41 protein-coding genes (1 of these 41 cut by a window edge) are annotated in these 51,207 nt (G+C 74.9%); 16 read left to right on the plus strand and 25 right to left on the minus strand.

The genetic code is table 11. The features are described 5' to 3' along the window. The 15 genes from C5N14_RS27105 to C5N14_RS27175 all read right to left on the minus strand — a co-directional run. On the minus strand, positions 1-999 hold the 5' portion of the coding sequence (locus C5N14_RS27105; RefSeq protein ID WP_117672056.1) for a zinc ribbon domain-containing protein. 174 nt of this gene lie to the left of the window's left edge; 999 of the gene's 1,173 nt are visible here — the first part of the coding sequence; its start codon is at positions 997-999; its stop codon lies beyond the left edge, outside the window. Next, entirely contained in the window at positions 996-1,520 is a 525-nt protein-coding gene (locus C5N14_RS27110; RefSeq protein ID WP_165878238.1) for a phage tail protein, read from the minus strand. The genes C5N14_RS27105 and C5N14_RS27110 overlap by 4 nt, the downstream gene beginning before the upstream one ends. A 31-nt stretch (positions 1,521-1,551) precedes the next feature. Next, complete coding sequence (locus C5N14_RS27115; RefSeq protein ID WP_117672058.1) at positions 1,552-3,507, minus strand: putative baseplate assembly protein; 1,956 nt, start codon at positions 3,505-3,507, stop codon at positions 1,552-1,554. After that, the gene (locus C5N14_RS27120; protein ID WP_117672117.1) at positions 3,507-3,917 is read right to left on the minus strand and encodes a GPW/gp25 family protein; all 411 of its coding nucleotides are present in this window, start codon (positions 3,915-3,917) and stop codon (positions 3,507-3,509) included. The genes C5N14_RS27115 and C5N14_RS27120 overlap by 1 nt, the downstream gene beginning before the upstream one ends. A 5-nt stretch (positions 3,918-3,922) precedes the next feature. Next, the gene (locus C5N14_RS27125) at positions 3,923-4,204 is read right to left on the minus strand and encodes a PAAR domain-containing protein (protein WP_117672060.1); all 282 of its coding nucleotides are present in this window, start codon (positions 4,202-4,204) and stop codon (positions 3,923-3,925) included. A gap of 26 nt (positions 4,205-4,230) precedes the next feature. Continuing rightward, the gene (locus C5N14_RS27130) at positions 4,231-6,066 is read right to left on the minus strand and encodes a VgrG-related protein (RefSeq protein WP_117672119.1); all 1,836 of its coding nucleotides are present in this window, start codon (positions 6,064-6,066) and stop codon (positions 4,231-4,233) included. Further along, a complete protein-coding gene (locus C5N14_RS27135) occupies positions 6,056-6,832 on the minus strand; it encodes a LysM peptidoglycan-binding domain-containing protein (protein WP_117672062.1) in 777 nt (258 codons plus the stop codon). Before C5N14_RS27135 ends, C5N14_RS27130 begins: the two co-directional genes overlap by 11 nt. 4 nt (positions 6,833-6,836) lie before the next feature. After that, positions 6,837-7,274, minus strand: coding sequence for a phage tail protein (locus C5N14_RS27140; RefSeq protein WP_117672064.1), 438 nt, complete (start codon positions 7,272-7,274; stop codon positions 6,837-6,839). Between the two features lie 58 nt (positions 7,275-7,332). Then, positions 7,333-9,642, minus strand: a complete 2,310-nt coding sequence (locus C5N14_RS32415) for a hypothetical protein (protein WP_165878239.1) — start codon at positions 9,640-9,642, stop codon at positions 7,333-7,335. A gap of 415 nt (positions 9,643-10,057) precedes the next feature. Further along, positions 10,058-10,216, minus strand: coding sequence for a DUF6760 family protein (locus tag C5N14_RS27150; protein WP_117672066.1), 159 nt, complete (start codon positions 10,214-10,216; stop codon positions 10,058-10,060). Beyond that, entirely contained in the window at positions 10,213-10,662 is a 450-nt protein-coding gene (locus tag C5N14_RS27155) for a hypothetical protein (RefSeq protein WP_117672068.1), read from the minus strand. The genes C5N14_RS27150 and C5N14_RS27155 overlap by 4 nt, the downstream gene beginning before the upstream one ends. A gap of 4 nt (positions 10,663-10,666) precedes the next feature. Beyond that, a complete protein-coding gene (locus C5N14_RS27160) occupies positions 10,667-11,110 on the minus strand; it encodes a phage tail protein (protein WP_117672070.1) in 444 nt (147 codons plus the stop codon). A gap of 24 nt (positions 11,111-11,134) precedes the next feature. Then, positions 11,135-12,670, minus strand: a complete 1,536-nt coding sequence (locus C5N14_RS27165; RefSeq protein ID WP_117672072.1) for a phage tail sheath subtilisin-like domain-containing protein — start codon at positions 12,668-12,670, stop codon at positions 11,135-11,137. Positions 12,671-12,989: 319 nt separating this feature from the next. Then, positions 12,990-13,652 carry a leucine-rich repeat domain-containing protein gene (locus tag C5N14_RS27170; protein ID WP_117672074.1) on the minus strand — a complete coding sequence of 221 codons (663 nt, stop codon included), beginning with the start codon at positions 13,650-13,652 and terminating at the stop codon, positions 12,990-12,992. A 2-nt stretch (positions 13,653-13,654) separates the two neighbouring features. Continuing rightward, positions 13,655-17,686: an HPC2 multi-domain protein gene (locus tag C5N14_RS27175; protein ID WP_128763672.1), complete on the minus strand. Its 4,032-nt coding sequence runs from the start codon at positions 17,684-17,686 to the stop codon at positions 13,655-13,657. Between the two features lie 538 nt (positions 17,687-18,224). Here C5N14_RS27175 and C5N14_RS27180 point away from each other — a divergent pair. Continuing rightward, a complete protein-coding gene (locus C5N14_RS27180) occupies positions 18,225-19,985 on the plus strand; it encodes a hypothetical protein (protein ID WP_117672078.1) in 1,761 nt (586 codons plus the stop codon). A gap of 50 nt (positions 19,986-20,035) precedes the next feature. On the opposite strand, the gene C5N14_RS27185 is transcribed toward C5N14_RS27180, so the two are convergent. From C5N14_RS27185 to C5N14_RS27205, 5 genes are all read right to left on the minus strand, one after another. After that, positions 20,036-20,797: a DUF4157 domain-containing protein gene (locus C5N14_RS27185; protein WP_117672079.1), complete on the minus strand. Its 762-nt coding sequence runs from the start codon at positions 20,795-20,797 to the stop codon at positions 20,036-20,038. A 145-nt stretch (positions 20,798-20,942) separates the two neighbouring features. After that, positions 20,943-23,054 (minus strand): ATP-binding protein, encoded by a 2,112-nt coding sequence (locus tag C5N14_RS27190; RefSeq protein ID WP_243640076.1) that lies wholly within the window; start codon positions 23,052-23,054, stop codon positions 20,943-20,945. Positions 23,055-23,059: 5 nt separating this feature from the next. Beyond that, positions 23,060-23,707 (minus strand): DUF4255 domain-containing protein, encoded by a 648-nt coding sequence (locus C5N14_RS27195; RefSeq protein ID WP_243640078.1) that lies wholly within the window; start codon positions 23,705-23,707, stop codon positions 23,060-23,062. Then, positions 23,694-27,401, minus strand: a complete 3,708-nt coding sequence (locus C5N14_RS27200; RefSeq protein ID WP_128763673.1) for a VWA domain-containing protein — start codon at positions 27,399-27,401, stop codon at positions 23,694-23,696. Before C5N14_RS27200 ends, C5N14_RS27195 begins: the two co-directional genes overlap by 14 nt. 113 nt (positions 27,402-27,514) lie before the next feature. After that, complete coding sequence (locus tag C5N14_RS27205; RefSeq protein WP_117672083.1) at positions 27,515-28,138, minus strand: response regulator transcription factor; 624 nt, start codon at positions 28,136-28,138, stop codon at positions 27,515-27,517. Positions 28,139-28,297: 159 nt separating this feature from the next. On the opposite strand from C5N14_RS27205, the gene C5N14_RS27210 reads away from it, so the two are divergent. From C5N14_RS27210 to C5N14_RS27255, 10 genes are all read left to right on the plus strand, one after another. Then, the gene (locus C5N14_RS27210; protein WP_117672084.1) at positions 28,298-29,617 is read left to right on the plus strand and encodes a hypothetical protein; all 1,320 of its coding nucleotides are present in this window, start codon (positions 28,298-28,300) and stop codon (positions 29,615-29,617) included. Positions 29,618-29,709: 92 nt separating this feature from the next. Continuing rightward, complete coding sequence (gene rfbB, locus C5N14_RS27215) at positions 29,710-30,708, plus strand: dTDP-glucose 4,6-dehydratase (RefSeq protein WP_207892883.1); 999 nt, start codon at positions 29,710-29,712, stop codon at positions 30,706-30,708. A 621-nt stretch (positions 30,709-31,329) separates the two neighbouring features. Next, positions 31,330-32,715: a hypothetical protein gene (locus C5N14_RS32420; protein WP_165878240.1), complete on the plus strand. Its 1,386-nt coding sequence runs from the start codon at positions 31,330-31,332 to the stop codon at positions 32,713-32,715. Positions 32,716-32,732: 17 nt separating this feature from the next. After that, positions 32,733-33,848 (plus strand): transporter substrate-binding domain-containing protein, encoded by a 1,116-nt coding sequence (locus C5N14_RS32425; RefSeq protein ID WP_165878241.1) that lies wholly within the window; start codon positions 32,733-32,735, stop codon positions 33,846-33,848. Between the two features lie 13 nt (positions 33,849-33,861). Next, positions 33,862-35,067 carry a hypothetical protein gene (locus C5N14_RS27230; RefSeq protein WP_117672086.1) on the plus strand — a complete coding sequence of 402 codons (1,206 nt, stop codon included), beginning with the start codon at positions 33,862-33,864 and terminating at the stop codon, positions 35,065-35,067. Further along, on the plus strand, positions 35,064-37,265 hold the full coding sequence (locus tag C5N14_RS27235) for a serine/threonine-protein kinase (RefSeq protein WP_117672088.1): 2,202 nt from the start codon (positions 35,064-35,066) through the stop codon (positions 37,263-37,265). Before C5N14_RS27230 ends, C5N14_RS27235 begins: the two co-directional genes overlap by 4 nt. 70 nt (positions 37,266-37,335) lie before the next feature. Beyond that, the gene (locus C5N14_RS27240) at positions 37,336-38,808 is read left to right on the plus strand and encodes a VWA domain-containing protein (protein ID WP_117672090.1); all 1,473 of its coding nucleotides are present in this window, start codon (positions 37,336-37,338) and stop codon (positions 38,806-38,808) included. After that, positions 38,805-40,619, plus strand: a complete 1,815-nt coding sequence (locus tag C5N14_RS27245; RefSeq protein WP_128763674.1) for an ATP-binding protein — start codon at positions 38,805-38,807, stop codon at positions 40,617-40,619. The genes C5N14_RS27240 and C5N14_RS27245 overlap by 4 nt, the downstream gene beginning before the upstream one ends. A 154-nt stretch (positions 40,620-40,773) precedes the next feature. Then, the gene (locus tag C5N14_RS27250; RefSeq protein ID WP_117672093.1) at positions 40,774-41,556 is read left to right on the plus strand and encodes a TetR/AcrR family transcriptional regulator; all 783 of its coding nucleotides are present in this window, start codon (positions 40,774-40,776) and stop codon (positions 41,554-41,556) included. Between the two features lie 100 nt (positions 41,557-41,656). Beyond that, complete coding sequence (locus tag C5N14_RS27255) at positions 41,657-42,517, plus strand: S1 family peptidase (protein ID WP_117672129.1); 861 nt, start codon at positions 41,657-41,659, stop codon at positions 42,515-42,517. A gap of 99 nt (positions 42,518-42,616) precedes the next feature. Here C5N14_RS27255 and C5N14_RS27260 read toward each other — a convergent pair whose 3' ends face one another. The 4 genes from C5N14_RS27260 to C5N14_RS27275 all read right to left on the minus strand — a co-directional run bounded on the left by C5N14_RS27260 (position 42,617) and on the right by C5N14_RS27275 (position 45,079). Beyond that, positions 42,617-43,177 carry an NADPH-dependent FMN reductase gene (locus C5N14_RS27260; RefSeq protein ID WP_117672096.1) on the minus strand — a complete coding sequence of 187 codons (561 nt, stop codon included), beginning with the start codon at positions 43,175-43,177 and terminating at the stop codon, positions 42,617-42,619. A gap of 45 nt (positions 43,178-43,222) precedes the next feature. Further along, a complete protein-coding gene (locus tag C5N14_RS27265) occupies positions 43,223-44,185 on the minus strand; it encodes an ROK family protein (protein WP_117672097.1) in 963 nt (320 codons plus the stop codon). A gap of 6 nt (positions 44,186-44,191) precedes the next feature. Then, complete coding sequence (locus tag C5N14_RS27270) at positions 44,192-44,545, minus strand: DoxX family protein (RefSeq protein WP_117672131.1); 354 nt, start codon at positions 44,543-44,545, stop codon at positions 44,192-44,194. A 102-nt stretch (positions 44,546-44,647) separates the two neighbouring features. Beyond that, complete coding sequence (locus tag C5N14_RS27275; RefSeq protein WP_117672099.1) at positions 44,648-45,079, minus strand: type II 3-dehydroquinate dehydratase; 432 nt, start codon at positions 45,077-45,079, stop codon at positions 44,648-44,650. A gap of 359 nt (positions 45,080-45,438) precedes the next feature. On the opposite strand from C5N14_RS27275, the gene C5N14_RS27280 reads away from it, so the two are divergent. The 5 genes from C5N14_RS27280 to C5N14_RS27300 all read left to right on the plus strand — a co-directional run bounded on the left by C5N14_RS27280 (position 45,439) and on the right by C5N14_RS27300 (position 50,340). Continuing rightward, entirely contained in the window at positions 45,439-46,602 is a 1,164-nt protein-coding gene (locus C5N14_RS27280) for a DegT/DnrJ/EryC1/StrS family aminotransferase (RefSeq protein WP_117672101.1), read from the plus strand. Further along, positions 46,599-47,735 (plus strand): Gfo/Idh/MocA family protein, encoded by a 1,137-nt coding sequence (locus C5N14_RS27285; RefSeq protein WP_117672103.1) that lies wholly within the window; start codon positions 46,599-46,601, stop codon positions 47,733-47,735. Before C5N14_RS27280 ends, C5N14_RS27285 begins: the two co-directional genes overlap by 4 nt. A gap of 37 nt (positions 47,736-47,772) precedes the next feature. After that, a complete protein-coding gene (locus C5N14_RS27290; RefSeq protein ID WP_117672105.1) occupies positions 47,773-48,468 on the plus strand; it encodes an HAD-IA family hydrolase in 696 nt (231 codons plus the stop codon). Positions 48,469-48,746: 278 nt separating this feature from the next. Next, a complete protein-coding gene (locus tag C5N14_RS27295; RefSeq protein ID WP_117672133.1) occupies positions 48,747-49,931 on the plus strand; it encodes a helix-turn-helix domain-containing protein in 1,185 nt (394 codons plus the stop codon). Positions 49,932-50,052: 121 nt separating this feature from the next. Continuing rightward, positions 50,053-50,340, plus strand: a complete 288-nt coding sequence (locus C5N14_RS27300) for a hypothetical protein (RefSeq protein WP_165878242.1) — start codon at positions 50,053-50,055, stop codon at positions 50,338-50,340. 92 nt (positions 50,341-50,432) lie between these two features. Here C5N14_RS27300 and C5N14_RS27305 read toward each other — a convergent pair. Continuing rightward, on the minus strand, positions 50,433-51,207 hold a 775-nt coding region (locus tag C5N14_RS27305; RefSeq protein ID WP_243640079.1), incomplete at its 5' end, for a condensation domain-containing protein.

Genomic DNA, 51,207 nt, shown 5'->3' on the forward strand with positions numbered 1-51,207 from the left:
GGCGTCGACGGTGACCACGGTGAGCCCGCGCGGCCGGCCGGCTTCGAGGAACGCCTGCCGCCGCTCGCCGACGCCCGGGGTGATGATGACGGTGAGCAGCCGCACGGGCTCGGTGAAGCGGCCCTCCACCCAGGCGCCGGCGGCCGTGCCGGTCGGCGCCCAGTAGCGGTTGCTCGCCCCGTCGGTGAGCCGGGCCGCGCCGGCACCCAGCTTCTCCGACGACGCGCTCACCGCCGCCGGGACGAGCGACGCCGGTTCCTCGGTGCGGTCGCGCACCGCCTCCACGGCCCGCCGCGCCAGGGGCGGCCCGGCCACCGCGAGCACGCCGACGAGGCAGAGCCCGAGCACGAGCAGCAGCAGCCGCCGGGCCGCCCCGGCGGCCCGGCGGTCCTTCCGGGCGGGGCGGCGGGGCCCCCGGCGGCGCACCCGGTCCCACAGCCGTCGCCACCGGTCCCGCAGCCGCTCCCACCAGGTGGCGCGCTCCGGCGCCGGCCCGACCGGGGCGGTCAGCGACTCCCCACAGAACCGGCAGATCCGGCGGTTCGGCGGGTTGACCCGGCCGCAGTGGGCGCAGGTCAGCTCCCGCTCCGGCGGGCGGGACGCCGGGTCGACCGCAGCGGCCGGCCCCGGCGTCTCCCGGGTGGTGCTCGGTGCCCCGGGTTGCAGCGGCTGGGGCGTGCCGTCGCCCGCGCGGACCGGCTCGTGCCCGCCCGGCTCGTGCCCGCCCGGCTCGTGTCCGCCCGGCTCGTGCCCGCCCGGGCCGGGCGGGTGCGCTACGGGGGCCGGCGGGCCGGCGGTGGACGGCCCGGGGCCCGGCGGGGCCGGCACGGCCGGATCCGTCCGCGCGTCGGTGCTCCGGTCGGTCACCGGCCGGTCCCGGGTCACGGCCGGCCCCGGGGCGGGCGGCGGGCTGCCCTCGTCCCACAGGTACTCGCCGCAGGCCGCGCAGAACTGCCTGCCGTCGGCGTTGGCGGCGCCGCAGCTCGCACAGGTGATCATGACTCGATCTCCAGCGTCAGCCGGACGTGGGCCGGTACGGCGGACGCGACGACCTGCCGCACCAGCGCCTCGTCGGCCGCCCCGGTGACCCGGACCAGCACCCGTGGGGCCTCGTCCGGCGGCGGCCCGCCGGTCGGCGTCGCCGACCAGGTCACCCCGCCGTTGTCGGTGACCTCCACCCGCGCCCCGGTGGCCACCCGCACCGCCAGCTCGACGCCCCGGGCGGTCCCGCGCCACCGGTGCGCCTGCACCGCGTGCCGGACCACCTCCCGGCGCACGTCCGGCGCCCGGTCCCCGTCGACCGGCGCGGCCACCCAGCCGGCCAGCCAGTCCAGGAAGTCCGGCGGGGCCAGGTCCAGGTCGAAGTACGCGTCCAAACAGTCGAGCGTCAGCAGGACCGGCGCCAGCACCTCGTCCAGCCCGGCGGTGAACCGCTGCGCGAAATCGTCCTCCAGGTACACCGCGGGCAACTCCTGCCCGATCGGGTGAGGGCTCGCCAGCCCCGGCACCGCACCCCGCATGATCCCCTCCTGACCTCGACGACCCGCCCGTTCACCCGGTGACCCGCACCTGGTGGGCGTACGAGAAGGCGATGGCGTTGACGTCCAGCTCGATGCGCTGCACGGCCTCGCCGCGTTCCCCGGTGGTCGGATCGGCCCCGAACAACCGGACCTCCTCCACCAGGTCCACCCCGTCGACCCGCTGCAACACGGCGTGCAGCTCACCCGACTGGATCGGCCGGCCGAAGGGCCACCCGTCGCCGTCGGGCCCGCCCCGCACCGGGTCGAGGTAGTCGTACAAAGCGCGCAGCGCCCGCCGGCGCAGCTCCGCGTCGGACCCGCTCGCCCGAGGCCGGGAGCGGACCCGGGCGACCACCGTCACCCCCTGGTAGAACGGCGGCTCCACCAGCACCCGGGCACCCACGCAGCGGCGGGCGTCGAGGAAGGCCCGGATCCGGTCCAGCACCTCGTCACGGGGCCGCAGGGCGGCGAACCGGGCCGCGTCGTCCTCGGCGTCGCCGTGCTCACCCAGCGCCGGCACCACCAGCACCCGCACCGCCGCCGAGCCGTCGCCCGCCGGCACGCACTTCACCCGCAGCACCTCCGGCGCCGCCTCCCGGGCCAACTGCTCGTAGTCCTCGGCGGTGACCGCCCGTTCCCGGGTACGCAGGCTCAGCGGCCCGCGCACCGACGTCTCGGCCAGCGACTCGCCGTCGACGCCGCCGGTGGCCGCCGCCCGGTTGGTCACCGTGGACACGAACGGCACCGGGTCCCGCAGCACGCTCAGCGTGCGGGCGGCCACGTTGCCCCGCCGCCCCCCGCCCGTGCGGTAGGTCGGGATCCGGACCACCGCGCCCTTCGGCGGCACCGCCCCGTACCGGCGTACCGTGCCGTCGGCCTGCCGGACGGCCGGGCCGAAGCCGATCTCCCCGCTGGACCGGTCGACGCACACGTGCCGGTCCTGGGGCCCGGAGCCGGCGAAGCTCGCCACCTCCCGCCAGGTCTGCCAGCCCTCGGCGGCGCTCACCTCGATCCCGATCGCGCCGTCGGCGGCCACGATCGGCGCCCGCTGCACCGTGAACCGCTGCCCCGGCACCCCCTCGGACGCGCCCAGGGTCTCGCCGCCGATCAGCTCGGCGTGGCAGGCGCTCACGGTGCCGCCGATGGTGACCGCCTCCGCCCGGCCCAGTCGGGGCGGGGCGTGGAAGAACGGCTGCCCGGCGACGGCCTCGCGCAGCCGGCAGCGCAGCCAGCCGGCGCGGTGCCGGGCCTCCACCGACGCGGCGTGCCGCGCCGGGACGTGCACGACCACCTCGCCGGCCCGGTTCAGCGCGCCCGTGGTGTCCCGCTCCACCGGGCACTCCTCCCAGCCACCCTCGGTCCACGCCTCCCACACCAGCGGCGGGTTCGTCGGGTCCACCCCGCGCCCGGCCACCACCCAGTCCATGGTGAGCAGCACGGCGCAGCCCGGCACCGCCCTGTCGAGGCCGAACAGCACGGCGTCGCCGGCCACCGGCGGGTCCGCGAACGCCGGGATCCGGTCCGCGCCGCCCAGGTCCCCGGTCCGGTCCGTCGGTCGCCCCCCGGCCGGCACGGTCAGCACCCGGACCAGCCGGCACGGCGGCACGGTCAGCTCGTGCAGCGTCTCGAAGGTCACCGGCTCCGCGTTCTCCGCGCGTACGGTCGCCACGTGCGTGCCGGCCGGGACGACGACCGGGGCGTCGCGGGGCGCGGACAGCCAGAACGTCACGTCCGTCGACGCCACCGCCGGCGGGAACGGGGCGATGCCGAGCAGGTCCAGGAACTTCACGTAGTGCCGGTCCGGCACCCGGTTGAGCCGGTACAGGAGCTGGTCCACCATGTACGCGAACGTCTCGATCAGGGTCACCCCCGGATCGGACACGTTGTGGTCGGTCCACTCCGGGCAGCGCCGCTGCACCAGGCGCTTCGCGTCGTCCACCAGGTCCTGGAAACGGCGGTCGTCGAGGTGCGGGGCGGGCAGGGCCATCACTCGGCTCCCGGTTCGTGCGCGGGGATGACGTAGAACGGGAAGACCAGGTTGCGCGGGTCGTTGTCCTGGCGCAGCCGGTACCGGATGTCGATGTAGAGAGTGCCCCGGGCCGCGTCGGCGAAGTCGACCAGCACGTCGTCCAGCTCGACCCGCGGCTCCCAGCGCTCCAGCGCCAGCCGCACCTGGTACGCGACCTGGCCGGCGGTGGACGGGTCGGCCGGGGCGAACGCCAACTCGTGGATCGCGCAGCCGAACTCGGGGCGACCCGGGCGCTCGCCCGGCGCCGTGCCGAGGATCAGCCGGATGCTCTCCACCACCTCCCGGTCCCCCCGGACCAGGGCGATCCCCCCGGTGGGATCGGTGCGCAGCGGGAACGCCCACCCGGCGCCGACGAAGTCGGTGGCCATCGGCGTCACCCGCCGATCAGCACGGTCGGGCAGCCGGCGAGGATCGGCGCCCCGCAGCCGGCCAGGTCGCCCATGCGGGCGGCGGGCCGGCCGCCGATGAGCACCGTCGGGCAGCCGGGCGGCAGCAGCGGGGACGGGGGGTGCGGCGGGGTGCCCGGGAAGGAGCAGGCGTGCAGGGTGCCCACGGTGGCGGCGGGCTGCCCGCCGATGAGGACGGTGGGCACCCCGGGGCCGCCGACCGTGCCCGGATGGGCGGTGGGGTCACCGACGCGAGCTGCTGGTGGCACGGCACACTCCCTTCACTCACGTACCGTCAGTTGATCCGGACGACGCCGCCGCGGACGGTCACCGGGCCGCCGGCGGTCAGCTCCGCGCCGCCCTGCCCGGCGACCTTCACCGTCGCGCCCTCCACGGACGCGCCGGCCGTGCCCTTCACCCGCACCTGGCCCTGGCCCTCGATACCGACGTCGCTCTTCGAGGTGACGGTGACCCGCTGCCCGGCCAGCTCCAACGACCCGGAGCCGGCGTCGAGGACGATCCCGTCCCTGGCCCGGACGCTCACCTTGCCGTCGCTGACGATCTCGATCTGCCGGCCGGTGCGGTCCAGCCGCAGGGTGAACTTCCGGTCCCCGGTGGCGAGCAGGATCCCGTCCGGGCCGCTGCCGGCCTCCAGCAGCTCCAACCGGTGCCCGGTACGGGAGACCAGGGCCCGCACCGCGATCCGGCCGCTGCTGCCGTCCACCGGGTCGGTGTCCAGCTTCGGCGGCGCGTCCGTGCCGTTGTGCAACCCGCCGAGGACGTACGCGGCGTCGAGGCTGCCGCCGGTGAACCCGACCAACACCTCGTCGCCCACCTCCGGCAGCAGCACCGCCCCCCGCTCCGCGCCCGCGCCGGGCTGCACCACCCGCGCCCAGCCGGTGGTGTACCTCCCGTCCAGCCACGGCAGGGTGAGCCGGACCCGGCCCAGCTTCTTCGGGTCCTTCACGTCGCTGACCACCGCCGGGACCAGTCCGTCGCCGACCCGGTCGGTCGCCGCCGCGCCGGCGGTCAGCCCGTACAGCGAGCGGTCGGAGCGGCCGGAGACGGTGAACGCGGTGGTGTAGCCGGCCTGCTCGCTGAACACGTGCCGGGTGCTGGTCAGCACGTACCTGCCCTGGAACGGCTCGCCGATGTTGGCCAGCGCCACCGCCGCGCCCGCCCGCAGCTTGGCGTTGCCCTTCGCCACCCCCTCGATCTCCGCGCAGCCGCCGCCGAGGTCGCCGGCCAGCGCGCCGGCCACCGCCCGCACCGCCGCGTCCGAGCCGAGGGTCGGGTCGGCGACCAGGTACGGCGGGCTGCCCACCTTCCTGCCCAGCTCGGCCGGATCGGCGCCGATGCCGTCGGCGCCCGGCACCTTCGGGGTGGCGGTCGCGCTGACCGCCCGCTTCGTCGCCGGGTCCCAGCCCCGGACGGCCACCTCGGGCACCTGCGCGGTGGCGGTCACCCCGGCGCGCAGCGCGATCAGGTTCCGGTTGACCTCCAGCACCAGCGGGTCCTGGGTGGCCCGCGCCGACGGGTCGGGCGCGCCAGCCGGGGGCTGCGGCATCCGCAGGTGCAGCGCGCCGTCGAGCACCATCACCTGCGCGCCGACCAGTGCCGCGAGCCGGTGCAGGAACGCCCAGTCGCTGACGTTGTCCTGGCTGAGTTGCGCCTCCGGCTCGCCGCCGATCCCGCTCACCGGGTCGATCCGGCCCGCCTTCAGCCCGGCCCGCTGCGCCACCTGCCGCACGATGTCCGGCACGCTCATCCCCGGGTACGCGGCCACCCGCCGGCCGCGCAGCAGCCGGTGGGCCAGGTCCAGGCCGCGGACCTCGGTGAACGTGCCGGTGGCGTCCAGCTCGCACTCCACGGCGGTGACCTCGCCGGTGAGCAGCGGTGCGGGGCCGCCCGGGTCGGAGGTCTGCACGGTCAGCTTCACCGGGGCACCGATCGTGAAGCCGCCCTTGGCCAGCACCGTCCGGCCCGGGTCCCGGTACCGCAGCACGAACCGGTCGGGCAGGTTGCGGCTGTCGTCGACCGCCGCGTACGTCAGCAGCGCGGCGATCTCCGCGGGCAGCGGGCTGCCGCCCACCTCGACGAGGAGCGCGTTGGCGAACTGCTCATTGGCCACGGGCACCGTCCGGGGCGGTCAGCTCCTCGAGGGCGGGCACCAGCAGGGTGGTGCCGGGGCGTAGCCGCATCGGGTCGTCGATTTCGTTGGCCTCGGCGATGTGCCGCCACAGCCCCGCCCGCCCGTACGCGTGGTGGGCCACCGAGTGCAGGGTGTCCCCGGCGACGACGACGTGGATGTCCCGGACCGCGAGGGCCCCGGAGGTGGGGTTCTGCCCGGGCTGCTCGCCCGAAATCTCCTCCAGGGCGACCGTGCACAGCGCCCGCACCGGCGTGCCGCCCGGGGTGAACAGGGTGTACTTCGCGTTGACGCTGGCCACGAACGCCGGGAAGCCGACCATCCCGCCCCAGTGGAACACCACCCACGGCGGGGAGCCCTTCTTCTGCTGCCGGCTCGCGTCGGTCGGCACGCAGCAGGCGAACAGCTCCTCCACCCGCTTCACCACCGAGCTGTCCATCGTGGCGGTGGCATCGAAGAACATCTCCAGGGTCAGCTTGGCCGGGTCCGAGCCGGTGAACTCCGGCACGCCGCTCTTCTTCGCGTTGCGCTGCGCGTCCCGCTTCCACTTGGCGGTCTTCGTCAGCGCCAGCTCCTTCGGGTTGAACTGGAACGGGATCTGGCCCAGCTTCGGGCCGGGTGCGGCGGTGCCGCCGTTGCGGGGCGGCTCGTGCAGTTGCAGGTACGCGTGGGTGAGCTGCGGCGGCGCGCCACCGCCCCGACCGGCGGGGCTGCCGGCGGCGCTGAAGGTGACCGGGGAGGCGCTCACCGGGTCACCCCCCGGTCCCGGGGCCGAAGAAGCCGTGGTGGGCCAGTTCGAGGGTCTCGACGGCCACCTTCGGACTGTCCGGGCTGAGCTGCGGCCCCGTCCACTTGACGGGGATGACGTCGAGCAGGCCCCACCGGGCGATCACCGTGCCCTCCAGGGTGCGCGCCTCGATGGTGGCGGTCTTGCGGGTGATCCCGTTCGCCATCCCCGAGAACCAGCGCATCAGCTTCGTGCTGTCGGCGGTGACCGGGCGGGACAGCTTGACGTTGGAGAACTTCATCCGGGTCGGGAGCTGCCACACGTGCCCGTTGTTGCCGCCCTCCTCGCGCTGCTCGACGACGACCTCGCAGCCCAGCCCGTCACAGGTGTTGAACGCGCCGAGATCCTGGTCGTCGATCCTGACGACGAAGGCGATCGCGACGGCGACCTCGTCCTTGGCCATTCGTCCCTCCTGGTCCTGCGCGTGTCTCCCGGTCCCGGGCCCTTCTCCGGCGGTTCTGTCAGCCCGGTCCGCCGAGCGCCCCGTGCCGCTCCCGGTCGAGGCGCAGCTCGGTCTTGAGCCGGCGCAGCAGCGGGTCGTACAGCTTCTTCAGCAGCTCCTCCGGCTCGGCCCCGCCGCCCGCGGCCCGCGGAGCGCCCGGCACGGCCGGCTGACCGGCCGCCGCCCCGCCACCGTCGGGCGGCGGGGCCGCCGCAGGCGGCGCGGGCGTGTCGACCGGGGGCGGCGGGGCGGCGTCGTCGACCGGTTCGGCCCGCTGCACGACCGGACCCGACAGCTCACCCATGGCATACGCGGACAGCGGCGGCCCGGGTGGCGCGGTGTCCCGCCCCGGGGGCCGGCCGGCCGACGGCGTGCCAGGAAGCGCGCCCACCCACCGCTGGACGGGCGGGAGCCCGCCGCCGGCCACCGCGCTGGTCGAGCCGGCTGCGTCGGTCGATGCCGCCGTGCCCGGCGCGGTGGCCGGGTACGGGGCGGCCGGGGCCGGGGTCGGGTACGGGGCGGCCGGGTTCGGGTACAGGTCCACGGGGACGGCCCGCTCCGGGGCGGGTGTGGTGGCGGCCCGCCCACCGGCGGCCGTCGCCTCGTCCCGCTGCCAGGTCACCCGCTGCACGGTCGGCCGGTCGGGCAACGGCGCGACCGGGCCGGCCCCGGTCAGCAGCGGGGTCGGACGGTCACCGACGAGCCGGGCCACGACCAGGGGCAGGGGAGGGGGCGGGCTCCCGTCCGGGTCCACCCCTGCGGGGCCCGCGTCGCCGGTGGGGTCCGCCATGCCGCCGTCTCCGCCGACGAGGCCGGCGACGCCCGGTCCGCCGTCGGTCTCCCCGCCGGTCGTGGCGCCACCGACCGGGCTTGTTCCCCCGCCGTACGGGGCACCGGTGCCGGTCGACGCCTCGGCGTGCGGGACCGGTCCGGTGCCGGTCGTCGGCTTCTCGACGCGGGGGCCGGTCGAGGTGGCCGGCGTCGTCAGGCGGGCCACCACCGGCAGGTCGGGGCCGCCGGAGCCCACGTGTCCCGCCCCCGGGCCGCCGGCCGGATCCACGGCCTGAACGCCCGCCGCCGGCCCGCCCTGCGAGGAGGCGACGCCCGGGGGCGTCGACGTGGCCGGCCCGCCCAGCAGCGCGGCCACGCCCGCCTCCGCCGGCACGTCCCCGCTGGCCGTCGCCTCCCCACCGGGCGGCGGCCCCCCGGCGGGCGGTGTCTCTCCGGCGGGCGGTGTCCCCCCGGCGGACGGCACGAACGTCTGGACGGGCGCCGGTGCTCCCGTACCCGGGTCTGCCGCGCCGCCAGCCCAACGGGCGGGCGGCGCGTCGCCGCGCGGCGTACCGGCGAGCGGCAGGCCCTCGGCGGGCGGCGGGGGACCGCCGGCGAGGTGCTCGCCCCCGCCGGCGGTCCCCGGCTCGGCCTGCGGCCCCACGGGGGAGGGGCCGAGACCGGTGGGGAATGCTCCTGTTCCGAGCCGGGAGACGGTGCCGGCCCCCTCGCCCAGAAGCGTGGCCGAGTCTCCCGCCGGCGTCACCTCTGCCGCGTCGGCCGGTCGACCGGCGGCCCCGGGCCCGCTGGCCGGCCCGCTGCCGCCGGCCGGCGACCGCTGGACCAGCGGCGCGGTGGCCATCGACCGGCCGTCTCCGGCGGCAGCGCGGCGCACCTGCTCGGGACCCTCCCCGGCCGCGGAGCGTTGCACCGACGGGAAAGCGGCGTCGCCGGTCGGGCGGGACACCGGAGGAAGCACGGGGGACACGATCGGCTCGCCCAGCCCGAGCCGGCGGGGTGGCCTCGGGCCGGCCCCGACGAGTCGCTGCACGGGCAGGTCCGGTGCGGCCGGTCCGGTGCCGCCGGGGGTGCGGGGCCCGGCTGCCGACGCCGCGTCCGCCGCCGGGCCCGGGACGTCACCGCCGAGGGGCGCCGTCCTGCCGGCTGGGATCGTCACGTCGGCGTCGCCCGTCGCCGGGTCGTCCCGCCCGAGGGTGGGTGCCTCGGGTGAGGCGTCGTCGGGGCGGGCGGCCTCCGCCGTCGGGTCGGCCGGGCGGTCGACGGCGGGCAGGAGCAGCTCCTCCGGCGGCGGGGGCGCGGTCAGCAGTCGGCTGACCGTCACCGGCTCCACGGGCACCGCACGGCCCCGGGTCGGCACGGCCAGCGGGTGTTCCGGCGTCGGTGGGGTTCCCGGCGCGCCGGCGACCTGTCGTTGCAGGGCCGGTGCCGGCGTACGGGCGCCCGCCGACGGCGCCGCGAGCGGCAGCGGCCCGGGGTCGCCGCCACGCGCCCGGCCGACGGGTTCCGGGGCGGGCCGGGGCGGCTCGCTCACCGGCACGGCCGTCTCGTGCAGGACCCCGGCCGGCTCGGCGGCACCGACGAGGTGACCGAGGGGCGCCAGGTACGACGGGTTGCGCCAGGCGGCCAGCGCCCCGGTGAACGTGTCGGGCAGGTTCAGCCGCGGCTCGTCCGGGGTGACCCGCTGGAGCGGCGGGAGGCTCTGCCACGCCGGTGGCCCGTTCCGCAGGTGGGCCGGGGAGCCGTCCCCGGGCGATGCGCCTTCCCGCGATGCGCCTTCCCGCGATGCGCCTTCCCGCGATGCGCCTTCCCGCGATGCGCCTTCCCGCGATGCGGTCGCCTGGGACGCGTCAGAGGTCGTTGCGGCGATCCGCTCGACGGTGGGTGGCGCAGACGCGTCCGCAGTGGACCGTTGCGCGGTCCCCTGCGATCGCCGGCGCCACGGCCACATCGGGTCACCGTCCCTGGCTGATGCGGGTGTTGATGCCGGCGATCTCGGCCACGTAGCGCAGCCGCTCGCCGTGTTCGAGGTCGAGGATCTCGTCCAGCGACCAGTGGAAGTGGTAGGCGACGTACGCGACCTCGGAGTAGATGCGGTCGGCCGCGTACGTCACGATTCCCCCAGGCGCCCACCGGCGAGGTCCACGGCGAACCGGTGCCGGCACTCCGGACAGACCACGCTGGCCCGGGTGTGCCCCTCGCTGTTGATCCGCCGGTACATGTCCTGGAGGAACGCCAGGTCCGAGGCGAACAGGTCCTCCACCACGCCCGGGTGCACGTCCACCAGCGTGCCGATCCGGGTGATCACCCGGCTGAGCAGCACCACCGTGAGGTACGGCGGGTTCTCCCGCACCCGGTCGTCGCGCAGCGGCACCAGCTCGTCCCGGGCGGTCGCCAGCCGCATCACCCCGTCCCGGTGCACCGTGCCCGAGCCGTCGACGTAGCCGCGCGGCAGCTCGAACGGGAACTCCGTGCGCAGCGTCTCGCGGCGGGCGGCGACGGCGGGCGGCTCGGCCGGCTCCGAACCGGGCGGCGGGACCAGGGACGACGTACGGCGCATGGGGTTACTCGACCTCCATCGACTCGTACGTCACCACGAGCTTCTCGGTGAGCACGCTGGTGTCGCCGGCCTTGAGCGAGCTGATCTCCAGGCTCTTCGCCCACGCGTTGGTCAGCCGGTACCGCTTGATCGGGAAGCCCTCGTAGTCGAACACGATGATCGCGCCGCCCTTGCGGGCGTCGCTCATCTTGCCGAAGCGGCAGTCCTTGACCCACCGCTCGAAGCTGTTGTCCGCCGTCAGGCCCCGGGTCAACGTGACCTCGCCGGCCTTCGGCGCGCCCGGCGCCTTGCGTACGACGAACTTGCCGTCGGCGGTGTTCGACTTGTACTCGATGACGTCCTGTTCCATCTTGAGGCCGCTGACCTCGGTGATCTGGCGGATGATGATGCTGTCCACCTCCAGGCCGAACGAGTGGCCGACGGCGGAGTCGAAATCGGGGAGCGGCACGACTGCCTCCTGACGCTGCGGGGACTACTCGTTGACCAGGCTGGTGCCGCCGGACATCTGCGCCAGCTGGAAGATGACGAACTCGGCGGGCTTCACCGGGGCCACGCCGATCTGGCAGACCACCTGGCCGGCGTCGATGCCCTCGGCGGGGTTGGTCTCCCGGTCGCACTTGACGTAGAACGCCTCGTCGGGGGTGAGCCCGAACAGTGCGCCCCGCCGCCACTCGTTGACCAGGAACGCGCTGATGGTGCGCCGGATACGGGCCCAGAGCGCGTCGTCGTTCGGCTCGAACACCACCCATTGCGTGCCGTTGAGGATCGACTCCTCCAGGTAGTTGAACAGCCGCCGCACGTTCAGGTACCGCCACGCCGGGTCCGACGACAGCGTGCGGGCGCCCCACACGAGGATGCCCCGGCCGGGGAAGGTGCGGATGCAGTTGATCCCGATCGGGTTGAGCAGCTCCTGCTCCGCGCGGGTGAGCTGCGTCTCCAGGGCGACCGCGCCCCGGATCACCTCGTTGGCGGGAGCCTTGTGCACGCCCCGCGCGCCGTCGCTGCGCGCCCACACCCCGGCCAGGTGGCCCGACGGCGGCATGAACCGGTTGGTGCCGGTCACCGGGTCGAACACCTTGATCCACGGGTAGTACAGCGTGGCGTACTTCGAGTCGTAGCCGGCCTGGTCGGTGCGCCACTCCTTGACCTGCTGCGGGGACAGCCCCGGCGGCGGGTCCAGAATGGCCATCCGGTCGCCCATCAGCTCACAGTGGGCGATCACCGCGGACTGCACGGCCTTTACCGACTCCAGGTCGATCGCGCCGCGCTGGTAGGCCCCCATCAGGTCGGGCACCGCGACCATGGTCACCTCGTCGACCGCCTCCAGGCCGCCGAACCCGGTACGCTCCGCCGCGTCGCCCACGTACTCGTCGGCTGACACGGACTCGGGGGCGCCGCCGGTGGCCGGCGGGGCGGTCAGCACCACCTCGCCGCCGCGCGGCCGGGCCAGTTGGCCGGTCGGGGCCGCCTCCTCGATGGTGATCAGCTTGGACCGCTCGCGGACCACCGTCACCACGTTGTCCTTGCCGCGCTTGGTGGTCACCGACTCGAACGTCTCGACCACCTGGCCGCCGCGCTTGACGACGAGGTTGAACCGGTCCTCGCCCGCGCCCTCCGGCGGGTCGGCGACCTCGACCGTCAGGTCGTCCGGGGTGCCCTCGGGCAGGGCGCGGGCCACCACCCGGTACGTGCCGAGGATCGCGGTCGGCTCGGGCGCCGCGGGCAGCGCCTCGTCGCTGGCCCGGTCGCCGCCCACCCGCACGATGTACGCGGCCCCGCCGCCCTGCATGAAGTACCCGTACACGGCGTGGCCGAGGTAGCAGTCCGGGGCGAACTCGCCGAAGATCTGCGAGTACTGGCTCCAGTTCGTCACCAGGGTCGGGGTGTTGAACGGCCCCTGCGCGGCGAAGCCGACGAACGCGGCGACCGCCGTGCCGACGCCCTCGATCGGGCGGGAGCCGGACTCCACTTCCTCGACGTACACGCCCGGCGCCAGGTAGTTGGGCATCACGCCTCCTCGTCCCTCGGGGGTCGAGTCGAGCGTCCCGCGTACGAGCGGGGCTTCACACGTCCGGCGGGCCGCCCGCCGGGGAAGAGATCAGTGTCCTTTCAGGCAAGCCGCCTGGCCACGGTGAGGCCCGGGTTGCTCTGCCGGGTTGCTCTGCCGGGCAGCTCTGTCCATCGTGACCTGGTAGCCGTGCAGCTCAAGTGCTGCGGTGACCTTCTCCACCAGAGCGCGCCACGTCTGCCTGATCTACCGACGTCAGGGCGCAGGAATCTGTGTGGCCGCCGGCGACACCTGGCTGATGGACCCAAAGGCGTAGGGCTTACGACTCGTAGTTCCGAAACATCGCCGGGATCGTGGCCGGGTCGCGATCCAGGATCGCTTCGATTTCTTCGGGATCGATTTTGAGGTGGTCGGCATTCGGAAAGTCGGTGTACCTCAGGCCGGGCCGGCAGAGCCAGTAGCCGTTCTCGTCGCGGTAGTAGTCGAAGGGCAGCCCGGCAGCGTAGAGGCGCCGGGTGAGACTCCACTCTCGCTCGCCGGACACCCGCAGTTCCGGAACCCGGTCGTGCAACTGTGGCACCACCTCGCGAAAGCCGCGATCGGATAGCGGATTCCCGGTCAGGTCGATCTCTACGAAGCGGTGCTCGCCCTCGTTGAGCACGTCGATATCACTGATTGCGTTGTTCTTCGCCCGCAGGATTCGCAGCGTGGGAAGGTCCGCGATGACCTCCAGCCCTCGCGCGGCGCTGACCTCGATCTCCAGCGAAACAATCGGCAAGCCGGCCAGCGGTGAAAGGTCTTGCCCTCCGTAGCCGACGAGAATCAGGGTCCGCAGATTCGTGAGCCGTGCGAGGTCGGTGATGTCGACCGGGCGAAGAACGCCCAGCCGTTCCACCGAGGCCAAGGCCTGTTCGGAGAACGGGGGGGCCTGCTGAAGTTGTAGTTGGAGCGCCCGTTCGACGGCCGCGTCAAGACCGGGCATCGTTAGAGCTCCTCTTTCTTGACGGCGTCCTCCGCGTCGAGGAAATTCACCTTGATGTCGGCAAAATTGGCCCGCTGAAGTAGTCCCAGCTCCTCGACCGTCATGGAGATCTTCCCCCTGTCCGTCGACACGAGCGCGTCGACCTGTTTAGTGAGGAACGGCTGATGCTGTTGCCCGAGGTTGCCGTCCCACATGAGGTTAGACAGTTGCGCTCTTAGATGTCCTACGTACGCCAGTGCCGTGCCGCTCCACTGGTCGAAGAGCTTGCGGAGCCGATTGTGGAATGCCTCCTGGTTGTTGGTCAGCGTGAACTTGTGCTTGGTCTTCCCATCCTCCTGGTATGCCTGCCAGAATACGCCCGAATGTCCCTGTGGTGTCGTGCCGACGAGTTCCCAGATCACGTATCTGGTCGGTGAGCGCAGGGCATGGTGCAGAACGACCCACCGGAGCCCCTCCAGAGTTTCGGAGCCTGACCGGTGGTCCATCGCCCGCCGGAGCACGTCGGGGATGTAGTCGGTCGGGATCCACTCGTGTTTTCCGGCGTCAGCGGCCCGGAATCGATCTGCAAGGAAATCCTTCGACGGTTTGTCGTTCTTCCACAAATCGAATATCTTCGTCTCCCATGGTCCTTTCTTGCGGACCACGTGCTTGAAGAATGGAACAATCCCGCCCGCCTCGTTCACCGCCGCGATGAGCTCGGCGTCGGCTCCGGCTCCGGCGCCGGGGATCGGCGCGAATGCGCCGAATTTTCCGATGGCGGAGTGGAAGGCGAGATCGTTCAGTTGGGCATTGACGTCCGCAGCGCGACCGGCTCGCGGTGCCTTGAGTTCGGCAAGAGCGTCCGCCCCCAGTATGGCCAGCAGGCGGCTGCGAATCGCCGGGAACTTGAAAGCGTAAGCGTAGAAAGTATCCGAAGTCGCTCCGCCGGTGCGGTTCTTCGCATGAAAGTAGGGCAGCAAGATGCGATGCGTTCCGGGGTCCTCCAGCACCTTGACTCCTGCCCCAGGCATCTGCTGAGGCGATAGGGGTGGGTCGCCCCAGACCAGCGTTCCGCCGACCGCCGTGCCGGCCAACTCCTTGTTCCACTGGCTCCTCGCCTCGCCGGCGAACCTGTCGCCCATGGGGGGAAGGTGCTGCGCGATTTGCTTGACGTACTCGTCGTCCTTCTTTGTGAGAGGGCCCTGCGGCGGTTGCTGGCCGTCCGTGGCAGTGATCCCGAGGTCGACCTGGCCGGTGGGATTGACCGTGCCGCGAGCCGCCCAACGCCCGTTCGTGAGCACCGGCTCCAACGACGTCATGCCGTAGCGCAGGCGGATACCCGCGAAAACAGCTCGCAAGGCCGTCCTGCTCACACCGCCGCTGCTGAAGCGCCGCGCTGCGGAGACCGCTGCGGCCAATCCCTTTTCCAGGCGCTTCTGCTTGCCCTGCGGACTGTCGTCGCCGCCGCGAACCTTCGCCTTGAATTTGGCCCAGAGTTTCTTGCCGATGGCGGCGATCTTGTCGGCGACCCGGCCCACGGCTTTCATGACGGGTGCGGCGAGCCCCTTGAAGAACTTCTGCACCCGCTGCGCGATCCCGCCGACGCCCAGCACCGCCGCGAGCACCCCGATCAGCACCGGCACCGACCGCGCCAGTGCCTTCTCGATCAGCCCTGGCACCCCGCCCGTCCCGCCGCCCGCGATCGCGATGATCGCGTCGAGGACGGAGTTGACGAACTCGATGATCTGGGCGCCCTGGGTCACGATGAACGTGACGAAGTCGATGATCATCTTGACCGCGCGGACGAACGCCGAGGCGGGGTTGAGCAGGCTGATGATCCAGGTGATGCCGGCCATGAGCACGGTCGGGATCAGGTACTCGCTGATCTTGGAGAACAGGTTGGCCTTGAGGTCGCCGACCTTGTCCTGGATCTCCTCCCACAGCCCACCGAGGCCCTGCGCCTGCACCTTCTGCACCAGGGGTACGGACTTCTCGACCGCGCCCATCGCCGGCTCGGGCACCCCGCGCTTGATGATCAGCCCGCGGATCGACGCCCAGGTCAGCCCGAGCAGTGAGCCGATCATCATGACGATGCCGCGGAGGTCGAACTTCGCGGGTAGTTCGAGGCCGGCGCCGGCCATGGCTCCGGTGAGCCAGCCGACGAGGCCCTTCTTCAGGTGTTCGCCGATGTTGGCCAGGAACTGCTTCAGCCCGGCGCCGACCGCGGAGACGAGGTTGCCGAGGAAACCGATCGGGTCCTTGATGATCGCCATGACAGCCTGGGCGGCCTTGGCCAGGACACCCATCAGCATGTCCTTGAGCTGCATGATCGTCTTGATGACCCCGGCGACGGCGTCGACGGCCTTCGCGACCAGGCCCTTGTTCTTCTCCTTCTCGGCGGCGATCTCCTCGTCGACCGACTTGAGCGCCTCGTTGTACTTCGTGGCGAGGGTCTGCACCAGCTCGGTGCCCTTGTTGTTCACCGACTCGGTCAGCTCGTCGAACTTCCCGGCGAACTCGCCGGCAGCCTCCTTGCCGATCGCCTGGAGATCGGCGGGGAGTTTCTTCACTTCGGCCTGCAACTGGTCCCGGCCGGTGGCGATCCGCTGCTTGGCCCGGGTCAGCTCCGCGCCGATCACATCGGCGACGGCGGAGATGACCTGCTGCATCCGGTCGACGTAGCCCTTGCGGGCGGTGACGAAGATCTGGTTGGCCTCTTCGGGCAGCCCGGCGAACTTGTCTTTGATCCACCGGCCCTTGCCGAGCAGCCCCGAGTACCGCTTGTCCTTGTACTCGTCCATCCGCCGCGTGTGCTCGGCGGTGAACGCGTCCCGGGCCGCCTTCTCGCCCGCGCTGAACTTCTCGTCGACCTTCTTGTCCAGGCCGGACAGGATCTCTTCGACGTCTTTTTTCGTGGCGTCGAAGACCTTCTGCAGGGTTGCGGTGACCTTCTCCCGCTTCGCCTCGTCGGCGGACTTGGCCTGCTCCTTGCCCGCCCCGACCGACTGCCCCGCTTGCTTGCGGTCCCCGGCGAGGGCGGTCATCGCCGTCGCCCCGGCGGCTCCCGCAGCCGCCTTCGCCCCGGACAGCGTCTGCGCCTCGGCCGCCCGCACCTGGCCCGGGGCGGTGGCCGCGTGCTGCTCGACGGCGTCCTTCTCCTTCAACGCCCCGGTGAACTCCGGCTCGTTGGACTTCGCGAGCTGCTCCTCGGTGACCTGCGCCTCGGCCATCTGCTGGTCGACCTGCTTCGGCCCGCCGGAGAGGTCGGTCGCCGCCGGCGGCGCCTTGTCCGGTACGGCCTTCGCCGGGTCCGGCGTCCCCGGGGTGGCCGGGGGCTTGTCCGCCACCAGGGGCGTGACCTGCTTGTCCTTGACCTGGGAAGTGTCCGGCGGGGCCTTCGTGGTGGTCTCGATGGCGTTCGCCGACGCCTTCTTGCCGTCGGTGACCTGACCCTGCACCTGGCCCTTGACCGCGTCCGCCTTGCCCGAGTCGCCGAACTTGTCAGCCTCGTCCAGGTTCTTCGGCGCCTGCGCCGCGATCGCCTCGTTGACCGCGCGCACGAACGCGGCCTTGTCGAACTCCCCGGGCTTCGCGGCGTTCATCTTCTCCGCGTTGGCAGCCTTGCCCTGGGCCTCCTTGTCATCCTGCGGCGCCTTCGCCGCGCCCTGCGCCTTCGACGCCTCCGCAGTCGCGGGCGGGTGCGCGCCGAGCACCTGCTGCTTGCCCCGCACGTCCGCCTTCAGCGCGGCGAACTTCGGGTCGGCCTGCGGCCCGGGGCGGTGCACGGGGCCGGCGTCGGTCGCCAGCCGCTGCACCGGTACGTGGACCGACGGGTCGACAACCTCCGGACCGGTACCACCGGTCGCTGGTGCCGTCGTCGGCTGGACCGTTGCCGAGGAGGACGACGATGTCGAACCCGTCTTCGATGCCCTGCCGCTGGAAGTCGATCGGGCGGTGGTCGCCGATCGACGCGCGGTCGATCCAGCCGCCCTGCGCTGCGCCACCAGGGCGGACACCGCCCGGTTGCCGGCTGCCGCCTGCAACCGCTGAGCCACGGCCGGGCTCAATGGGCGTGCCCCGGTGCCTCGGTGTGTTGCGGTCGTGGCGTCCGAGTCATCAGTCGGCCGGGTCGGTGCAGGCGCTGCCGGGCGTACCGGAGCGCGTTCCGCACCTCGTTCCTCGGCCGGCGCCTTCACGCTGCACCTCCCGGGCCGGGCATGCCACCGTCAGTTCACCGTGAAAACGAGTGTCCGATACTTGGAGTCACTGGTCACTGACCGTGCGGCTTCCTGGGAGTGCCGCGAAAGTTGCCCGATGGGGCAGCGCTCGCGTGGTGGAACCGCGGCGATTCGCGAGGCATGGTCGACGGCCAAAGGCGTGGACGACGTAACCGAAGATCCCTAGCATCGTCGATGCGCTGCGTCATTTCGGGGTTCGCAGGCATACGGGGAGAGGTCTGTCGCTATGGATTGGTCATTAATGGGCCGGAGGTTGGCTACCGCCGTGGTGGCGGTGGTCGGTGCCGGCGGGCTCGCCGTCGTGTCGGCCGCTGGAGCAGTCTCCGCGGCTCCCCACCATGAGACTCAGCTACCGATGCAGATCGGCTACACCGACTCCAGCGACGCGCAGGTCGCCTACGAGTGGGAGGGCGACACCAACGCCCCGCTGGGTACCTGGCAGGACGGGGCGAGTCAGCTCCACACGTCTCGGGTCTACGCCACCTTCGACCTGACCGGCTTCACCGCCCGGCGGACGATCGGCGGCAAGCTGTACCTCCGCGAGCAGAGCGCGGCGGAGTGCCCGAGGCGGGCCATCGAGGTCTGGCGTACCGCAGCGGTGACGCAGACGCCGACCTGGGCGGGTGCACCGGCGGAGATCGAGAAGCTGGACGAGGCGGGTGACTCGCCGTACTGCCCGGTCGATCTGGCGTTCGACATCTCGGCGGCGGCCCTCGACGACGCCCGTGAGGACGACGGGCGGATCACCATCGAGCTGCGGGTGTCGGCGCAGTACGAGAGCGACCTCAGCTATGGCCGCCAGCTCAACTGGTACAAGCGGTTGCAGTTGAGCGTCACCTACAACTCGTTGCCGGCGGTTGACGACGACCACCTCTACAACGGCGGCTTCCCGTGTCGGGAGCAGGCCCCCTACCCGGCGCTGCCGGCCCAGCGTGCGACCCTCCAGGCCGTCGGAAACGACGCCGACGACTTGGACAGCCTGCGGCTCGACGTCGGTGCCTGGCCGGTCGGCGACCCGGCGGCACGGGTCGAACTGAGCCAGGAGCACGGTCGGTCCGGCCGGATCATCACGGTCCAGGTGCCGGACACCGCGCTGGTCGACGGGACGACGTACGCCTGGCAGGCCCGGACCTCCGACGGCCTGGACACCTCCGCCTGGTCCCGGACCTGCTACTTCACGGTCGACCGTACGGTGCCGCCGGCTGCCCAGGTGACGTCGGCCAACTATCCGACCTCGGACACCGGCCTGACCCCGCTTGGCGAGCCGGGGGTGTTCACCCTCTCCGGTGGCGGCGACCCCGACGTGGTCGGCTTCGCGTACGCCTGGGAGTCGATTCCCGTGTCCGGGTGCAGCTACGGCGACCTCGGCCAGCTGGTCTGCCCGGACCCGCTGACCGTACCGGGCACCGTGCAGACCGACGTTCCGGGCGGTTCGGCGACGCTGACGCTGAACCCGCCCCGGGACTTCCTCAACACGCTGGTCGTGCGTTCGCTCGACCGGGCGGGCAACCGGTCGGCCGAGACCCGCTACGAGATCCGGGTGCCGGACACCGACCCGACCGTGACGGTGGTGGGCGACCAGCCCGACTGGGGTGACGAGGCGACCGTCCGGATCACGCCGCACGCCGGGGTCGCTCCGGTCACCGAGTACGAATACCTGCTGACCGGGGGCACGAAGCAGACCGTCCCGGCCGGCCCGGACGGTAGCGCCACGGTCACCTTCACCGCCGACGAACCGACGGGTTACCAGCTCACGGTACGCAGCCGCAGCACGAACGGTTGGGTGTCCTCGGAGGGGTCGTGGTCGTTGCGCTTCAACCACCAGCCGCCGGGCGTCTCCTCCACGGTCTACCCCGGCCTGCAGGCCTCCGGCGGCATCGGCGTGCCGGGGACGTTCGTCTTCTCGCCGCCGTCCAACTGGGACGAGGTGAGCGAGTACCGGTACAAGTTCACCGGTGACTCGGCGTACCAGACGGTGGCGGCGGGCCCGGACGGAACCGCCTCGGTCACCTGGACCCCGCCGTCGAGGGGGATCAAGACCGTCAGCGTGTACGCCGTCCGCCCCGACGGGAAGCAGAGCTACATCGCGAAGTCGTACGCCTTCCGGGTCGCCTGACGGGCCTGCCCCGATCGGCACGATCGGCGTGACCGGGACGGCCGGCGAGGTCAGGAGGTCGAGGGCTCCTCTTCCTCCTCCTCGCCGGCCTCCTGCCGCTGCAGGTACGTCTGCGCCGACTCGTCCTCCTCGGACATCTCCTCGGCGCGCTGCACCTGCGGGTGGTCGTGCCCGTCGTGCTCGACCGCCCGCTGGACGGGGGCGGCGGCCGCCGGGGCGGGGGTGGCCGGAGTGGACATCAACCGGTCGGCGTTGGTGACGGCCTCGCGTTCGAAGCGGTCGGACGGGTCGCTGACCTTCACGCCGCCGCCGTTGTCGGTGCCGTCCACCGGGCCGCTGCGCTGCTGCACGACGTGGGTCAGCTCGTGGGCGAGCATGTGCTGCCCGCCAGGCGATGCCGGGTCGTAGCTGTCGCGCTGGAAGACGATGTTCGACCCGACGGTGTACGCCTGCGCGTTGACCGACTTCGCCGACTCGTGCGCCGCGCCGTCGGTGTGCACCCGGACGTCGCCGAAGTCCTGCCCGCCGAACCGGGCCTCCATGTCGGCCCGCACGTCGGGCGCGAGCGGCGTCCCGCCGCCGGAGTTGACGACGTTGTGCACCGGAGAGCGTTCCGGCTCCAGCAACTCGCCGACGGCCTGGTTGCCGACCGCCCGTTGCAGCCCGAGCAGCCCGGACGCGCCGAGCACGTCGGGCCGGCCGGCGGTGGCGGCGGAGTACGTCAGGTGGTCGGTGTCGCGTTCGGGGCCGGACGGCCGGTCACCGGCCGGGCGTACCGACGCCTCGGAGTCGAATTCACGGTGTCCGCGCATGGTTACCCCCTGTGGCCGGGTGTCCCTCGACCGTGCCCCGAGGCCGCTCACTGCGACAGCGTCAGCCGGACCCGACAGAAGGGCAGGTCCCGGTGCCCGAAAGGGCAGGACGGCCGGTCAGAAGCCCGCGGGCGGCAGAGACCGGTCAGCCCACCGCGAGGGGCAGCCAGCGGCCGAACTCGCTCTCCAGGGTCAACCGGCCGAGCTTGCGGTACTCCCGCCCGACCGCCCCGATCAGCTCGGACATCCCCACCGGCCGGCCCGCCCCGGCGGCCAGGTACCCGGCGGTCACCGCGGCCGAGCGGATGTGCCCGCCGGCCAGCTCGAACGCCTCGGCCAGGAAGCCCAGGTCCACGTCGGGGGCGCGGGGCACCCGGTCGCCGAGGCAGCGGTCCCACAACGCCTTCCGGGCCGCCTCGTCGGGCACCGGGAAGTCGACCACCACGTCCAGGCGGCGGGTGAACGCCTCGTCCAGGTTGGCCCGCAGGTTCGTGGCGAGCACCGCCAGCCCGTCGAAGGTCTCCATCCGTTGCAGCAGGTACGCGCTCTCGATGTTGGCGTACCGGTCGTGGGCGTCGCGGACCTCCGAGCGCTTGCCGAAGATCGCGTCGGCCTCGTCGAAGAGCAGCACCCCGTTGACCCCGGCCGCCTCGCCGAAGATCCGCTCCAGGTTCTTCTCGGTCTCGCCGACGTACTTGTCCACCACCGTGGCCAGGTTGACCGTGTACAGGTCCAGCCCGAGGCTGCCCGCCACCACCTCGGCGGACATCGTCTTGCCGGTGCCGGAGTCCCCGGCGAACAGCGCGGCCACCCCGTGCCCGCGCCCGCCGCCGGGGCGCATCCGCCACTCGCGCAGCACCCGGTCCCGGTGCCGGGCCCGCCCGGCCAGCTCGTGCAGCAGCGACAGCGTCGCCGGCGGCAGCACCAGGTCGTCCCAGCCGACCTCCGGGACGATCCGCCGGGCCAACCGCTCCAGGCCGGCCGCGTTCTGGGTACGCGCACCCGCGCGCAGGTGCGCCGCGCCGACCGGCTCATCGGTGGCGGCGGCGAGCTGGACGGCCACCGAGGCGGCCCGCCGGATCGCCGGGGCGCCGAGGACGAAGTGGGCGGTGGCGGCGGCCGGGTCGAGCCCGTCGGCGAGCTGGCCGGGCAGGGCGGCCCGCCACACGGCGGCCCGCTCGGCGGCGCTCAACGGCACCACGTCGACCTGCACCGGTGCGACGGCCGTCCACGCCGGGTCCCAGGGCTGCGTCCCGTACGCCAGCACGGGGACGGTCCCGGCGGTGAGCCGGGACCAGAGTGCCCACGGCTCGCCGCCCCGCACCGGCCCGACGACCAGGCCCGCCCCGGTGAGCAGGGCCTCCCGGACCAGCACGGTGGCCAGCTCCGCCGCCTGCGGGTCGGCCGCGAGCCGGGGCAGGTCGACGGAGAGCGCGCCACGCCCGGCGAAATCGAGGGCGGCCACCGCGAGCGCCAGGGCGCTGCCGCCGGGCTGCTCCCGCAGGTACGCCAGCCGCGCCCCGGCCCGGCCGAGCTGCCTTGCGCCGGGCGGCGGCGGCCCGACCGCGTCGACCGGCTCGGCGAGTCCGGCGAGGGACGGCTCCGGGGCGTCGGCGCCGAGCAGCCAGCCGCCCACCCGGTCGGGCACCCACAGTCCCCGGCTGAGCACCGGCCGGTCGGGGGAGTCCACCCGCAGCAGCGCCACGTCGATCAGCGGCGCCCCGGCGGCGAGCCGGAGCCGGGCCGGCGCGGCGGCCTCGGGCAGCCCGCACAGCCGCAGCGCCAGCCCGACCGAGGGCCGGCGGCGGGTCACGTCGTCGTTGAGGTAGCCGTAGAACAGCTCGAACCGGCTGTCCACGTCCGGGGCGAGGGCCACCAACAGCAGCGCCTCGTCCAGCGGGGTCAGCCCCGCCGCCCGGGCCAGCGCCGCCAGCCGGTCCGGGCCGGGCTTCCGCCCGGTTCCGTCGGTCCCGCCCGGGGTCGGCCCAGGCCCGGCCGGCGCCGTCTCCTCGGGCCCAACTGTCGGCCCCGATCCGGCCGACGCCCTTGCCGAGGCGTCGGCCGGATCGCCCGGCCACGGGGCGAAAGGCTCCCGGCCGGCGGCGAGGGCGGCGTCGACCGCCTCGTCGGACAGGTACAGCCCCCGGAACGGGTCGTCGGGCTGCGGGTCGGCCTCCCGGCGGGCCGCCACCGCGGCGCGTACCGCCAGCTCCACCCGCTGGAGGCGGCGCAGCAGTGTCGGCGAGTCCCCGGCCACGGCTCTCAGCCCCCGGCTCGGGCCGGCCGGTGCCCGACCCGGTCCCCGGCGGCGTCGTCGCGGGTGTTGTCGGCGACCTCGGCGACCAGGCCCTCGCGGGCCGGCGGACCGGCCTCCACCACCCGGCCGCTGTCGACGGGAGTGCTGACCACCACGTCGAGTGAGGGCTTCAGCTCCCCGCCGAGCGCGGTCCACACGTCGGCGAACGCCCGGTCCTCCGGCGGCGGCAGCGCCACGGTCATCGGCACCGGCATGCCGATCGCGGCCACCGAGCCGGTCAGCACCGCCGGGGGCAGCGCGTCGAGGCGCAGGAAGCACAGCAGCAGCGAGGAGAGCAGCCGGTGCTCGTCCTCGGGGCGCTGCGTCCACGCGGTGACCAGGTAGGACAGCTTGACGTAGCGGGGCGGGGCGACCCGGCGGGCCACCTGGCCGCGCTCGTCGTACTCGTTGACCAGGCCCCGGGACCGGCGGCGCAGGTCCTCCCGGATGTCGTAGAGGTAGACGTTGACGGTGGGGGCGTTGCGCCGGGCCGCCCACTCCTTCGTCGGCGCCTCCAGCACGATGTCCACGCCGGACCCGGGCAGGGCCTCGTCGCGGACCAGCCGGCGCAGCGCGTCGTCGATCTCGTGGATCACCAGGTCACCACCTGCCACGGAAGGGCGGGTCTAGCCCGCGCGGCACCACCAGGAACGGCTCGGTGGCGCGCACCGACCCGAAGGCGGGGCCCCTGTCCCGCGCGGCGGCGAGGTCGCGCGGGCCCAGCTCGTCCTTGCGCAGCACCAGCACCTGGGTACGGAAGCTGCCGTCCGCGTCGACGGTCACCGTGTCGGGAGTGGCGGTGATGCCCGGCTGCCAGCGCAGCCGCACCGTCGCCCCGGGCGGGAAGCCGGTGCCCACGGCGGCGGTCACGAACCCGGGCGGCCCGATCGCCGGGTCGACGCGCAGCCGCGGCGCGACCACCTGCACCGGCGCCTGCGCCGTGCGGGTCGCCGACACCTCCCGTACGCTCGCGGTCAGCCGGCCGGCGACCGTCGCGGTGACCGCCGCCTGCGCGGGCAGCACGACTCTGACCACCTGCTGGCCGCCCGGGCCGAGCGTGCCGAGCAGGCAGAGCCGGCGGCCGGCGCCGCAGCGCGGGTCGGCGCTGACCGGCGGCAGCAGCGGGGCGGGCGGGGTGACGTCCAGCCAGACGTTGTCGGCCGGCAGGGGGCTGGCGTTGCGCACGGTGAAGGTGACCGGGACCGGGTCGCCGCCCACGTAGGCCGGCTGGTTGCCGACGGAGACGGTGAGCGCGAGGTCCGGCGCGGGCAGGCGCTGGAACGCCGGCTCCGAGCCGACCTGCCGGACGACCGTCGTCGGCGGGCCGCCCGCGCCGGGCAGCACGACGATGTCCGGCGGCTCCTCGGACCCCCGGAGGGTCACCGCGATCCGCCGGCCGTCCGGGGACCACGCCGGGTCCGCCACCGAACGGCCGTCCCGGTCGCCGGCGGCGAGCGGATGCCGGGCGGCGGAGCCGTCGGGCGCGACCACGCACAGGTCGGCGGGGCGGCTGCTGTCGGCGAACGCGATCGCGGTCCCGTCCGGGGACCAGGCCGGCGACCGGTCCGTCTCGCGGGCCGGGCAGCCGTCGCCGATCCGGGCGCTGAGGTCGGTCTGGTCGGTGACGGTCAGGGTGCCGGTGAGGCCGCCGTCGAGCCGGGCGAGCCAGATTCGGGTGCCGGTGAGCTGCGGGTCGGACACGATGATCAGTGCCGTGTCGGCGCCGGTGCGGCCGGCCCGGTCGGTGGCCCGGCAGGTCACCACGGTCTGTCCGATCGGGAACCGCGAGCCCGACGGCGGCTCGCAGCGCACGGGCAGCGGCCGGCCCGCCGCGTCCACGGCCGTGGCCTGGTAGGTCACCTGGGCGCCGGCCGGCCCGGTCGGGGCGACCTGCACGTCGTCTACCCGGACCAGCGGCAGGCCGGGCTGCGCGACCCGGACGATCAGCTCCTGCACGGCGTCGGACCCGGCCTCCGGCGGGTCGAGGTCGAAGCGCAGCGTGCAGCGCAGCACGGAACCCGGGACCGCCCCGGGCGAGACGGAGACGGTCTCGGTGAACCGGGCCGGCGTGCCGGCGTCCACCCGGGCCGGGTCCGGGTCGAAGGCGACGGAGAGACCGTCGTCGCAGGTGGCGCTCGGCCTGACGGTGACCTTCAGCTTCCCGATGGCCTCGATGATGGCCGTGATCATCTGCCCCGGGTCGCTGTTGGCCGTGAGCAGCCCGCCGGTGGCCTCGGTCAGCCGGCCGGCCGCGCCGTCGTAGTTCAGCCCGCGCTCGAAGTCCGCGCCGGCGATGGGCACGCCGATCAGCGCGATCCCGGCGGCCTGGAGGGCGCGGGTGAGGTCGCCCTCGTCGATCGTGCCCTCCGCGGGCGGCAGGAGGGTCTTGTCCACGCTGTCGGTGTCGCTGATCAGCACGACGATCCGGCTGCTGTCCGGTCGGAACCCGATCCGGTCGTTGCCGGCGAGCTGCCGCAGCGCGTAGAACCAGTTCTCCGTGCCGTACGGGCTCTGCGCGGTGAGCCGCCGCACGGCGGCGTCCACGGCCGCGTCGTCGGCGGTCACCGGCTGGCGGGGCAGGTACATGTCCGGGTCGTACTCGCCCTCGCTGCCGCGCCCGCTGAACGTGGCCAGGCCGAACCGGGCGTCCGGCTGGCTCGCCCGCACGCTGTCGACCACCTCGGGCAGCCGGTCCTTGAGCTGGTCGATCACGCTCGCCCCGCCCTCCCCGGGCTGGGACATCGAGGCGGTGTCGTCGACGAGGAAGACGATGTCCGGTCGGGGCGGGATCGGCGGGGTGGGCAGCGACTGCTGCACGGTGAACGAGGTGCCCGGCAGCGCCGGCCGGTCCACCCGCGGCACCGCCAGGTCGCTGCGCCGGGGGGTGGCCAGCCGGGAGAACGCGAGCCGCCGGCCGTCCGGCGACCAGGCCGGCTCGGTGTCGCGGCCGATCAGGTGCGGGGGCATCGGCACCTCGGCGAGCAGCCGCCCGTCGGCGACCGCGACGACCAGGATCCGCGAGGGTTCGTCGGTGTCCGACGGCTGCCGGGTGAACGCGACCGCCTCGCCGGTCGGGGACCAGGTCGGGTCGGTGTCCCGGTCCTCCTCGGCGGTGCCCGGCGGGGGGAGGGCGCGCGGGTCGGCGCCCGAGGCGTCGGCGACGACGATCCGGGCCCCGCCGCCGGGCTGGTCGGCGCTGTAGGCGAGCCGGGTGCCGTCGGGGCTGAACGCCGGCCCGGTCTCCGACAGGCCGGGCCGGGCGGTGTGGTCGCGGCGGTCCCCGCCGGTGGCGTCGGCGGTCCACACGTCGCTGGTGTCGGCCCGCTCGGTGGCCGTCCAGATCAGGTCGCCACCCCGCCAGGCGGGCTCGTGCTCGGGCAGCGGACCGGCGGCGACCGGGGTCACCCGGCCGGCCCGGGCGACGTACACGTCCCCGGCGGGGTCGTCGCGGGTGGAGGTGAAGGCGATCCGCGCGCCGTCGGGGGACCAGGCCGGCTCAGCGGCGTCCCGGGGGCCCGGCACCGCGCGGGTCACCGGGCCGCCGCCGGGGGCCACGGTGGCCACCGTCCGGAAGCCCGGGGCGCCCGCCGGCGCGAACCGGGTGGTGGTGAAGGCGATCCGCGCGCCGTCCGGGGACCAGGCGGGCTGCCCCTCGGCGGCCGGGCCGTCGGTCACCCGGACCGCGGCACCGCCCCCGGCCGGCAGCACCCAGACGTCCCCGGCGGGGTCGGCCCGGGTGCTGCCGAAGGCGATCCGGACCCCGTCCGGCGACCAGGTCGGCCAACTGTCCTCGGCCGGGTGGTCGGTGAGCCGGCGCAGCCCGGAACCGTCGACCCGGACCACCCAGATGTCGGCGTTGCCGGCCCGGTCGCTGGTGAACGCGACCTGCCGGCCGTCGGGGGACAGGGCGGGGTGGGCGACCGTGCCCGGGCCGCCGACCAGCCGCACCGGCGACCCGCCCGGGCGGCGCAGGTAGAGCCCGCCGCCCCGGTCGGCGCCGCCGGGGGCGGCCCGCCGCCCGACCCAGACCAGCTCGCCGGCGCGCGCGTCGACGTCCTGCTCGGCGTCGCCGCGCTCGCTCCCGGACAGCAGCGGACGGGGCTCGGCGGTGCCGGCCACGCTCACCACCAGGGTCGGGCGCTCCTCGCTGCGGTAGCCCAGCCGGTAGCCCACCTCGGCGGCCGGCGGGGCCGGCGCCGGTGCGGGCGGCGTGGGCGCGGGCGGCGCGGGTGGCGCGGGCGCGGCGAACGCCGGCCCGGCCACCAACCCGAGCACCATGACTCCCCAGCGGCGGTTGCCCCAGCGCACGACACCTCCCCGTGGTCACCCCTGTCCCCACCGTGGCCACCCCCGGCGGGGCGGGTAGCGGCGGTCGGTGCCGGTCTGTGGGCAGCACGGCCTGCCCGATGGGGCAGCGCGGCTCAGATCAGGCCGTTGCGCAGCGCGTACGCCACCGCGTGGCAGCGGTTGCGCAGGTGCAGCCGGTTCGTCACGTCGTGCAGGATGTTCTTGATCGTCCGCTGCGAGTAGGACAGCTTCGCGGCGATCTCGGCGGTGTCGAAGCCATCGGCGACCAGGCGCAGCACCTCCACCTCCCGGTCGGCCAGACCCGAGAAGGTTAGCCCGCGCGGCCCGAGCACCTCCCGTTGCAGCGCCCCGACCTGCTGGAGCAGCCGGCCGAGCAGGTCCGGCGGGACGGCGCCCTCGCCCGCCGCAGCGGCTCGGACCACCGCGACGAGGCGGTCCGCGCTGGCCTCCGACCGGCGGACGATCCCCGCCACACCGTGCTCCACCGCGGCGACCAGCCCGGCGTCGTCGACCTGGGTCACCACCAGGACCAGCGCGGGCGTGCCCCGGCTGCGCGTCGCGCGCAGGGTCCGCAGGGACGATTCGTCGATGCCGTCGGTGATGATCACCGCCACCTCGGCCCGGTCGGCCTCGGCCTCGTCGAGCAGCAGCACCTCCGGACGGGGCCGAAGCTGACTGACCACGCCGGCGCGCGAGATGACGTCGGTGGAGGACAGGTGGACTGGTACGCGTCGCATGAGCACCCCCGAGTGCGCTCGGTCGGACGATCGGTGACGCCGAGTATCGCCCGCGGCACCAATCGTGCAGTCAACGTGGGCTCAACGGCCCTCCCGCGTTGCCCCAAGGTCTTCCTCCACGGCGGATTGAGCGGGCGGGCACGCACCTAGAGTCGCGCCATGACCACCGACGCGAACCTGGACACCGACCTCGTCGAGGTCAGCCCGGGCAGCGAGGCGAGCTGCCGGCTGGAGGTCCGCAACACCGGCCCGATCGTCGAGTCGTACGTGCTGGAGCTGCTGGGCGACGCCGCCGGGTGGGCCCACGCCGAGCCGGACACCATCTCGGTCTACCCGGGCTCGGCCGAGACGGTCGCGATCCGCTTCCAGCCACCCCGGTCGCCGCAGGTGGTGGCCGGTGAACGGCCCTTCGCCGTGCGGGTCACCCCGGCCGAGAACCCGGACGGCCAGGTCGTTCCGGAGGCCACGGTGCGGGTGCTGCCGTTCGCCGAGATCGCCCCCGAGATCCTGCCGCGCACCTCGCGGGGGCGCTGGGGTGGCCGGCACGAGCTGTCGGTGTCAAACCTGGGCAACACGCCGCTCGGGCTGGCGTTGGCCGGCAGCGATCCGGACAACCGGCTGCGCGTCGCGGTCCGCCCCTCGCAGCTCGCGGTGGCCCCCGGCGAGGCGGCCTTCGTCCAGGTCCGGGTCCGCGCGCGCCGGCTGCGGTGGCGGGGCCATCCGGTGACGCTGCCCTTCCAGGTCGCGGTCGCCTCGGAGGAGACGCCCCCGGCCGCCCTGGACGCGGCGACCGTGCAGGAGCCGCTGCTGCCGCAGGGGGTGGGTCGGATCCTCGCCGCGCTGGTGGTCCTGGCGCTGCTCGGCGCGGGCCTGTGGTACGCGCTGCTGCGGCCCACGGTGAAGTCCCTGGCCGAGGAGGTCGCGCAGGAGCAGGTGGCCCCGGTGGCGCAGCAGGCCAGCGCCGCTGACAGCCGGGCCCAGCAGGCCGACGACAAGGCCCAGCGGGCGCTCGGCGGCGCGTCTGCCAGCCCACGGCCGTCGGGGCCGACCCCGAGCAACCCGCCGCTGCCGCCGTCGCCCAGCGCGACCGCGCCCGTGCCGGGCATCCCGGCGGGCGGGCAGTCGTTCAGCCGTCGGCTCTCGGTCACCGCCTCGGGCGGCGCCACCCGCACCGACCAGTACACCGTGGCGTCCCGGCGGGTCTTCGTGCTGACCGACATCTTCCTGCAGAACCCGCAGGGCGACGAGGGGCGGCTGGAACTGGTGGTGGACGGGACGACGGTGCTCACCGTGGCGCTGAACAACTTCCGCGACCTCGACTACCACATGGTGTCGCCGATCGAGGTCCGCGCCGGCCGGGTGATCAGCCTGCGGGCCACCTGCCGGAAGGCGGGCACCACGCTCGACGGCGCCGGGGGCGGCGGTGGCCAGTGCCGCGACTTCGCCCTGCTCAACGGCTACACCCGCCCCGCCGGCTGACGACACCGGGTCGACCGGCGCGCCACCGGTCCGCCAGCGGGCAGGTGGCGGACTCCGACCCGACTTCGGGACGCGTCGGCTAGCGTCGCGGCATGGAGCAGATGCTGGTCACCGGCGGTGCGGGGTTCATCGGTGCCAACTTCGTCCACCGGGCGTTGGCCGTCCGGCCGGATCTGCGGCTGACCGTCCTCGATGCGCTCAGCTACGCCGGTAACCGGGGCAACCTCGCCGAGGTGGCCGACCGGATCACCTTCGTCCGTGGCGACGTCTGCGACGGCGACCTGGTCGACGCCCTCGTCCGGGACTGCGACACGGTGGTCCACTTCGCCGCCGAGTCCCATGTGGACAACTCCCTCCAGGACCCCACCCCGTTCCTGCGGACCAACGTCGAGGGCACTTTCGTGCTGCTCGAGGCGGTCCGCCGGCACGACCGGCGGCTGCACCACGTCTCCACCGACGAGGTGTTCGGCAGCCTGCCGCTGCACGGCGGCGGGGCGTTCACCGAGGAGACCCGGTACGACCCGTCGAGCCCGTACTCGGCCACCAAGGCGGCCTCGGACCTGCTGGTCCGGGCCTGGACCCGGTCGTACGGGGTCCGGGCGACGCTGTCGAACTGCGCGAACAACTACGGGCCGTACCAGAACGTGGAGAAGTTCCTGCCCCGGCAGATCACCAACGTGCTGCTCGGGCAGCGGCCGAAGCTCTACGGCACCGGCGAGAACGTGCGGGAGTGGACCCACGTCGACGACCACAACGACGCGGTGCTGGCGATCCTCGACGCCGGCAAGGTCGGCGAGACGTACCTGATCGGCTCCGGCGCGCAGTGGAGCAACCGGGCCCTGGTGGAGCTGACCCTGACGCTGCTCGGCCGGCCCACCGACGACTTCGACAGCGTGCCGGACCGCCCCGCCCACGACCTGCGCTACGCCTGCGACAGCGGGAAGATCCGCCGGGAGCTGGGCTGGCGGCCCCGCTGGGCGGAGCTGCCCGACGGGCTGGCCGCCACCATCGACTGGTACCGGCGCAACGAGTGGTGGTGGGGGCCGCAGAAGGCCGGCACCGAGGCCCGCTACGCGGCCATCGGGCGCTAGCCGGCCGACGGCCCCGGCCGGCCTCGATCGCCCGGTTCTGCCGGGGAGCCAGGACTGACCTCAGCGCAACGACCGATCGCGTCGACCCCGCAGGCCGATCGCGCCACCGATGCGCTGCGCGAGGCGGGCGAGGGCGACGGCGTCCCGGCCGAGGTGAGGAGCTGGCGCAACCGGTGGACCATCGGCAGCGACGTCCAGGTGCGGTACGGCCGGGACGACCGCTGGTACCCGTTCCGGAAGCGGTCGGGGCAATGGAGGCCGGCGGGGCCACCCAGCCCGGACCCGGCGGACGCCCTGCTCGACTTGCCCCGGGGCTGATGATCGGTGACGAGAACGGGCGCGGCCCGACGAGGGAGAGGGACAGGTGGACGCGTCCGCGCCGGTCAGGCCGGGAGTACGCGTTCGAGTTCGGCCTCCAGCGGGTGCCCGAAGGCGTGGCGGTGGTCGTCGCCGAGCGGTCGGCCGAGGCTGCGGGTGCACCCCGTCGCGCAGCGCCTGGGCGTGCCGCGCCGCCGCACCGACCGGTACACCGTGGCGTCCCGGCGGGCCACCGCCCGGTCGGATACCGGACATGGTGCGGCCCACCCCCCGGCTGCTCTGCCATCCTGGATCTTCTCTCCGGTGTCCATCCGCGCCGGCCAGGCCCGGGCCGGCGAGCTGGAGGTGGCGCGGGCGGGGCGGACGGGGGCGCGGATGACCGTAGGTGTGGAAGTCGGCCGCAGGGCCGAGGCGTCGACCGCGACGCTGACCGGGAGCGCGGCCCAGCCGGACCGGGGCGGCCCGGCGCGCTGGCGGGACCCGCTCCGGACGACCCCCGCGCGGATCGTGGTCCACGGGCTCCTCCTCGCGGCCCTGCTCGTCGCCACGGCCGTGGTCGCGCTGCGCGCGGGCGGGCCGGCGACCACGCTGGGCGAACGGTCCGCCGCGGCCGCCGCGCGGACCGGCACGAGCGCCCGCCAGATCTACGTCGGCCTGGCCGACGCCGACGTCGCCGCCAGCGCCGTTTTCCTGCTGCCACCCGGCGCGGACCGGATGGCCGGGCTGAAGGCCGACTACCAGCGGAAGATCCACGAGGTCGAGCACGCGCTGAACGCCTCGATGGGCGCGGCGGTCGACGACCCGGACCGGCTCGCGAAGCTGGCCACGATCGCCGCCCGGTTGCAGGTCTACCAGCGCATCATCTCCGACGCGCTGGCGGTGGCCGAGGCCCGGGGAACGGTCGCCAGCCAGGGGGTGCTCGCCTCCGCGTACGCGCGGGAGGCGTCCTACTACCTGTCCACCCAACTGCTGACCGCCGCCCAGACCCTGTGGGACTACGACACCAGGCTGCTGCGGGAGGCCCGGGTCGACGCCCGGTGGTGGGCGGCAGCCTCCCTGCTGATGCCGTTGCTGACCCTGGCGGCGCTCGGGGCCGTCCAGTGGTGGCTGTGGCGGCGCACCCGCCGCCGGCTCAACGCCGGCCTGCTCGTCGCCTCGGCGGGCGTCGCGGCCGTCCTGGCCCTGGCCGTCGCCTCGTGGTCGCACTGGCCGGCGGCCGACAGCCGGTTCCCCGAGCTGGAGCGGGCCGTGGCCGAGCAGAGCGCCACCCAACAGCGGCTCGGCACCCTGCTGGCCGGCCGCGCGGACGTCTACCTCGGGCTCGGCGCCAGCGTCGACCCGGTGGGCCACCACGAGGACTTCGACGGCCGGAAGCTCTGCGACGTCCCGGACGGGGTGGACTGCGCCACCCTGACCGACGTGTGGACCGCCCGGCAGAGCCAGGAGCCGGACGCGTTCCGCCGGGCCATGGACGCGGTGCTGGACGCCGGGCCGGCCGGGAGGTCGTTCGACGCGGCGACCGCCACCCTCACCGCCCGGCTCGACGAGGGCGACAAGGTGGTCGCCGGGTACGTCGACCGCCTGCCGGCGACGCCGCGCCAGTTCGGCGGGCTCGCCGCGTGGGTCACGTTGCTCGCCGGCGCCGCGGTCGTCGGCGGGTTGCGGCAACGCCTGGCCGAGTACCGGTGAGACGGGCGGGGGAACCGATGACGACACAGGTGACGACACGATCGGCGGCCCGCCGCGGCGGCGGGCCGGTGGCCGCCCGGGCCGCGCGGGCCGGCGTCCTGCTGCTGGCGGTGGCGGCGTGCACGGCGGTTCCGCCGGACTCCACCACCGTCCCCGCCGCGGCGCCCTCGGGCGTGCAGCAGATCGCCGCCGGTGGTGAGCCGGCCAACGCCATCTGCACGGTGCGCAGCAGCTTCGCCCCGAGCAGTACCCCGCCGCGGGCGATCCTCGACCGGGCGCCGGGGCAGGGCCTGGTCGCGGGCGTCGACCCGTCGGACGCCACGATGAGCCACTGGAACGCCGTGACGCAGCAGTTCGAGGGCTTCAACATCGACCTGCTGCTGGCGGTGGTCCGGGCCATCTGGCCGGGGGAGGAGCCGCGCAAGCGGCTCACCTTCAAGGTGGTGCCGCCCGGGCAGGGCGCCTTCGAGATGCTGGCGCCGGACCACCCGGACCGGGTCGACGTCATCGCCACCTCGCTGACGGCGAGCTGCGAGCGGGCGAAGCAGGTCGTCTTCTCCAACGACTACCTCGACTCGGGGCAGACGGCGCTGGTCCGGCGTGTCGACGGGCGGCCGGACGGGCCCCCGGAGTACGCGGGCATCGAGCAGCTCGGCGGCCGTCGGGTCTGCGCGGCGGCGCGGACCACCTCACTCGCGGCGATCGCCAGCTACCGCACGGCCGACGGCGCGCACCCGGTGCCGGTGCAGGCCGCCCACGCGATCGACTGCCTGGTCATGCTGCGCCAGGGCCAGGTCGACGCGGTCAGCACGGACGAGAACATCCTGATCGGCTTCACCCGGATGGCACCCGACACCGTGTTGGTCACCGAGTCGCCCCGGGACAACGCCCCGTTCTGCCGCTACCACGACGGCAGGCGGCCGTGCACCTGGTTCACCGACGAGCCGCACGCCTTCGCGTTCGCCCGGGACAACCCGGACAGCGTCGAGCTGGCCCGGTTCGTCAACCACGTCCTGGAGTCCACCCGCGCCTCCGGGGCGTGGTCGGCGGCGCACCAGCAGTGGCTCGCCGACCACCCCGACCGGGGGCAGCCGACACCGGGCCCGCCGGTCACGTCGTGGCCGCCCGGCTGAGGGGCGGAACGTGATGCCGGACGGCGAACGGCTCGACGCGGTGCGGGCCGCGCACGGCCTGGCCGCCGAGTGGCTGCTGGAGGCGCAGGGGTTGATCACCGGGGAGTTCCACGCCCCGCTCGCCGGGGTCACCGCCGGGACGGAGAGCGCGGCCTGGGACGAGCTGCACGTGCTCGGCTGCCTGTCGCTGGCCCTCGACCCGATGGACGACGGCCCCGACCCGCCGGGCGCCGACCCGCCGGGCGCCGACCCGCCCGGCGCCGACCCCGACCCGCCCGGCGCCGACCCCGACCCGCCCGGCGCCGACCCGGCCGGCCCCGGTGTCCGCCCCGGCCCGGCGGCGCTGCGCGACGACCGCCTCGCCCGGCTGCTCACCGACCCGATCGAGGTCACGTTCACCTCCGCGACGGGGGAGGCGGCCCGGGTCGAGTGGTTGCCCCTCGACGAGATCGTCGCGGCGGCCCGGGAACGCCGGGCCACGATCCGCCGGCTCGTCGACGCGTACCGGACGGCCGTGCGGTTCGTGGAGGCCGACCTCGACCGGCTGCGCAAGGAGGTCGCGGACCTGCGGCACCGGGCCGGGGTGGCCGGCCGGGGCGCGGCGCTGGACGTACCCGCCGCGCGGCTTGCCGGGCTGGAGCGGGAGGCCGCGGCGGACCCGGTGGGCTGCGCCCGCCCCGGCCCCTGGCGGGACGCGCTGGCCGGCCTCGCGGACGACCTCGCCGCCGTGCGCCGGGCGCTCGCCCCGGCCAGCGACGACCCGGACCGGCGGACGGCCGGGGAGCGGCGGCTGCGCTCGTCGGTGCGGCGCCTGCGGGAGCTGGCGGCCGAGGCGGCCCGGGAGGGGCTGGGCGACGGCGGCGACCCCCTGGCCGCCCTCGACGTCGACGGGCTGCTCGCCCGCGCCGCCGGGGCCCGCGCCGCGTCGCCCGGCGATCCGGCGGGCCCCGCCGCCGAGCTGGAGGCTGCCCTCGACCGGGCCGCCGACCTGGTCGACGCCGCCCGGCGGCGGCTGCGCGCCCGCTGCCACCTGGAACTCGGCGGGCGGCTGGAGGCGTACCGGCAGCGCGCCGCCGACGAGGACCGGGCCGAGCATCCCGACCTGGAACGGAGCTACCGCGAGGCGCGGGACAGGCTGCGCCCCGACCGCTTCGCCGTGACCGCTGCGAGCCGGGCGGTCCGCGCCTACCAGCAGGCCGTGAACGAGGTGACGCGATGACGCCGACGAGCCGTTCCTGCGCGGAACGCAACTGCCCCGGGGCGGTGGACCAGGACGGCTTCTGCCGGCTGTGGGGCCACCCGTGCGGCGGCGGCCCGCCGGGCGCGGACTCGACGCCGCCCTCGGCCGTGGCCCCGCAGCCGTCGTCCCGGGTCCACCGGCCCGTCCCGGGGCCGCCCCGTGAGCTGTGGCGCCCCCGGGCCCGGCCGTGGGAGAGCCCGGCGTTCATCCCGTCGGCGCGGGCCCGGGACCCGCTGGAGGCGGTGCTGTCCCAGGCCGTCGTGCCCGAGCACTCCCGGTACTGCCCGCAGACGACGTGCCGGCGCCGGGTGCCCCGGGTCAGCGGGTACTGCCCGAACTGCGGCTCCCGCTACTCGTTCACCCCGCCGCTGGCCAAGGGCGACGTGCGGGCCGGCCGGTACCGGATCGAGGGCTGCCTGGGGCACGGCGGGGTGGGCTGGGTGTTCCTCGCCCGCGACGAGGACATGGACGGTAGCTGGCGGGTGCTGAAGGGGCAGCGCAACCCCGAGGACCGGGAGGCCGCGGCGGCGTTCGTCGGGGAACGGCAGGCGCTGATCGCGCTCAACCACCCCCGCATCGTCACGATCACCCACGCGCTGCGCCCCGAGTCCGACTCCGACGTCGGATACCTGGTGATGGAGTACGTCAACGGCGGCACCCTGGAGGACGCCCGCCGCACCATCGGACCGGACGGCGGCCCGTCGGCCGTCGACGTGCCGCAGGCGCTGGGGTACGGGGTGCAGATCCTCGACGCCTTCGAGTACCTGCACGACCAGGGCTGGCTGTACTGCGACCTCAAGCCCGAGAACGTCATGCTGATCGGCGGGTACGGCCCGGACGGCCCGCTCAAGCTCGTCGACTTCGGCGCGGCCCGGCGGATCGACAACACCGTCAGCCCGCCCTGGGGCACGGCGGGCTTCGAGGCCCCCGAGGTGCAGCGGCTCGGCCCGGCGGGGCCGAGCGTCCGCTCCGACATCTACACCGTCGGCCGTACCCTCGCCGCGTTGACCCTGGCGGTCAGCTCGGCGGACCTGCGTCCCCTGCCGGTGGGGCAGGACCTGCTGCGGCTGCCGCTGCCCGCCCCGCTCGACCCGTTCGCGCGGCTGCTGGCCCGGGCCACCGCCGTCGAGCCCGAGGAGCGGTTCGGCTCCGCCGCCGAGATGCGTGAGCAGGTCAGGGGGGTGCGGCGGCAGGTCCGCTCGGCCGCCGACGGCATCCCCCGGCCGACCCGGTCCACCCTGTTCAGCCCGGCGGCGTGCGCGTTCGCCCTGCACGCCGACGTCGACGCTCTCGACGTGGTGGAGATCGTGCTCGGCCTGCCGATGCCGCTGGTCGACGGCAACGACCCGGCCGCCGGTTTCCTCGCCTCGCTCGGCCCGGCCACCCCCGCCGAGCTGATCGCCCTGCTCGGCACCGCGCCCGAGCACACGGCCGAGGTCACCTACCGGATGGTCCGGGCGTACCTCGCCGCGGGCCGGGCGGACGAGGCGGGCCCGCTGCTCGCCGCCTTCCCCGACGACCTGCGCGACTGGTCGCTGTGGTGGCACCGGGGCCTGGTGGCCCTGGTCGGCCGGCACGGTGCGACCGCCCGGGACTGGTTCGGGCGGGTGTACGGGTGGCTGCCCGGCGAGGTGTCCGCGCGCCTGGCGTACGCGGTGGCCTGCGAGATCGCCGGCGACCACCCGACGGCCGCCGCGCACTACCGGGGGGTGTGGGAGACCGACCAGGGCGTGGTCGCCGCCGCCTTCGGGCTGGCCCGCTGCCTGTTCGTCACCGAGGGCCCGCGCCCCGCCACCGCCGTCCTGCTCACCGTGCCGGAGTCCTCCCGCGCCTCGACGGTGGCGGCGACCTGCGCGGTACGGATGCTGCTGGAGGCGCCGGAGGACGGCCACCGGCTCGACGCTGCCCTCGACGCCGCGGCCGTCGTGGAGAAGCTGCCCCCGTTCGCCGAACGCGACCTGGTCGAGGCGCACATCCTGCGGATCGCCCTCGGCAGCGACCTGGCCGACGGGCGGTACGCCGACCGGCGCCTGTTCGGCCACCGGCTCGACCCGGACACCCTGCGCCGCGCCTTCGAACGCACCTGCCGGTCCCTGGCCGGCCGCACCGGCGACCGGCGGGAGCGGATCGCGCTGGTGGACCTCGCCAACGCGCACCGGCCGGTGACCTGGTGGTGACCCGCGGCGCGCGCGCCGAGCCGGGAGCCGGCCGGGCCTCGGCCGGCGGACCCGACGAAAGGAGCCCCGCGTGACGGCACCGGACGGGCTGCGGCTCGACCTGACCGCCCACCACAGCGAGTACCTGCCGACCGACGGCGGGATCGTCGACGTCGTCGCCGCCGTGCGGGCCGGACCGGCCGGGGGCGACGCGCGTCACCACGGGCTCGCCGAGGTGATCCTGCTCGACTGCTCCGGTTCGATGGGCGCGCCGCAGACCAAGATGCGGGCCGCCCGCGCGGCCACCCTCGCCGCCGTCGACGCGCTGCCCGACGGGGTGGCGTTCGCCGTGGTGGAGGGCACCAGCAGGGCCACGATGATCTACCCCGGCGAGCGGCGGCTCGCGGTCGCGGACGAGGGCACCCGGGCCGCGGCTCGGCGCGCGGTACGCCGGGCGTCGCCGCACGGCGGCACCGCCATCGGCAAGTGGCTGCTGCTGGCCCGGGATCTGCTCGGCACCCGGCCCGACGCGATCGGGCACGCCATCCTGCTGACCGACGGCCGCAACGAGTCCCAGCAGCCCGCCGAGCTGAGGGCGGCGGTGGAGTCCTGCGCGGGCCGGTTCACCGTGGACTGCCGGGCCATCGGCTCGGCGGACGGGGTGCACGACTGGGACGGCCCGGAGTTGCTCGGCATCGCGGACGCGCTGGGCGCCAACCCGGTGGTGCCGGTGGAGGACCTCGACGGCCTCGCCGCCGAGTTCGCGACCGTGCTGGCCCGCGCGCTGGCCCGCCGGGCCGCCGACGCCCGGCTGCGGGTGCGCACCAGCGCGCTGGCCCGGATCCGCTTCGTCAAGCAGGTGTACCCGACCATCGCCGACCTCACCGGCCGGGGCGTGGCCGCCGGCGACCTCACCACCGACTTCCCCATCGGGGCGTGGAGCCCGGCCGACCGGCGCGACTTCCACGTAGCCCTGGAGGTGGACCCGATGACCCCGCAGGCCCGGCGGCGGATCGGCTGGCTGGGCGTCCGGGTCGACGCGGCCCCGGACGCCGCCGAGGTGCCCGTCGACGTGGAGTGGACCGACGAGATCGAGCTGTTCTCCCAGGTGCACGAGACCGTCGCCCACTACACCCACCAGCAGGGGTACGCCGAACAGGTGGGGCTGGCGCTGGCCGCGGCGAACGTCGGCCGGCTCACCGACGCGGAGCTCCACCTCGGGCGGGCCGTGGCGCTCGCCCACGCTGGCGGCCACGACGACAAGCTGCGGCAGCTCGATCGGATCGTGGACGTGCGGGACGCCGCCACCGGCGACGTGCGCCTCAAGCCCCACGTCGACCTGCGACGGTGGCAGTACTCGGCGGCGGTCGCGCCGCAGACGTCCTCCTGGGTGTCCGGGGAGCCGGGGGACGGCCCCGGGCGGTCGGATCCGCCGCCGTACCCGGCCCCCGAGCAGCGGGTGCCGCCGTGGGAGCACTGCGGCGAGCTGCACACCCGCCCGTACTGCGGTGAGTGCGGCAGCCACCACGAGTCGCCGGGCGGGCCGGCCCCGGTGGGCACGTGACCTGGGACTTCTTCGACAAGGTGGCCAGTGTGGTCAGCGGTTCGCTGGCGCTGGCCGCCGCCGTCCTGGCGGTCCGCCGCCACCTGCGCGGGCGGCCCGGGCGCGGCTGGTGGGCCGCCCTGAACCCGCTGTGGAGGGCCCAGTCGGAGGAGGCGATCGTCCACCCGCACCGGATCGCCGGTGGCTACGTCCGCCCCCTGTCGGAGGTGTACGTCGCCCGCCGGGCGGTCGCCCGGCTCGACCCCGCCGCCGGCCCCGTCGACGTCGGGTCGCTGCTCACCGGCCCCGGGCACGTGCTGCTGATCGGCGAGCCGGGCAGCGGGAAGTCGGCGCTGGTACGGCAGGCGTGCGCGAACTCGGCGCGGTGGTGGCTCGCCGGGCGGGGCCGGTTGCGCCGGACCCCTCCCGGGCCGGTGGTGGTGGGCCTGCCGGCGACCGCGCTGGTGCACCAACCGCTGCCCGCCGCGCTCGCCGAGGCGTACCGCGACCAGGCACCCGGCCTGGACTTCGCGCGCGAGCCCGCGCCGGACCGGAGGTGGCTGGTCTGCGTCGACGGGGTCGACGCGGTCGCGGACCCGGACGACCGGGCGGAGGTGCTCAACCGCCTCGCCGCGCTGGCCCGTGCCACCGCGCCCCCGGCCGCGCCGGGAGCCGGGCCGTGGCGGGTCCTGGTGACGACCCGCCAGCTCGCGGAGAACGAGCTTGCGGTCCTGGACCCCGGGTACGCCGCGTACCACCTCGCACCGTTCACCGACCCGGACGTCGGACGGTTCGCGCACCGCTGGTTCCCGGACGCGGTGGCCGCGCGGCGCTTCCTGAACTGGGCCGACCAGCAGCGGGCCCGCCCCGCGCTGCGCAACCCCCTCACCGCCACCATCGCCGCCGCCCTCTGGCAGGCAGGGCTGGCCGGCCCGGACCCGGTGGCCGACCCGGCGGTGCTGCTGGACCGGTTCGTCGGCGCCCTGCTCGGCGGCGGGCGGGCCAGCTTCGACGCTACGTGCGACGCGCTGCGCCGGGCGGTACGCGGCGGGCCGGTCGCCGACTGGTTGACCGAGCGGCACACCGAGCTGGTCGAGGTGGCGGCGGTCGCCGCGGTGACCGGCGCCGACCCGGTCGCGGCGGTGGTCGACTGGTCGGCGGCACAGGCGCCGTACCAGCCGGACCGGGTGCTGCCGGACTGGGACCGGCAGGTGCGGCTGGTCCTGCTCGCCACCGGCCTGTTCTCCGACGCCGGGGCCGGCCGCGCGCCGGCCGCCCGGTCGGGCGCGGTGGGCGGGCCCGTCCCGGCCCCCGGCGCGTTGGCCGCGACCTGGCCCGGCCTGGTCGAGCACCTGGCGGCGGGCCCGCTCGCCCGCGACTGGAGCGCGCAGCGCTGGATCAGGGCGATGACCACCACCTCCCAGCGGGGCGTCGGGCTGTGGGCGATGAGCCGGGCCACGGTCGCGCCGGGGTTCCTCCGGGACGTGGCGCGGGACCCGGCCGGGGCGATCGCCGCCGGGCACTACCTGGCCGCGGGCGGCGCCGCCGACCCGGTGGTCCGGTCCGACGTGCTGGCGGCGCTGCTGGCCCACTGGTCGCCCCGCCCGGGCCCGGTGGACGGCGTCGCCCCGGCGCTCGCCGCCGGACCGCCGCCGGTGCGTGACGTGCGGCAGGAGTGCTTCGCGTTGCTCACCACGCTGACCGCCGCCGCAGTGAACCGGGAACTGCTCCGGGAGGTCGCCGTCGACCCGCGCCGGCCCACCGTCGTCCGGCGGGCCGCCGCGCTGTTCTTCGCCACCCGGCGGCGTCAGCGGCCGTCCCGCACCGGGTGAGCCGGCGCCGGTGGTTCGTCCCGGCCCAGGTCGGTCAGCTCCCGCTCCAGCAGGCTGGCGAGGTGGGCGAACGTCGAGCGGCCCGCAGTCGCGCACCTCGCGCCCTGGACCAAGCTACGGTGGGCGGGGTGCCGGGCCGTAGGATTGCCGCACTATGCCCAGTGAGCGCCGAGGAAAGCCGGACCCCGCCCGCAGCCTGGCCATCCTCTGGCGCACCGCCGAGCCGACGAGCCGCAGCGCGGGCCCCGGGTTGAGTGTGGACCGGATCGTCCGGGCGGCGATCGAGATCGCCGACGCGGAGGGCATCGACGCCCTTACCATGCGTCGGGTCGCCGAGGCGCTGGGCGTCGGGACGATGTCGGTCTACACCTACGTACCCGGCAAGGCCGAGCTGCTGGACGCCATGGTCGACACCCTGTACGGCGAGATGAGCCGCCCGCCCGACGTCGCGGGCGGCTGGCGGGTCCGGCTGGAGCGGATCGCCCGGGAGAACCTGAGCCTCTACCGTGGCCACCCCTGGCTGCTGCGGGCCGAGACCAGCCGGCCGGTGCTCGGCCCGAACCTGATGGCCAAGTACGACTACGAGCTGACCGCCGTCGCCGACACCGGCCTCACCGACGTGGAGATGGACGCGGTGCTCACCCTCGTCCTGGGGCACGTCCGCAGCGCGGCGCGGGCCGTCCTCGACGCGGTGAACCTGGAGCGGGAGACGGGCCTGACCGACGGCCAGTGGTGGCAGGTGCACGCCCCCTGGCTGGCGCGGTTCGTCACCCCGGGCAGCTTCCCGACCGCGTCCCGGGTGGGCACCGCGGCCGGGGCGGCGCACGGCACCGCCCACGACCCGGAGTACGCCTTCGAGTTCGGCCTCCAGCGCGTGCTCGACGGCATCTCCGTGGTGGTCGCCGAGCGTGCGGGCGGGGCCGGCCCGGCCCGCTGACCCCGCCTGCACGGCATGGACGTTGCTCGACGTATTGAACCGGGCGGGCGGAGCGCGGATGCTGTAGGGCATCTACTCTCACCGATGTGTGGAGGCCCGGATGCGTCGCTTCCCCCTGCTCGCCCTCCTGCTCGTCGTCCCCCTGCTGGCGCCGCCGGCGGCTGCCCGGGCCGCCGAGCCGACCGTCGCCCCGCCGATCGCCGCCGCGCCGATCGCCATGGCCGCCACCGCTCCGGCCGGCACCGCGTGGGCCGTGGACCCGGCCACCGGCCGGACCACCGTGGCCGTGGACGACACCGTGGGCGAGAGCCAACTGGCCGCGTTGCGCACCCGGCTGGCCGGAACCGACGCCGTCATCCACCGGGAGCGCGGCCGGCTCAGCACGCTGATCGCCGGTGGGCAGGCCATCTACGCCGGCGGGGGGCGCTGCTCGCTGGGCGCCAACGTCCGCAGCGGCAGCACCTACTACTTCGTCACCGCCGGCCACTGCACGTCGACCGCCGCCACCTGGTACGCCGACGGCGCCGGCAGCACGGTCCTCGGCTCCCGCGCCGGCACCAGCTTCCCCGGCAACGACTACGGGATCGTCCGCTACACCTCCTCGACGATCCCGCACCCGAGCGCCGTCTACACGTACCCCGGGACGCTGACCATCCTCGGCACCGCCACCCCCGTCGTCGGCATGGCCGTCTGCCGCAGCGGCTCCACCACCGGCGTGCGGTGCGGCACGATCACCGCCCTCAACGCCACGGTCAACTACGCCGAGGGTTCGGTCTCGGGGCTGATCCGCACCAACATCTGCGCGGAGCCCGGCGACAGCGGCGGCCCGCTCTACGTCGCCGCCACCGGCCGGATCCTCGGCATCCTCTCCGGCGGCAGCGGCAACTGCACCAGCGGCGGCACCACCTACTACCAGCCGATCAACGAGATCCTGGCCGCGTACGGGGTGACGATCCCGTGAGCCCGGGGCCGGGCGGCCGTACGCGGTGAAGTGCGGGTTCCCCGCGGTCAGCCTGGCCGCGCTGTTCCGGTCGAGGTTGATCCTGAATGCCCCGACGGGTCAGCGCCCGCGTAGGGGGCGCAGCGCGCCGCCCCACGCGACGACCTGGTCGAGCATCTCGCCGACCGCCTTGGCCTGCGCCGGGGCGGGCCGGAACTCGCGGAAGTCGACGAAGTCGGTGACCAGGGACAGCGCCACCTGGGACCGGACGTCGGCGACCTCGACCTGGGAGAGGACCAGCCGCAGGTGCTCCGCCGCCCGGGTGCCCCCGTGCACGCCGTAGCTGACCAGCCCGGCCGCCTTGTTCGTCCACTCCCGGTAGAGGAAGTCGATCGCGTCCTTGAGCACCCCGGGCACCGAGTGGTTGTACTCCGGGGTGACGAACACGTACGCGTCGAACGCGGCGATCCGGGCGGCCCAGCGACGCACCGCCGGGTCGCTCGACGGGGCCATCGACGGCGGCAGCGGCGTGTTCAGGTGCGGCAGGGCGTGGTCGGCGAGGTCCACCAGCTCGGCGGTCGCGTCACCCCGCTGGGCGGCGATGTCGCGCACCCAGCGGGCCACCGCCTCCGCCTTGCGGCCCGGGCGGGTGCTGCCGACAACGACACCAATGCTGATCATGCTGGTTTCCTCTCGGAGAAGCGGCGGCCCGCGATCCGGGCCGACTCAGGGGGACGCGGTCAGGTTCCGGGCCAGCGCCACGGCGCCGTGCAGCGAGGAGAGCCCGCCCAGCGCGGCGGCCCGCACGGCCGGCGCCGGGCGGCCGGGCCGGGCCAGCCGGGCCACCTCCCGCGCGACCAGCCCGACGAAGCCCGGCAGCCCGGCGGCGAACCCGCCGCCCAGCACTGCCACCGACGGGTCGACCAGCTCGCCGAGGCTGACCACGGCCGCTGCGAGGGCCGTACCGCTCGGCTGGACCGCGTCGTGGGCCCACCGCCGGTCCCGCTCCAGCCCGTCGCGCAGCTCGGCGAAGCTCACCGCGGCGCCCCGCGCGGCGGCGGCCCGGCGCAGTGTGGCCGGGCCGGAGGCGATCGCCTGGAGGCAGCCGTGCCGCCCGCAGTCGCAGCGCGGCCCGTCGACGGCGACGACCATGTGCCCGACCTCGGGCGAGCCCCGGCCGGCCCCGGGCAGCGGGCGGCCACCGAGCACCACACCCCCGCCCACCCCGGTCCCCACCCCGAGGTAGACGACGTCGTCCGCGCCGAGGTGCCGGGCCTCGGCGAGCGCCGCGAGGTCACCGTCGTCGGCCCAGGCGGTCCGGCTGCCGGGGAAGATCCGGCGCAGCGCCTTGTCGAGCCGCAGCCCGGCCCAGCTCGGCCGGCCCGGCCAGACGGTCACCCGGCCGGTCGGGTCGGTGGTGCCGGGCATCGCCACCCCGACCGCCGCCAGCCGCCAGCCGGACTCCGCGCGCAGCGCGTCGACCGCGTCCGCCAGCGCCGCCACGTCCGCCTCGGCGCCGCCGGCGGGCCAGGTCAGGGTCCGCTCGTACGCCCGCGACGCGACGGTCCCGGGCTGCTCGTACGCCCCCGGGTCGACGACCGGCGCGGACGCGGCCCGCTCGGCCCGCAGCGCGACCTTGGTGCCCCCGATGTCGACCCCGAGCACGCCGGTGTCGGTCCGTCCCGGCACCGGCGGTCAGCCCTGCAGCACGTGCAGCACCGCGACCGCGGCTGTCGCCAGCCCGAACACGGCGGGCATCGCCGCCACCGAGATCGGGTCCCGGGCGCGCAGGTGGAAGATCACCGCGCCGATCATCTGGAGGGTGAGGCCGATCGCCGCCGCGATCCCGGCCGGTGCCCAGTACAGGCCGAAGATCAGGCCGACGACCGCGGCCAGTTCCAGGTTGCCGATCACCTTGGTCAGCCCGGGGGAGACGCCGAGGTGGGCCATCCGCTCGCGCATCTGCGCCTGGCCGGTGAGCTTGGGGTAGGCCAGCGCGGCGAAGACCGTGGCCAGGATGATGCTGAGGACGATGATGGGAATCTGCACGTTCACTTCCTTCTCGGAGGGGGTCAGGGCCCGGCCGACCCTATCGGCCGGACGGCCGGCTGGCCCGGTACGCGCGGCGCCGGGCCGGGCCGGGCGGCGTCCTCAGTCGACGGTGGCGACCAGCGCGCGGGCGGCCAGCCGGTAGCCCAGCGAGCCCAGCCCGACGATGATCCCGCTGGCCAACGGGGCGAGCACCGAGTCGTGCCGGAAGCTCTCCCGGGCCCACACGTTGGACAGGTGGACCTCCATCCACGGCCGCGGATAGTTGGCCAGCGCGTCGCGCAGGCTCCAGCCCGCGATCATCAGGGCGCCCGGGTTCACGATCGCGCCCACCGTGTCGTAGTTCTCCTGCACGGCGCGGACCAGGGCGCCCTCGCAGTCGTGCTGCACCGCGACCACCCGCCAGCCCCGCGCCGCGACCTCCTCGCCGACGGCCCGCTCGATGTCCGCGAGGGTGTCGGTGCCGTAGATCTCCGGCTCGCGTCGGCCGAGGATGCCGAGGTTCGGACCGTTCAACAGCAGCACGTCGGACACAGCTCACCTCGCGGGAAGCGGCCCGGGTACGGCCACCTCGCATGGCTGGCCCCCGCCGGGCCGGCGACAGATTCCCCGCAGTCTTACTACGCCGCCGGCCCCGCCCGCGCCGCCCGCCCCCGGCCCGCCGTCGAACTAAGGGGTGGGTAGGGGCTGTTAGGGGAGGTGAGCGTCCTGCCGGGTCGGTTAGCGTCCACCGCGAGCCGATGACGCTGTCCGCTCAGACGGTGGCGTCCCCGCTCGACCGGCCGACCGGCGCAGGCCCGCCGCGGCGGGCGAGCCCGGGTCCGCGGGATGCGCGAAGCCGCCGCGGGACGGTCGGGAACCGCTGGTCCTCCTGGATTGGGAAGTGGGAAGTCATGAGTGGTCAGCCGTCAACGGTGCCGGAGTTCCCCGAGTGGCCGCAGTTCGGTGACGAGGAACGAGCCGGCTTGGTCCGCGCCCTGGAGCAGGGTCAGTGGTGGCGGATGGGCGGGAGCGAGGTAGACACCTTCGAGGCGGAGTTCGGCGCGTACCACGGCACGCCGCACGCGCTCGCCGTCACCAACGGCACCCACGCCCTGGAGGTCGCCCTGGAGGTGCTCGGCGTCGGGCCCGGCACCGAGGTGATCGTCCCCGCCTTCACCTTCATCTCGTCGTCGCTGGCCGCGCAGCGCCTCGGCGCGGTCGCGGTGCCGGTCGACGTCGACCTGGACACCTACTGTGTCGACCCGGCCGCCGTCGCCGCCGCGATCACCGACCGCACCAGGGCCATCATGCCGGTGCACATGGCCGGCCAGTTCGCCGACATGGACGCGCTGGACAAGATCGCCGCAGATGCCGGGGTGGCGCTGCTCCAGGACGCCGCGCACGCCCACGGCGCCCAGTGGCAGGGCAAGCGGGCCGGCGCGCTCGGCTCGGTGGCCGCGTTCAGCTTCCAGAACGGCAAGCTGATGACCGCCGGCGAGGGCGGCGCGGTGCTCTTCCCCGACGAGGAGACCCGCGAACGGGCGTTCGTCGTGCACAGCTGCGGCCGGCCCCGCACCGACCGGGACTACCTGCACCGCACCACCGGCTCCAACTACCGGATGAACGAGTTCAGCGCCGCCGTGCTGCGCGCCCAGCTCGCCCGCCTCGACGGCCAGATCGAGGTGCGCGAGCAGCGGTGGCCGCTGCTGTCCAGCCTGCTTGCCGAGATCCCCGGCGTGGTGCCCCAGCGCACCGACCCGCGCACCGACCGCAACCCGCACTACATGGCCATGTTCCGGATCCCGGGGATCACCCTGGAGCGGCGCCGCGCCGTGGTCGACGCGCTCATCGCCCGGGGCGTACCGGCGTTCGTGGCGTTCCGGGCCATCTACCGGTGTGAGGGCTTCTGGGAGGCCGGCGCCCCCGACGAGAGCATCGAGGCGATCGCCGCCCGCTGCCCCAACGTCGAGCAGATCCACTCCGACTGCGTCTGGCTGCACCACCGCACCCTGCTCGGCACCGAGCAGCAGATGCACGACATCGCCGCCGTGCTGGCCGACGTCCTCGCCGAATGACCGGCCTGCCCCCGGCCGCCGCGCCCGACCGTCCGGTCCGGGTCGCGGTGGCCGGCCTCGGCTGGGCCGGGCGGGAGATCTGGCTGCCCCGGCTCGCCGCGCACCCGGCCTTCGAGGTGACCGCCCTGGTCGACCCGCAGCCGGCCGTCCGGGACACCGCCCGCGACACCCACGCGGTGCCCTTCGCGTACGCCGACGTCGACGACCTGCCCGCGGGCGCGGTCGACCTGGTGGTGGTGGCAGTCCCCAACCACCTGCACGCCGCGGTCGCCGCCCGGCTGCTGCGCCGGGGCGTACCGGTGTTCCTGGAGAAGCCGGTCTGCCTCACCTCCGCCGAGGCGGAGCTGCTCGCCGCCGCGGAGCGCGACGGCGGCACCGTGCTGCTGGCCGGCAGCGCCGCCCGGTGGCGGGCCGACGTCCGGGCGCTGGCGGAGGTGGCCGGCGGGCTGGGCCCAGTCCGGCACGTCGACGTGGCCTGGGTCCGCGCCCGGGGGGTGCCCGACGCGGGCGGCTGGTTCACCCGCCGCGACCTCTCCGGCGGCGGCGCGCTGGTCGACCTCGGCTGGCACCTGCTCGACACCGTCCTGCCGATGCTCGGCCCGGACACCCGGGTCAGCCACGCCATCGGCAGCGTCTCCGACGACTTCGTCAACGACAGCGCCGCGCACGCCGCCTGGCGCAGCGAGGCCGGGACCGGGGGCCGGTCCCGCGGCGACGTCGAGGACACCGCCCGGGGGTTCCTGCTCACCGACGGTGGCGCCTCGGTCGCCCTGCACGCCTGCTGGGCGTCGCACGAGGCCCTCGACCGCACCACGATCACCGTGCAGGGCGCCACCGGGTCGGCCACGCTGCGCTGCACGTTCGGGTTCAGCCCGAACCGGGAGCCGGCGCCGGTGCTCACCCGCACCCGCGCCGGCGAGACCGTCCGGCTGCCGCTGCCCGAGGAGGCGATCGGCGCCGAGTACGACCGCCAGCTCGACGCCCTGCCCGGGCTGCTCGCGGCCCCGGCCAGCCGGGGCGTGGCCGTCGCCGAGGCCCGCCGGACCATCGACATCATCGAACGGATCTACCACTCCGCCCGGCCCACCGAGCCGGAGCGGGAGCACGTGCTGGCGGGCCAACGCGACCGGTGAGAACCACCGGCGACCTCACTCGCTCCGGGGAGCAGCCATGAGCCATCCACCGTCCACCGTCGACGTGACCCGCCCGACGCCCGGCCGGGGCCCGATCCGCGCGGTCGTGTTCGACCTCGACGGCGTCATCGTCGACAGCTCCGCCGTCATGCGCGAGGCGTTCAGCATCGCGTACGCGGAGGTGGTGGGCGACGGACCGGCGCCGTTCGAGGAGTACAACCAGCACATGGGCCGGTACTTCCCGGACATCATGCGGCTGATGGGGCTGCCGCTGGAGATGGAGGAACCGTTCGTCCGGGAGAGCTACCGGATGGCCCACCTGGTGCCGCTGTTCCCCGGCGTCCGGGACACCCTGGAGAAGCTGCACGCCCGGGGCATCCGGATGGCCATCGCCACCGGCAAGAGCGGCCCCCGGGCCCGCTCGCTGCTCGACACGCTCGGCGTGCTGGGCCTGTTCGACCAGGTGATCGGCTCCGACGAGGTGGCCCGCCCGAAGCCCGCCCCGGACATCGTGCTCCAGGCGCTCGGCCACCTCGACGTGCCGCCGGCCCAGGCCATGATGGTCGGCGACGCGGTGATCGACCTGCTCAGCGGCCGGGACGCCGGCGCCACCACGGTCGCCACCACCTGGCACGGCGGGGACATCGCCGCGCTGCTCGCCGCCGGCCCGGACGTGGTCGCGCACGCACCGACGGACCTGCTGGCCCACTGCCCGGTGGCCCTCGTCCCCTGACCCGGCCGGGCTCGACCCGGGGCATCTCCAGGCTCGTGCCCAGCATCGTGGGCGACGCCGCCCGACGAATGACTCGCGGAAGCCCCGGTGCTGCGCGAGGCGCGCGGGGCGTGCCGCCCGACTTGTCCGATGTGGTGACAGCGGACAACGGACATGTTCCCGGCATGGACCGTTACGCTCCTGAATCTGGTCGATGTACCGTCCGTGGTGGTGGTCCGTCCGGGTGGAGGCGGCCACCGCCCCGGTCCGCTACCTGGGAAGTGGGCGAAGCCATGGCCATGAAGACCGACACCATCGGTGCCCGGATCCGGTACTGGCGGATGCGCCGTAGCGGGATGACGCAAGCTGTCCTCGCCGGACTCGCCGGCGTCAGCCAGTCCTACATCTCGCAGGTCGAGTCCGGCCGGAAGACCATCGACCGTCGTTCCACTCTCGTCGCCGTAGCCGCCGCTCTCCAGGTGACGGTGGCGGACCTGCTCGGCCAGGGCACGGAACCCGGCGACCCGGCGCGGGACAGCGCGGCCGAGTGCGTTCCGGCGATCTGGTCCGCGCTGATCGAGATCGAGGATGGCGAGCGCCGGCCGTCGACCCGTGGCAGGGACGAGTTGGCCGGCGACATCTCCCGTAGCGATCAGCTCCGTACCCGATCCAACTATCCGGCGATGGCCCGACTCCTCCCCGGCCTCCTGCTCGACGCCGCCGCTGTCGACGGCACCGTGCTCGCCCAGGTGGCCTACCAGGCTTCGACGTGCCTGCGGCACCTCGGCTACCGGCATCTGGCGCTCAACACCGCACGGGTCGCGGTGTCGGCTGCCGAGGAAGTCGAGGATCCGGCGTGGATCGGGGCGTCCCGGTTCGCGTACGCGCAGAGCCTGCCGATCGAATCCGCGCCACTCGCGGCCCGGGCCGCCGACCGGTCGCTGGTCGGGCTCCAGGCCGATGCGGCCGACGAGCGGGTCCGACAGATGCTCGGCCAGCTCCACCTCTCGGCGGCGCTGACCTCGACCGTGAGCGGTCGTCCGGACGTCGCGCGGGACCATCTCGCCGAGGCGGCCCGGGAGGCGGCGACCCTCGGAGACCCGCCGGACGGGGCCGGCTTCAACGGGTGTGGGTTCGGGCCGACCAACGTGAAGCTGTGGGAGATGTCCATCGCGGCCGAGTCGGGTGAGCCCGGCCGGGTGATCGAGCTGTCCCGGACGGTTCGGCCGCAGGTCCTGGTGGCGACGAACCGCCAGATGTCCTACCGGCTCGACGTCGGCCGCGCGTTGGCCGACACCGGTCGCCGGGATGCCGAGGCGCTGGCCGCGTTCGTGCGGGCTGAGCAGGCCGCGCCGGTGCCATTCGCCCTGAACCCCCTCGCTCAGGGCGCGGTCGTGGCGATGGCGCAGCGGGCGAGGCGCTGCGCGATCCCGGACGACCTGCGGGTGCTGGCCGGCCGGATGGGCATCAACCTGCTGCCATAATCCTTGTTGGAGCAGGCCGAGGCGGATCGGATACCGGTGGAGGAGACCACTCGGGCGGTGCCGGACCGGGCGGTGGCGTCGTGGAGAGCGGTGAGCTGCCGATAGGTCGGCGGGTGGCCCAGTGGCGGGTGCGGCGGTCACCTGGCACGAGAAGGCGACCGGCCGAAGCGGGTGGGGGCGCCTGCCGGTCGAGCACCGGGCCGCGCACCTGGTGGCCGCCGCGCGGGCGTACCTGCACGTCGGTGACCTGTTGCGGGCGGGGCGCGCCCTGGTCGACGCCGAACGGACCGCGCCGGCCGAGATCCGGTGCCGGCCGCTGGCGCGTACGGTGATCGCCGACGTGGCGCGCGGCGGCCCGATGCCGGCCGGCGTGGCGCACCTGGCCGCCCTGGTCGGCCTGACCCGGTGAGCGCGCCCTTCCGCTTCCCGGCCCAGATCCGCGACCGGCCCGCCAACGTCGGCGTGACGATGGCGGGCCGGGGCAGCGTCCGGCGGGACCGCTCAGCGAGCGTGGTCGACGCCCTCGGGGCCGGCTTCGAGGAAGCGCAGCATCTCGGCCGCCAGCATCTCGGCGACGGGGGCCGGGACCAGGTCGGTGCGGACGGTGACGCGCAGGAGGACGTCCCCGTTGCCGGGCAGCACCTCGACGAGGCAGGCGCCCGACCACTCCCGGGCGTACGGCTCGACGACCTCCTCGGTCCGGCAGCCCGGCAGCTCCAGCGGAAGGACGACGTTGTCCTGGTAGGCGAAGGAGGGCATGCTGTTGGCCACCTCGCGGGACATGTCGAGGACCGGGTCGGTGGTCATCTCCAGGAACGCGACGTCCTGGGCGGCCATCAGCTCGTCGACGGTCCGCTGGACGGCCCGGATCAGGTTCTTCTCCGGCCCGTCGAACCGGACCCGGAGGCAGTTGGAGCTGATCCGGCTCGTGAAGGTGGAGTCGAGGATCCGGCTGCCGCGCTGGGCGACGATCATCAGCATGGCGATGTCGTCCTGCTGGTGGATGGCGCGCAGCGCGGTGGCGTAGGCGGCGGCGAAGTAGCTGGAGCGGCTGAACCGGTGTTCCCGGGCGGCGCGGTCCCAGCGTTCCAGCACGTCGGGGGTGACGGTGGCGATGTGCCCGGCCTTGGGGCCCCAGGTCGGGGTCTCCACCAGCAGCTCCTGGGGCCGGCCCTCGCCCTGGCGGGAGAGCCCGCGCAGTTGCCTGCGCCAGTAGGCCCGCTGTGCTTCGAGGTCGGCGGCCTCGCGTAGGCGGGTGTGCTCGTCGTAGAACTGG

Origin of the sequence: Micromonospora sp. MW-13 (assembly GCF_003434305.1) — a bacterium.
Taxonomy (GTDB): domain Bacteria; phylum Actinomycetota; class Actinomycetes; order Mycobacteriales; family Micromonosporaceae; genus Micromonospora.

What these genes read in the sequence shown, in the direction of transcription:
- C5N14_RS27250 (WP_117672093.1), top strand. Translation starts at nt 40,774, where the DNA reads ATGCCCAGTGAGCGCCGAGGAAAGCCGGACCCCGCCCGCAGCCTGGCC.
- C5N14_RS27115 (WP_117672058.1), bottom strand. Translation starts at nt 3,507, where the DNA reads ATGGCCCTGCCCGCCCCGCACCTCGACGACCGCCGTTTCCAGGACCTG.
- C5N14_RS27290 (WP_117672105.1), top strand. Translation starts at nt 47,773, where the DNA reads ATGAGCCATCCACCGTCCACCGTCGACGTGACCCGCCCGACGCCCGGC.
- C5N14_RS27165 (WP_117672072.1), bottom strand. Translation starts at nt 12,670, where the DNA reads ATGCCCAACTACCTGGCGCCGGGCGTGTACGTCGAGGAAGTGGAGTCC.
- C5N14_RS27260 (WP_117672096.1), bottom strand. Translation starts at nt 43,177, where the DNA reads ATGATCAGCATTGGTGTCGTTGTCGGCAGCACCCGCCCGGGCCGCAAG.
- C5N14_RS27255 (WP_117672129.1), top strand. Translation starts at nt 41,657, where the DNA reads ATGCGTCGCTTCCCCCTGCTCGCCCTCCTGCTCGTCGTCCCCCTGCTG.
- C5N14_RS27140 (WP_117672064.1), bottom strand. Translation starts at nt 7,274, where the DNA reads ATGGCCAAGGACGAGGTCGCCGTCGCGATCGCCTTCGTCGTCAGGATC.
- C5N14_RS27210 (WP_117672084.1), top strand. Translation starts at nt 28,298, where the DNA reads ATGACCACCGACGCGAACCTGGACACCGACCTCGTCGAGGTCAGCCCG.
- C5N14_RS27155 (WP_117672068.1), bottom strand. Translation starts at nt 10,662, where the DNA reads ATGCGCCGTACGTCGTCCCTGGTCCCGCCGCCCGGTTCGGAGCCGGCC.
- C5N14_RS27280 (WP_117672101.1), top strand. Translation starts at nt 45,439, where the DNA reads ATGAGTGGTCAGCCGTCAACGGTGCCGGAGTTCCCCGAGTGGCCGCAG.
- C5N14_RS27185 (WP_117672079.1), bottom strand. Translation starts at nt 20,797, where the DNA reads ATGCGCGGACACCGTGAATTCGACTCCGAGGCGTCGGTACGCCCGGCC.
- C5N14_RS32425 (WP_165878241.1), top strand. Translation starts at nt 32,733, where the DNA reads ATGACGACACAGGTGACGACACGATCGGCGGCCCGCCGCGGCGGCGGG.
- C5N14_RS27230 (WP_117672086.1), top strand. Translation starts at nt 33,862, where the DNA reads ATGCCGGACGGCGAACGGCTCGACGCGGTGCGGGCCGCGCACGGCCTG.
- C5N14_RS27180 (WP_117672078.1), top strand. Translation starts at nt 18,225, where the DNA reads ATGCAGATCGGCTACACCGACTCCAGCGACGCGCAGGTCGCCTACGAG.
- C5N14_RS27110 (WP_165878238.1), bottom strand. Translation starts at nt 1,520, where the DNA reads ATGCGGGGTGCGGTGCCGGGGCTGGCGAGCCCTCACCCGATCGGGCAG.
- rfbB (WP_207892883.1), top strand. Translation starts at nt 29,710, where the DNA reads ATGGAGCAGATGCTGGTCACCGGCGGTGCGGGGTTCATCGGTGCCAAC.
- C5N14_RS27205 (WP_117672083.1), bottom strand. Translation starts at nt 28,138, where the DNA reads ATGCGACGCGTACCAGTCCACCTGTCCTCCACCGACGTCATCTCGCGC.
- C5N14_RS27295 (WP_117672133.1), top strand. Translation starts at nt 48,747, where the DNA reads ATGAAGACCGACACCATCGGTGCCCGGATCCGGTACTGGCGGATGCGC.
- C5N14_RS27170 (WP_117672074.1), bottom strand. Translation starts at nt 13,652, where the DNA reads ATGCCCGGTCTTGACGCGGCCGTCGAACGGGCGCTCCAACTACAACTT.
- C5N14_RS27235 (WP_117672088.1), top strand. Translation starts at nt 35,064, where the DNA reads ATGACGCCGACGAGCCGTTCCTGCGCGGAACGCAACTGCCCCGGGGCG.
- C5N14_RS27285 (WP_117672103.1), top strand. Translation starts at nt 46,599, where the DNA reads ATGACCGGCCTGCCCCCGGCCGCCGCGCCCGACCGTCCGGTCCGGGTC.
- C5N14_RS27120 (WP_117672117.1), bottom strand. Translation starts at nt 3,917, where the DNA reads ATGGCCACCGACTTCGTCGGCGCCGGGTGGGCGTTCCCGCTGCGCACC.